A 55,770-nucleotide genomic window follows, 5' to 3' on the forward strand; every position below is an offset into this window, starting at 1 on the left:
GCAGCACCGGGCGCACGAACACCTCGAAGGAGACCAGCGAGCTCACCGGGTTCCCGGGCAGGGTCACGACCGGGACACCCCGATAGCGGCCCGCCCCCTGCGGGCCACCCGGCTGCATGGCCACCTTCGTGAACGTCACTCCCTCCGCGGTCAGCGCGTCCTTGACCACCTCATAGGCGCCCGCGCTCACCCCGCCGGAGGTCAGGATCAGGTCCACATCCGTACGCAGGGCGGCCAGGAAAGCGGGCACCTCATCGGCCACCGCATGCACGGTGAGCGCCTCCGCTCCCGCCTCGCGCACCGCGCTGGCCAGCATCAACCCGTTCGAGTCGTAGATCTGCCCGGTGCGCAGCGAGGTCCCGGCTGGCACCAGTTCGGAACCGGTCGAGACCACGAGCACCCGGGGACGGCGGTACACGCTCAGATCGGCGAGCCCGAGCGCCCCGGCGAGCCCGAGCACCGAAGGGGTGAGCTCGGTGCCCGCGGCAAGGGCGTCGGCTCCCGCGGTCACGTCCTCTCCCGCGCGCCGGATGTGGGTGTCCACCGGGACCGCCTCGCGCACCAGCACCCGCTCGGTGCCCGCGTCGGTGCGCTCCACTTGCACGATCGTGTCCGCGCCCTGCGGCACGGGGGCCCCGGTCATGATCCGGTGCGCGGTGCCCGGCTCGAGCGTGGGCACATCCGTGCGCCCCGCCGGGATGTCCGCGGTGACCGGCAGCTCGACCGGGGCGGCCGCGATGTCCGCCGCGCGCACGGCGTACCCGTCCATCGCCGAGTTGTCGAAGGAGGGCAGGGCGATCGGGGCGCGCACATCCTCGGCGAGCACCATGCCGAGCGTTTCGGCGATGGGCAGCCGCACCCGTTCGGTACGCCCGAGTAGCGCGGCGACGTTCTGCTCGTGCTGGTGAACCGGAATCATGCTCCCAGTGTCGCGCCCCGCGTGCGGCACCGAACGGTTAGGCTGCCCGACGTGTCGGAAGACCTGACCGGAAAGCGCCTCGGCCACTACAGCATCGACGGAGTGCTCGGCAAGGGCGGGATGAGCGTGATGTACCGCGCCACCGATGTGCGTCTCGGGCGCAAGGTCGCGCTCAAGGTCATCGCCGGTCACCTGTCCGCCGACGCCGAGTTCCGGGAACGGTTCGTCGACGAGGCGCGGAACACCTCGGCGATCGACCACTCCAATGTGGTGCCGCTGTACGACTTCGGTGAGGCCGACGGGCTGCTCTACATCGCCATGCGGATGGTGGACGGCGCCGATCTGGCCAAGCTCATCAAGGACGGCCCGCTCGCCCCGGACCGGGCGATCGGGCTGCTCGGCCAGGCCGCCGCCGCCCTGGACATGCTGCACGAGCGCGGACTGGTGCACCTGGACATCAAACCGGCGAACGTGCTGGTCACCGCGAAGGAATCGGCGAACGAGCACATCTACCTCGCCGACTTCGGGCTGACCCGCCGCGGGGCGACCGGGCACCGCACGCGTACCGGGGACTTCCTGGGTTCGCCGATGTACGCCGCGCCCGAGCACCTGCGCGGGGAACCGGTCGACGGGCGCACCGATCTGTACGCGCTCGCCTGCGTGCTCTACGCCTGTCTCACCGGGCGGGCCCCGTTCCGCGGCCAGGTCCCGGACGTCATCTCCGGGCACCTCGGCCCGAACATTCCCACGGTGACCAGCGTCGTCGAGTTGCCCGCCGAGATCGACGCGGTACTCGCGAAGGGGATGGCCAAGCGCGCCGACGACCGGTTCGGCACCTGTCAGGAACTGGTCGAGGCCGCGAAGCAGGCGCTGGCCGGGGTGGCGAACCGGAACGTCCCGCCGAAGCTGCGCCGGGCGGGGACCGGGGCCGCCGCGGCCCCGCGGGTCGCCGAACTGCCCGGGGACACCGCTGCCGGGGGAGCCGCTCCGGAAGCCGCGGCCGAGCACCCGCACTCGGCCCAGCCGACCCAACCGGTGCAGCCGCCGCCCGCGCAACCGGCCCAGCCGCCGGTTCAGCAACCGGTCCGACCCGCGCAGCCGGTTCAGCCCTCCGCTGAATCGCCGACCGCTCCGGGCAGGGCCCCGGTTCCGCCGCCGCAGCAGTACCCGCCGCAGTTCCCGCCGCCGATGCAGCCGGTCGCCCAGCAGCCGCCGTACCCGCAGCAGTACCCGGCGCCCCAGCAGTTCGGTGGCCAGCAGCAGGGATTCCACCCGCAGCAGGATCCGGTCCGGCTGCGCGATCCGGTTCCGGTGAACACCGGCGCGTTCGGTGCCCGGCCAGGCGAGGGCGCGCACCCGGCTCCGCCCGCGAAGCGCCGCTGGGTGGTTCCGGTGATCGTCGGCGCGGTGGTCGTGATCATCGCCGTGGTGCTGATCATCGTGTTCACCAGGCAGGGCGGTTCCGGCTCGGGCGGGGTCACCGTTCCGACCGGCGAGACCACCAACACCCAGCAGGCGCCGCCGACCAAACTTCCGCACATCAAACCGGGCTGACCTGCGGTTCTTGCACTCACCATCCGAGAGTGCTAAAACCGAGACTGGCACTCACACCTGAAGAGTGCCAGGGCGTGTCCGCGGACCGGGCACGTCCTTGCAAGGTCGGGACGGTGAGGTCGCCCATCCTAGGATGGTCGATCGTCCGTCGCGGGCACCGAGCCTGGCCGCGTATCGAGTCCTTACCGTCGCACAGAGCGTGTCGGCGGTGCCCAATCTCGGAGGACCACACCGCAATGGCCAAGATGATCGCGTTCGACGAGGACGCCCGCCGCGGTCTAGAGCGCGGCATGAACTCGCTCGCCGACGCCGTCAAGGTGACGCTGGGCCCGAAGGGTCGCAACGTCGTACTGGAAAAGAAGTGGGGCGCGCCCACCATCACCAACGATGGTGTGTCGATCGCCAAGGAGATCGAGCTCGAGGACCCGTGGGAGAAGATCGGGGCGGAGCTCGTCAAGGAAGTTGCCAAGAAGACCGACGACATCGCCGGTGACGGGACCACCACGGCCACCGTCCTCGCGCAGTCGCTGGTGCGCGAAGGCCTGCGCAACGTGGCCGCGGGTGCGAACCCGCTCGGCCTCAAGCGCGGCATCGAGAAGGCCACCGAAGCCGTTGCCGAGCAGCTGCTCAAGGCGGCCAAGGAGGTCGACACCAAGGAGCAGATCGCCGCGACCGCGTCGATCTCCGCCGGTGACTCCACCATCGGTGACCTGATCGCCGAAGCGATGGACAAGGTCGGCAAGGAAGGCGTCATCACCGTCGAAGAGGCGCAGACCCTCGGTCTCGAGCTCGAGCTCACCGAAGGTATGCGGTTCGACAAGGGCTTCCTTTCCGGCTACTTCGTCACCGACGCCGACCGTCAGGAAGCGGTCCTCGAGGACCCCTACATCCTGCTGTTCGGCTCGAAGGTCTCCAACGTCAAGGACCTGCTGCCGCTGCTCGAGAAGGTCATGCAGCAGTCCAAGCCGCTGCTGATCATCGCCGAGGACGTCGAGGGCGAGGCGCTGGCCACCCTCGTGGTCAACAAGATGCGTGGCACCTTCAAGTCCGTCGCCGTCAAGGCGCCCGGCTTCGGTGACCGCCGCAAGGCGATGCTGCAGGACATGGCCACCCTCACCGGTGGCACGGTCATCACCGAGGACGTCGGCCTCAAGCTCGAGAACGCCGACATCAACCTCCTCGGCAAGGCCCGCAAGGTCAACGTCACCAAGGACGAGACCACCATCGTCGAGGGCTCCGGCGACGCCGAGCAGATCCAGGGCCGGGTCAACCAGATCCGCAAGGAGATCGAGAACTCGGACTCCGACTACGACCGGGAGAAGCTCCAGGAGCGTCTCGCGAAGCTCGCCGGCGGCGTGGCCGTCATCAAGGCGGGTGCCGCGACCGAGGTCGAGCTCAAGGAGCGCAAGCACCGCATCGAGGACGCCGTTCGCAACGCGAAGGCCGCCGTCGAGGAGGGCATCGTCGCCGGTGGTGGCGTCGCCCTGCTGCACGCGGCCGAGGCGGCTTTCGCCTCCCTCAAGCTCGAGGGTGACGAGGCCACCGGCGCGAACATCGTCAAGGTCGCCGTCGAGGCTCCGCTCAAGCAGATCGCGGTGAACAGCGGTCTCGAGGGCGGCGTCGTCGTGGAGAAGGTGCGCAACCTCAAGGGCGACGAGGGCCTCAACGCCGCGACCGGCGACTACGAGGACCTCATCAAGGCCGGCGTGCTCGACCCGGCCAAGGTGACCCGCTCCGCGCTGCAGAACGCGGCGTCCATCGCGGCGCTGTTCCTGACCACGGAGGCGGTCGTCGCCGACAAGCCGGAGAAGGCCGCTGCCGCTCCGGCCGGCGACCCCACCGGCGGCATGGGCGGCATGGACTTCTAAGAGTCCGCCAACCTGTCAAGGGTCAGAAACGGCCCGGGAACTCGGTTCCCGGGCCGTTTCGTACGTTCGGAGGTTGTGCCCGCGCGCCGCCCGGTCAAAAATCTGACCACTGGAGGTGCGCGATGAAGCGTGAAATGGCAGCAGTTACTGCACTATTGCTCATGTTCGCCGGGATCGCCGTGCCGCAGGCGGCCGCGAAACCGGACCCGCTGCCCACGGTCACCCCGACGCCGCAACAGCTGACCCGCCTCGGCTCCGATGTGCCGATCCCGGACCGGGTGCGAGTGCTCGCCGGGCGCTCGGTGGACCGGTCCACGATCGACACCGTCCGCGCGAGCCTGCGCGGCGCCGGAGCACGGGCGGTCGACGTGGTCACCGGTGCCTCGCCCGCGAGCGCGAGGAACGGGACCTTCACCGTCGTCATCGGCTCGCTGGCGGACGCCGGGATCCGAAACGAAGCCGCGCGCTCCCGGGTGCGGAACCCGAAGCCGCAGGGATACGGGCTGGTCATCAGGAAGAACTCCGCGCTGCTCGCCGGGGCCGATTCGGACGGCAGCTTCTACGCCGCGCAGACCCTGCGCCAGCTCCTCGCGCACCACACGCTGCCCAGGGTGTCCGTCGTGGACGAACCCGCACTGCCGATCCGCGGTTCCATCGAGGGCTTCTACGGCGCGCCGTGGTCGCACGATGCCCGGCTCGATCAGCTGCGCTTCTACGGCCAGGTCAAGATGAACAGCTACGTCTACACCCCGAAGGACGATCCGTACCTGCGCGATCGCTGGCGCGAGGAATACCCCGCCGACAAACTCGGGGAGATCGAAAAACTCGTGAACGCGGCCAAGGCCAACCATGTGCGGTTCACCTACGCCGTCTCGCCGGGGCTCTCGATCTGTTTCAGCGACCCGAACGACGTCAAGGCACTGGAACGCAAACTCGATTCCGTTTACCGGATCGGGGTGCGCGAATTCTCCGTTCCGCTCGACGACATCGAATACGGCAAGTGGAACTGTGCCGGTGACGAGAAGAAATACGGAAAGTCCTCACCGGGTGCCGCCGGCCGGGCCCAGGTCGATCTGCTCAATGCCGTGCAGCGCGATTTCGTGCGCACCCATGAGGGTGTCGGCCCGCTGCAGACCGTGCCGACCGAATACTCCGATCTGAAGGACAGCGACTACAAAAAGGTCATCCGGGAAAATCTCGATCCCGCGATCCTGCTCATGTGGACCGGAGACGGCGTCATCCCGGACGGTATCTCGACCGAGCAGACCAAGCAGGCGAACAAGATCTGGGGCCGCAAGGTCTTCATCTGGGACAACTACCCGGTCAACGATTACGACAAGACCAAGGGCCGGTTGCTGCTCGCCCCCTACGACAAACGCGAGCGCGGGATGAGCTCCGAGCTGTCCGGGCTGGTGCTCAACCCCATGAACCAGTCGCATCCCAGTAAGGTCGCCCTCTTCGGCGGCGCCGCGTACGCCTGGAACGACCGGGATTACGACGCCGCGCGCACCTGGCGCGCCGCGGCCGATTACTTCTCCGGCGGGGATCCCGCGACCACCGAGGCACTGCTCGCCTTCTTCGACACCGAGCACTTCGCGCCGACCAGCTTCGACACCCCGTGGCAACCCCAATCGCCCGGACTGCGCGCCAAGATCGCGAAGTTCGACAAGGCGTTCACCGGGACCACCGAGCAGAAGCACGCGGCCGTCGCCGAACTGCGCGAGTACCAGAAGGTGCTCGCCGGGGCCAGCGAACGAATTCGCGCGCACGTCGCGGAAAAGGGATTCCTCGAGGAGAGCAAACCCTGGTTGGACGCGCTCGCCCTGTGGGGCAAGGCGTTCGGGCGTTCCCTGGACGGAATCGAGGCCAATCTCGACGGGAACGGCGAACAGGCCAAGGGGCACTTCTCCGCGGCGGGCGCGCTCGCCCAGAAAGCGGCGGCCATCACCACGATTCCGGGCACCACACGGCCGCAGGGACCCGTCAAGGTCGCCGACACCGTGCTGGACGCCTTCATCGAGAAGGCCCCGAGCCGAAGCTAGTGCCTCACTCCTCCGGGATCACGATCCAGGCGGCCAGGTAGAGCAGGATCCCGGTGCCGATCCCGAACACGGCGAGGCCGAGGAAGATCAGCCGCAGGATGACCGGGTCGATGCCGAAGTGTTTGGCCGCTCCGCCGCAGACACCGGAGATCATCCGGTCCTGCCTGCTGCGCCGGATCTTGCGGATTTCGGTGCTGTTCTGGTCTGTGTTCATACTTCGATTCTTGCGGGAGAACCGGCGGGACACATCGGGGTCGGCCCCTGAACGAACCCGGAACTCAGCCTCGGGGACGTCGCGCGTAGTAGACGTAGGCGGGCGGCAGATTCCGCAGCACCGTGCGGGAGACCACGAGCTCCTCGAAGGCCGCGCCGAATTCGCGGTGCTGGCGGCGCGCGGGCGGGGCCCACCGGCTCCACGAATAGGAGAACTGGGTCAGGGTGCCCTCCGGCCCGAGCGCCCCGGCCAGCAGTTCGATCAGCGGGCGCTGTCCTTCGGGCCAGTACGCGGACCAGGGCAGCCCGCTGATGATGACATCGGCGGGCCGGTCGAGCAGCGCGGGAAGTTCGTGCGCCCGCGCCTGGACCACCTCGACACCCGGGTGGCGATCGGCGAGCAGCGCGGCCCACTCGGGATTGCATTCGACGGCGAGGTGCCGTCCACGACCACGCAGAACCTCTTGCGCGGCAACGGTGAACGCTCCCGTTCCGGCGCCGAGCTCCACGACGAACGGATCCCCGGTGCGCGGGATCGGGGCGACCATGCGCGCGGCCAGGGCGGGGGAACTGGGCACGGGCGCGGCGGTGATCAGCGGGGTACGCAGGAACTGACGGGCGAACGCAGCCGGTCCGCGCGGCGGGTTTGGTGAGCCATGTCCCGACGATCGCGGCACCGGCGGGCCTGGCACATCGGGGAATACCCCGCGGTCAACCCTGGGAAGCACCCTCGAGCGGCTCGCGCAGCACCGCGGGAATGGGCGTCGGCTTGAAGGTTGCCGGATCGATGAACACGTGCCGCACGGTGCCCTCGACCCGCAGTTGTCCGTCCACTTCGAAGCGCGGCTCGATGATCAGGCTGGTGTTGCCGACATGGGAGACCGGCATGCACACGTCGAGCAGTTCGTCGAATGTGGTGCTCGCCCGGTATTTCAGCGTGGATTCCGCGACGACGATATCGCAGTCCGGCAATTCGTCCCAGGAGTAGCCGAAGGAGCGGAACAGTTCCAGCAGCGCCTGGTCGTAATAGAACAGGTAGTGCCCGTTGAACACCACGCCCTGCTGATCGCATTCGCTGTAGCGGACCCGGAATCGATGGCTGAACATCAGAGCTTCCCTTCCACGTCAGCGAGCCGGCGCAGCCAGCGTTCGGTACCGGATTGATCGGCCGTGAATTCGTGCAGCGCCTCCGGAGCCTGCGGGGCGCGGGGCACCGGCAGATACCCCTGCTCCGCGTGCAGCGGTTCGGGCACGATATCCCCGCGCAGCAGGGAAAGGGTGCCGAGCCCGCAGGCGTAGTCCAGTTCCGGGAGCGCGCCGGCGAGCGCGAGCCCCGCGGCGAGGCCGATGCTCGTCTCCACCGCGGAGGAGACCACACAGGGCAGCCCGCAGGCCTCGGCGACCCGCAGCGCCGGGCGCACCCCACCGAGCGGGGCGACCTTGAGCACCGCGATATCGGCGGCCCCGGCGACCGCCACCCGCAGCGGATCCTCGGCCCGCCGGATGGATTCGTCCGCCGCGATCGGGACCTCGACCCTGGCCCGGACCGCGGCCAGTTCCTCGATGCTCGCGCACGGTTGCTCCACGTATTCGAGCCCGCCCGCGGCCTTGTCCAGTGCGGCGATCGCGGTCACCGCGGTGTCCACCGGCCAGGCGCCGTTCGCGTCCACCCGGATCGCGCCCGCCGGGCCCAGTGCCTCGCGTACCGCGGCGACCCGGTCGATGTCCTCGGTGAGCTCACTGCGCGGATCGGCCACCTTCACCTTCGCGGTGCGGCAACCTGATTCGGCCACGATCTGCTTCGCGAGCTCCGGCGCGACCACCGGAACCGTGCAGTTGACCGGAATCCGTTCGCGCACCGGTTCGGGCCAGCCCTCGTTCGCGGACTCCAGGGCGCAGCGCAGCCACGGGGCGGACTCGGCAGCGTCGTAGTCCGCGAACGGGCAGAATTCCCCGTAGCCCGCGGGCCCGCGCAGGATCAGTCCCTCGCGGACGGTGATGCCGCGGAACCGGTTCCGCAGCGGAATGGCGTACACACCGATGGTTTCGGGCACCGCGCACCTCCTTGGCTCGGCTCGATCATCGCAGAAGTACTGTTGGGCGGTATGCGAAGCGTGCAGTTGGTGCAGGACTGGCCGGTCGATCATGCCGCAGCAGCGGTCGTGCGCGGGGACGGCACCGTGGCGGCCACGGGCGGTGAACCGCATCGGGTGTTCGAGCTCGCCTCGGTGACCAAGCTGCTCAGCGCGTACGCGGCGCTCATCGCGCTGGAGGAGGGCGCGGTCGAGCTGGATCAGCCCGCCGGACCGGACGGCTCCACGGTGCACCATCTGCTCGCGCACACCAGCGGGCTCGCCTTCGACTCCGAACGGGTGCAGGCGGAACCGGGAACCCGGCGGATCTACTCCAACACCGGGTTCGCCGTGCTCGCCGAGACCATCGCGGCTGCCTGTGAGATGCCGTTCGCCGAGTACCTGCGCGAAGCGGTGTGCGCGCCGCTCGGGCTGGCGGTCACCGAACTGCGCGGTTCGGCAGGGGCGGGCGCGGTGTCCACGGCCGCCGAACTCGCCGTGTTCGCCGCTGAGCTGCTGAACCCGAGCCTGATCGCGCGGGAGACCTACGAATCGGCGACCACGGTGCATTTTCCCGGGCTGGACGGGGTGCTTCCCGGTTACGGCATTCAGCGCCCGAACGACTGGGGACTCGGCCTCGAACTGCGCGCACACAAACAGCCGCACTGGACCGGTACCCGCTCGTCCCCGCGCACCTTCGGTCACTTCGGGCAGTCCGGCACCTTCCTGTGGGTGGACCCGGATGCCCGGCTGGCCGCGGTCGCGCTCACCGACCGCCCGTTCGGGGACTGGGCCAAGGAATGCTGGCCCGCCTTCACCGATGCGGTACTGGAGGAACAGTGAACCTGCTCGTACTCGGCGGGCGCAGCGAGATCGGCCTCGCCATCGCCAAGCGGCTCGCCCCGGAGAAGGTGGTGCTCGCCGCGCGGCCCAGGCCTGATCAACCCGGCACCGGACTCGACGCCGAGGAACAGGAACTGCGCACGGCCGGGGCGGGCACCGTCGCCCGGGCCGAGTTCGACGCCGACGCGGTCGGGGAACACGAGGAACTGCTCACCGGACTGAGCCAGCGGCACGGCCCGTTCGACGTCGTGGTGCTCGCCTTCGGCATTCTCGGTGACCAGGAACGCGCCGAGCGCGAGGCCGAGCACGCGCTCGCGATCACGCACACCGACTACGTCGCACAGATCAGCGTGCTCACCCATCTGGCCAAGCTGCTTCGCGCGCAGGGCAGCGGGACCATGGTGGTGTTCTCCTCGGTCGCCGGGATCCGGGTGCGCCGGGCCAACTACGTCTACGGCGCCGCCAAGGCCGGGCTGGACGGATTCGCGAACGGGCTCGCCGACGCACTGCACGGCAGCGGGGTGCGGTTGCTGCTCGTGCGCCCGGGGTACGTGCACGGGCGGATGGCCGCCGCGGTCGATCCCGCCCCGTTCTCCAGTACTCCCGATCAGGTCGCCGCGGCCACGGTTACCGCGCTGCGCAAGGGAAAGCGTCTCGTCTGGGTACCGCCGGTGCTGCGCCTGGTCTTCGGCATGCTGCGCTTCGTCCCGCAGTCGATCTGGCGCCGCATGCCACGCTGATCCCGCCGCTTCAGGTTCCGCTACCCACAGCGCCGCGCAGGCTGGTGACTATGGATTCCGCAGGTCGTCCGCGTCGGTGATGGTGTAGGCGTACCCCTGTTCGGCGAGGAACCGCTGCCGGTGCGCGGCGTAGTCGGTGTCCAGCGTGTCCCTGGCGACCACCGAATAGAAGTGTGCCTGGCGCCCGTCTTCCTTGGGGCGCAACAACCTGCCGAGCCGCTGCGCTTCTTCCTGGCGTGAGCCGAAGGTCCCGGAGACCTGGATCGCGACGGTGGCCTCGGGAAGGTCGATGGAGAAGTTCGCGACCTTGGACACCACGAGGGTGGTCAGTTCTCCGTTGCGGAACTGGTCGAAAAGCTTCTCCCGCTCGGCGTTCTTGGTGGAGCCCTGGATGACCGGGCACTCCAGCTCGCCGCCCAGTTCGTCGAGCTGGTCCAGATAGGCACCGATGACCAGGGTCGGCTCCCCGGCGTGTTTGTCCACAATGGACCGCACGACGGGGAGTTTGGTGCGTGCGGTGGAACAGATCTTGTAGCGCTCATCGGATTCCGCCGTGGCGTACCGCAGCCGCTCGGCCTCGGTCATGGTGGTCCGCACCTCGATGCATTCGGCGGGCGCGATCCAGCCCTGCGCCTCGATGTCCCGCCAGGGCACGTCGAACCGCTTCGGCCCGATCAGCGAGAACACATCGCCTTCCCGGCCGTCCTCGCGCACCAGGGTCGCGGTGAGCCCGAGGCGGCGCCGCGACTGCAGGTCCGCGGTCATCCGGAACACCGGGGCGGGCAACAGGTGCACCTCGTCGTAGACGACCAGGCCCCAGTCCCGCGAGTCGAACAGCTCCAGGTGCCGGTACTCGCCCTTGGTGCGCCGGGTGATCACCTGATACGTGGCGATGGTGATCGGCCGGATTTCCTTGCGCTCACCGGAGTATTCGCCGATCTCGTCCTCGGTCAGCGAGGTGCGCGCCACCAGTTCGCGTTTCCACTGCCGCCCGGCAACGGTGTTGGTGACCAGGATCAGCGTGGTGGCCTCGGCCTGGGCCATCGCGGCCGCGCCGACCAGGGTCTTGCCCGCGCCACAGGGCAGCACGACCACCCCGGAACCGCCGTCCCAGAAGGCTTTCGCCGCCTGCCGCTGATAATCGCGGAGCGCCCAGCCCTCCTCGTGCAGGCTGATCGGGTGCGCCTCCCCGTCCACGTATCCGGCCAGGTCCTCGGCGGGCCAGCCGACCTTGAGCAGCTGCTGTTTGAGCCTGCCGCGCTCGGAGGGGTGCACGATGACCGTGTCCTCGTCGATGCGCGAGCCGAGCATCGGGACGATCTTCTTGTTCCGCAGTATCTCCTCGAGCACCGGCCGGTCGGTGGTGCTGAGCACCAGCCCGTGCGCGGGATGGTTCGCGATGGACAACCGCCCGAACCGGCCCATCGTGTCCACGATGTCCACCAGCAGCGGCTGTGGAACGGGGAACCGCGAGTTCGAGACGAGCGCGTCGACCACCTGCTCGGCGTCATGCCCTGCCGCGCGCGCGTTCCACAGTGCCAGCGGGGTGATCCGGTAGGTGTGCACGTGCTCGGGTGCGCGTTCGAGTTCGGCGAACGGCGCGATCGCGGTGCGCGCCTGCTCCGCGCCGTCCTGATCGACCTCGAGCAGCACGGTCTTGTCGGACTGCACGATCAACGGCCCATTGCTCATGACTACCAGTGTGCCTGAGTGGCTTTCCTGGTCAGTCCGTCACGGTGGCCACCGTGGTGATCAGGTGCAGCGGCAGCCGGGTGGCTTCCCCGGTGTCCGGGTCCTCACCTTCGAGCACGCCGCCGCCGAGCCTGGTGGGGACGAGCACGTGCTGGCTCGCGGTTCCGCGGGTGTCCACGAGGCCGACCCAGACGGTTTCCCGTTCACGCACCGCATCGCGTAACGCACTCAGCGTGGTACTGAGCGTGTCCGAGGCGCCCGCCCCGGACAGCGCGGCCACGGCGGCCCCGCGTTTGGCGGCCGCGGCCCGGTCGGCGGCGCGCATGCTGTCCACCGCCTCGGCGAGCCGGTCCGGATCGGGTGGCTCGGGCAGGCTGCGGCTCGACCGGTTCGCCGAGCGGGCGGGCACCCTGCGGCCGGGCGGGCGCAGATCGAGCAGCTGCCCGTCCGGTCCCTCGGCGATCGGGGAGTAGCCGTGTTCGCGCAGCACATCCAGCACGTCGACCAGCGGAACGGGGCTGATCACCACCTCGGCGGCGATCCTGCGCAGCTCCAGCCGTGCGGCCGCCGGTCCGGCAAGCACCTCGGCCAGCAGCGCGGGATCGGTGCTGCGCAGGAAGGACCCGGCCATGCCACCGCGCAACTGACCGTGTTTCCGCGCGACATCGTCGATCAGATAGGAAAGCGATTGCGGGACCGGGGTCGCGGAGTGCACCCGGAACAGTTCGTGTAGCTCGGCGGCGCTGCGCCCGGCATCGAGGGCGCGCCGCACGCTGGACTCGCCGATCCGGTACACGGTGGCCCCACCGGCCGATTCCACATCACCGACCAGGCTCATCGCGGCGGCGAGTTCGGGTTCGAGCGGGCCGGGCGCGATCGCGGTGAGATCGGCCTGCACCAGGATGTGATCGACCGGATCCGGCAGTGCCTCGGCCATCGCCCCGGTAGCCGAGTCGAGTTCGGTGAGCAGCGCGCGACCGGGGGTTCCGCAGGCGCCGAGGGCGAGGATGCCGAGGGCGGTGGCCTCGCGGATGGTCTCGGTGACCGCCTTGTCCCGCAGCTTGCTCGACTGCCTCGGGGTGCGCCAGTTGAGCAGGGCGATCAGCGTGTCCGGCCCGTCCAGCGCGGTCCCCGGGCCGAGTTCGGCGATCGCCTCGAGCACCATGCGCCGCGATTCGGGCGCGAGCGGGCGGTGCAGCTCCTCGGTGAGCGGGGCGATGGCGCGGTCCTTGGCGTCCTTGAGCCCGGCGAGCCAGGGCAGCCGCGGTAGCTCGAGCCACGCCCCGGCCAGGGTCACCCAGCGCGTCGCCGGATCCGCGGCGAACCAGCCGTCCGCCGCGGTCGTGGGCACCCACACCCCCTCGTCCTGATCGGTCGCGGCCAGCCCGGCCCCGGAAAGTACCTCGACGAGCAGGCTCACCCGCTGCTCGTCCACATCCAGTTCCTTGACCAGTTTGCGCAGGTCCCGAACCGCCACCCCGCCGGAACGCAGCAGCTGGGCCGGGGTGTGCGACCAGGTGGTGAGGATGGCCTCGGCGTGCCGGAGCAGTGTCATGGCTTCCCCGGCGGCGGCCTTGTCCACCTCCTCGACCGACCGCGGCACGGTCGCCGGGACCGGGGCCTGCGCGCTGACCCGGCCGATCGGATGCTCCCCGCGCACCGTGAGCGCGACCTGCCTCGGCAACTCCACTGTCTGCTCATCGCGGCGCAGCAACAGCCCGCGCGCCAGCAGCGCCTGCACGGGGGTGCGCGCCTGCTCGATCGGCACCAGCTTCGCCGCGTCCCTTGTCTGGCCGATCGGCGGTCCCGCGGCCAGGGTCTCCACCAGCCCGCGCTGCTGTTCGTCCAGCGTGGCGAGCTCGGCCGCGATGTCCGTATCGGCGAAGGAATCCACGGCGCGCCCGAGACCGGCGGGGAACTCCCCGGTCACCTCGCGCACCGCGCCGGGAACCTGATAGGGATCCTCGCCCCAGAACAGCGCCAGCTCGCGCAACCGCTCGACGGTGGTGTCCAGGTCCTCGGCGCGCACCTCGGGACCGAACCAGGCGGCGAGCTCGGTGCGCGTCGCGGGCCGGGTGTCCGCTTCGCAGAGCACCGCGGCCTCCAGTACGGCGAGCTCGAAGGCATTGAGCCGATCACAGGCGCGGGCCACCGAGGCCCTGCTGCCCGCCCGGGTCGCCAGGATGCGCGTGTTCTGCGGGACAGGGCTCGCCAGATCCGGGCGATCGCGCAGCAATGCGACGATCGCCTGCCTGGGTCGCTCGAGCAGCCACGCGAGCAAGGTCACCGACTCGGTCACCTACGCCACGGTAGCGGGCCGGTCGGTTCCGGGCAGGAGCGGTCGCGGTGTCTGCTGCGCCACGGTAGGGGACGGGCGAACTGGAGGGGTGATCCGGCATGCGGCAAAATTGCGGTATCGCGCGCGCAAGGAGGAATCATGGCGAAAGAAGTGCAACGCAGCAAGAACATCGACCCGGCCTGGCCGCAGGGCGACGGTCATCCGGTGACCGAGCTCGCCGCCGACCGCCAGGGTTCGCTTTCGCCGTTCGGTGAGGTGACGTTCCCGGTGGACGATCTGCCGTACGTGCACCCCGAGACGGAAATCAACTGGAAACAGGACTGAGCTTCCAGTACGCACTCGAACATTTAGGGGAACTCAATGCCGGCACCTGGCCCTGGTTATGCCATCACCGTCCGCGCCGAGATCCCGCCGACCGCGCGGGCCGCTGGCGACCTCACGACGGCGGTGGGCCAGGTAGGTGGGGTGATCACGGCGTTCGACGTCGTCGACTCGCACCCGGACATGACGGTCATCGACATCACCTGCGACGCGATGTCGACCGAGCACGCACAGGACATCACCGACGCCATCGGCACGCTGCCCGGGGTGCGGGTGCGCAAGGTCTCGGACCGCACGTTCCTGATCCACATCGGCGGCAAGATCGAGGTCTCCTCGAAGGTGCAGCTGCGCAACCGTGACGATCTCTCCCGCGCCTACACCCCCGGTGTGGCCCGGGTGTGCACGGACATCGCGGAGAACCCCGAGGACGCGCGCAGGCTGACCATCAAGCGCAACACGGTCGCCGTGGTCACCGACGGTTCCGCGGTGCTCGGCCTCGGCAACATCGGCCCCGCGGCCGCGCTGCCGGTGATGGAGGGCAAGGCCGCCCTGTTCAAGCGGTTCGCCGATGTGGACGCCTGGCCGGTCTGCCTGGACACCCAGGACACCGAGGAGATCATCCGCACCTGCGAGCTGCTCGCCCCGGTCTACGGCGGCATCAACCTCGAGGACATCGCGGCACCCCGCTGCTTCGAGATCGAGCGCAGGCTGCGGGACAAACTCGACATTCCGGTGTTCCACGACGATCAGCACGGCACCGCGATCGTGGTGGTCGGCGCCCTGCGCAACGCGCTGCGTGTGGTGAACAAGCCGATCGAGCAGTGCAAGATCGTGGTCTCCGGGGTCGGCGCGGCCGGTTCGGCGATCATCCGGCTGCTGCTGCAGAAGCAGCCCAAGGACATCGTCGCCGTGGACATCGACGGGGCGGTGTACCCGGAGCGCGGCGAACTGGACGACAACCTGGCCTGGATCGCGGAGCACACCAACACCGCGGGATTCACCGGCGGGCTGCACGAGGCGCTGGTGGGCGCGGACGTGTTCATCGGGGTCTCCGCGCCGAACCTGTTCGGTGCCGAGCAGGTCGCCACCATGGCCGAGGACGCGATCGTGTTCGGACTGGCCAACCCGGATCCCGAGGTCGACCCGATCGAGGCGCAGAAACACGCCGCGGTGGTCGCCACCGGCCGCTCGGACTTCCCGAACCAGATCAACAACGTGCTCGCCTTCCCCGGGGTGTTCCGCGGACTGCTGGACGCGCAGGCCACCGACATCACCGACGATGTGCTGCTCGCCGCGGCCGATGCGATCGCCGATGTGGTCGACGGGGAACGGCTGAACCCCTCGTTCATCATCCCGAGCGTGTTCGACCACGCCGTTTCCAAGGCGGTCGCGGACTCGGTACGCAAGGCCGCGCAGCACAAACCGGCGGCCTAGACTCGAAACCGTGGACGAGCTGACCCATCTGGACGACGAGGGCGCCGCGCACATGGTGGACGTCTCCGCGAAGCAGGCGAGTGCGCGCCGCGCCGTCGCGGCGGCCACCATGCGCACCACGGCCGAGGTCGTCGATCTGTTGCGTGACGATGCACTGCCCAAATCCGACGCGCTCGCCACGGCGCGGATCGCCGGGATCATGGGCGCCAAGCGCACCCCGGACCTGATCCCGCTGTGCCACCCGATCGCGATCACCGGCGCGCAGGTCACCCTGGAACTGGGGACCGAGACGGTCGAGCTGACCGCCGAGGTGAAGACCGCGGACCGCACCGGGGTGGAGATGGAGGCGCTGACCGCGGTGACCGTCGCGGGCCTCGCGCTGCACGACATGGTCAAGGCGGTCGATCCGGCCGCGGTGCTCGACGGTGTCCGGGTGCTGCGCAAGGAGGGCGGCAAGACCGGCATGTGGGTGCGGCCGTGAAGGCCTCGGTGCTGATCTCCTCCACAAGGGCGGCGAACGGTGTCTACCCGGACCGCACCGGGCCGCTGATCGTGGACTGGCTGGCCGGACGCGGGTTCACCGTTTCGGATCCGGTGGTCGTCGCCGATGGCGAACCCTTCGCCGCCGCGCTGCGCTCCGCGCTCGACCAGGCGCCCGAGGTGCTGCTCACCAGCGGCGGGACCGGGATCTCGCCGACCGATCGCACCGCCGAACTGACCGCGCGCGAGCTCGACTTCGAGATACCGGGACTGGCCGACGCGATCCGCGACGCCGGTCTTCCCCAGGTGCCGACCGCGGTGCTGTCCCGGGGTGTCGCCGGAGTCGCGGGGCGGACCCTCGTGGTGAACCTGCCCGGATCCACCGGTGGGGTGCGGGACGGGCTCGGTGTGCTCGCGGATGTGCTCGAACACGCCCTCGACCAGCTCGCCGGGGGTGATCACGGATGAGCGCGGCCGTGGTTCGTGCCCGGGTGGTCGACGAATCGCTCTCGGTCGCCGAACACGCGGCACTCGTCGCCGATTCCGGGGCCGGTGCGGTGGTGACCTTCGATGGAGCGGTGCGCGATCACGACGGTGGCCGCGGGGTCACCGCGCTGGATTACGAGGGACACCCGAGCGCGGGCACCGTGCTCGCCGAGGTCGTCGCGGAGATCGCCGAACGCGCCGAGGGGGTTCGCGCGATCGCGGTGAGCCACCGGATCGGCGCGCTGCGGATCGGGGACACCGCGCTCGCGGTCGCCGTGGCCGCCGAACACCGTGCCCAGGCCTTCGGCATCTGCGCGGAACTGGTGGACGAGGTCAAGCGCAGGCTGCCGATCTGGAAACACCAGCAGTTCACCGACGGCACCAGCGAGTGGGTCAACTGCCCGTGACCCGGTAGCGCAGGTAGACCATGCCGTTGCCGAACCCGCGCTGCTCGAGCAGATCCAAGCGGGTGCGCAGCCGCTCGGGCAGGTACCGTTTCCCGGCGCCGACCACCATGGGGCAGACGAACACCTGGCATTCGTCCACGAGCCCGGCGCGCAGGGCGTGCGCGGCCAGTTCGGCGCCACCGATGATCAGATCCCGTTCAGCGGTGATCTTGAGCTCGCGGACCGGTTCCGCGGTGAACTCCCGTTCGATCCGGGTCCGCGCGGTGACCGGCGAGGCCAGGGCCCTGGAGTAGACGATCTTGTCCGCGGCCTGCCAGTCCAGGGCGAACTCCCGTGCCTCGGGTGACTGCCCGGCGAGGTCCGGATCGGTTTCCCACGCCGTCATCGCCTCGTACAGCCGCCTGCCGTACAGGTGGGTGCCCGCACCGCGTTGCAGTTCATTGGCGAAGGCGTGCACCCGCGCATCGGGCACCGCCCAGCCGAAGTCGCCGTTCTCGTCGGCGATGTAGCCGTCCAGCGAGGCGAAGGAGCAGTAGATCAGCCTGGCCATGGTGTCGCCCTTTCCTGGTGGGTACACCAGGCAGACCGGCTCCTTCGCCGGAACTCATCGCGGCGGTCAGCCGACCAGTTGCACACTAGTTCGTCTGCGAACTTGGCGGGAATTGCTGGTCGAGCCAACTCTGGATGGCAGCAACGGTGGTGTAGCCATGTTGGCGGAGGAGTTGGACGATATCGCGGCCGCAGATGAGAACAATGGGGTGCTGATCGTCCCGAATCTCTTGCTGAAGCTGGGTGTTGAAGTAGGAAGTTGTGACGAGGACACCGAAATGCCGATGGCGGAGGCGAGAGATGAGCCGACTTCCTTGACGAACCCCTACGGGGTTGGTGGGCGCATAGCACTTGGCTTCGAGGGCGAAGTCAATGGCGATGCGGTCGGTGGGCGGCCCGAGGTGGTATTTGCCGATGGCGTCGCGGCCGCCATCCCGGCTGGGCCGGGTCAGGTCACACTGGCCCGTCGCAGGTGCCATGAGACGCCAAAGGGCGACTGCACAGGCTTCGAAGTCGTGTTCACGGTTGCGGAAGTGCTCACGGATGGTAGCGAGGATTTTGGTTCCGAGGGCGTCCTCGGGGAGCTGCTCGGCATGGCTGCGGATGGTGGTCGTAGCGGGTGCCGCGAGGGGAGAGTATGCGCGAGCGCGAACCCAAGCAGCCCAAGGGGGAGGACAGCCCCCGGTCAGGGGATCGGCGCCGCTGAGAACATGCTGGATCCATGTGCGGGGGATAACGGCTTGGTCGAGGACGGTGAAGCGAGCGCGATAGTTCTGAAAGCGCTGCCCACCACTAGTGCGCCAGATGGCTTGTAGTTCGTCGTCCGAGGTGAGGGACGGGCCGCCGGGAGCAAGTAGCCCACGGAACCGGACGCCCCTGCCTACCGGGTTGGCCTTCTCGAACAGCAGGAACGGGGGGATCGTACTGCGCTGAGATTGGTCATCGTAGGAAGTGGCAAACACGTCGCGGAGCAGCAGATTGCCTTTGCGGCTGGTGTCGTGAAGCTCGTGGCCAGGTGTGCGGTTGTCGCCGTAGTAGGTGAACAAGCCCGTCTGCGGATCCAGACTGTCCGGCCAGTCTTGCTGATCGCCGGTCGTGTAAAGGACAGCGAGACGCACGGTGCCATCGCTTGGCGAACCCTTGCAGCGGAAGCCCCCTTGATTGCCGACGCCAGGGATCAGTTTCGCGACCGGATCGTCACCAGCATGACCATTGGTGCCGCCCGGATAGTAGGCATCAATGTGCAGGTCTGTGGTGGAAAGATCAGCGAACGAGGCCGCGGGACGCAGCTCGTCAGGGGAGGGTCGTTCAGACCGGGCTGCCATCGTCGCCCCCTCTACGAAACCGAGGCTCCGGGTTGGTCGGCATCATCGTTGGCATCATGCCAGGCAATACCAGAGTCAGCCGCACAGTGCAGTCAGAAGTACAGCGGGCCTGATTGACTGTGACCAAGCGCGTGGTACTGGAGGCTGCCAGAACTCATCGCAGCGGTCAGCCGACCAGTTCCAGCCTGCGCGCCATATCGGAGTGGAAAACACCCTCCGGATCGACCGTATCGCGCACCTTGCGCCATTCCTCGATCCGCGGATACATCCTGTGGAAGGTCTCCGGATCGGTGCGGGAGTCCTTCGCGGTGTAGAGCCTGCCGCCCGCGGCCAGCACTTCCTCGTCCAGCTCGCGGCACAGCCGGGAGAGGCCCTTCTTGATCGGGAAGTCGAGGCAGATCAGCCAGCCGGGATGCGGGTAGGACAGCGGCGCCCGGTTGCTCGCGCCCATCGTCTTGAAGACGTTCAGCGCGGAGTAGTGCCCGGAGTTCGCGACCTTCTGGATGATCCGGCGGAAGTCCTCGTGCGCGTTCAGCGGCGTGCTGAACTGGTACTGCAGGAAACCCCGGTTGCCGTAGCCCCGGTTCCACTCGCCGACCAGGTCGAGCATGTGGTAGAAGCTCGTGATGTTCTGGATCGCGCCGCGCCCCTGCTTCGGCGTGGTGCGGTAGTAGAACTCGCCGATCGCGGAGAGCGAGAGCTTGTTCATCAGGCCGTTCGGGAAGATGTCCGGGACGGTGAGCAGCTGCGGCGCGTCGAACTTCAGCGGTTCCGCGCGCAGTTTCTGCGGCAGCTCGTCCACCTTGGCCAGGGAGCCGCGGCCGAAGGCACCGCGGCCCAGCTTCGCGCCCTTGGAGATGGTGTCGAACCAGGCCGAGGTGTAGCCGTAGTTGTCCTCGGAGCCGTTGCTGATCAGCTCGAGGGTCTCGTCCAGGTTCTCGGTGCGGTCGTTGTCCACGACGAAGTACGCGGTCTCGGTCCTGGTCATCCGGATCTTCGCGCGCAGGATGATGCCGGTGAGCCCGATTCCGGCCACGGTGGCCCAGAACAGCTCCGACTCGGGACCGTCCGGGGTGATCGTGCGCACCTGGCCGTCGGCGGTGAGCAGATCCATGGACACCACGTGGTTGCCGAAGCTGCCCGCGGTGTGGTGGTTCTTGCCGTGAATGTCGTTGGCGATCGCACCACCGATGGTCACCTGCCGGGTTCCCGGCAGCACCGGCACCCACAGGCCGTAGGGGAGCGCGGCCCGCATCAGCTCGTCCAGGCTCACCCCGGCGTCCAGATCCACGATCGCGCTGTCCGGATCGATGTCGTGGATGCGCCGCAGCGGGGTCATGTCGATGACCGTGCCGCCCGCGTTCTGCGCCGGATCACCGTAGCTGCGGCCCAGGCCACGCGCGATGATCCCGCGCGGTCCCGCCTGGCGTACCGCGCGGGCCAGCACGTCGAGATCCGTGGTGCTGACAACGGTCGCGGTGCTGGGTGCCGTTCTGCCCCAGCCGGCCAGTGTCCTGACCTCACCAAGCGGATTCGACATGGGCGCAACCTTACCGTTATGTGCCAGGACACAACGAAGCCCCCGGCCGCTGGGGAGGGGTAGATGCGGCGGGGGCTTCGTTATGGGCTAGTCGGCGCGCCCACGCGGACGTGGACGGTCGGCTAGAGCCTGCTTACTTGGTTTCGAGCTTCTGACCCGGGAAGATCAGGTTGGCGCTCTGCAGGGTGTCCTTGTTGAGCTGGTACAGCTGCGACCAGCCGCCCTTGACGCCCTCGGCCTTCGCGATCTTGCCGAGCGTGTCGCCCGCGACAACGGTGTAGTTGCCGTGGCCGCTCTTGACCGAGTAGCTCTTGCTGCTGCTGCTGCTCGAGGAGGAGCTGCTGCTGCTGTAGCTCTTCTTCTTGGAGTAGCTGGAGCTGCTGTAGCTCTTCTTGCTGCTCGAGGAGGAGCTGGAGCTGACGTTCTTGGTCGAGCCGCCGGCGCCCTTGCTGCCGCAGTTCGGCCAGGCACCCATGCCCTGGGTGGCCTTCACGCGCTCGGCGACGCGGATCTGCTCGGAACGCGAGGCGTTCTGCGGGCTACCGGTGCCGCCGTTGGCGCGCCAGGTGCTGGGGGTGAACTGCAGACCACCGGAGAAACCGTTGCCGGTGTTGGTGCTCCAGTTGCCGCCGCTTTCGCACTGCGCGACGGCGTCCCAGTTGGTGGCGCCAGCGGACGGGGCCGCGATGACAGCGGGGACACCGACGATGGCTGCGGCGATCCCGACCTTCGCGACGTTCTTCACGATGGCGGAGTGCTTGCGGTGCTTACCACGGTAAGAAGACATGAGCCTCTCATCGCTACCGCGCCTACGGTTGCGCACCGGGATGATCTTCGACCTCCGGCCGCGCGGGGCCGCCGGTGTCGAGCGACCGGGTTTTCGGCCCGGCCTCACCCCTAGGACATTTCGGGATGTCCCAATGGTGTTCCCCATTCCCTGTCCGGAAGTAGGTCTTTCGCTCGGGGTCGGGTCCTGGGTGCCCATTGGACAGGGTTCGGCGCGTGAACACCCAGGTACTTCCTGGCTGGTTCGGGGCCAGCCAGAAGCGACCGTACGGAAGGTTCGGCCAGATCGGAAATCATTCGGCATGTGACGGTCGTCACAGTAACAAATGGTTTCTGCTGTCGACCTTGACTTCCGTGCAGGTCAGAGCGCCGTTACCGGGCCGTTGCCTGTTCGAGATATTTGACGGTCGGTGAGACCTGGCTCACGTCAAAACAACGTTCGCGGTAGGGTTCGAACGTCCGGTCAACCGCCGGCAAACGGGGGGAGAACGTCAAGTAGTACTTGAGCATTCGGTTCACCTTGAGGGAAATCCTCACCGAGGGTGGATTGCTGATCGCGTACGGCTACTCCGTTGAGGAGCAGGCTGCACGCGGGCAGTAGGCGATCGATGCCGGTTCGCAGTTCCCGGACCCGGCGCAGCGCTTCCTCGACCGTCCGAACCCCGTGGATGACATCTATCTCTACGCCCGCGGCCGCGCGCGCGCCCGCGTAATACCGCACCGTCACGTCCGCCACAAGACACTCCCGTGTACTGATTCGGGTTCAGCCACCGATCGAGCTCATCGGCCGGAGCGGCTGCGCGAACCCCGCAGAGTTGATTTCGTGCCCTGCGAGTTTGCCCCACATGGCGAGCCGCCAGCGCTCGGCTATCTCCTCGTCGCTCGCTCCGCCGCGCAGCAGCCCACGCAGATCGGTCTCGCCCGCGGCGAACAGGCAGGTGCGCATCTGGCCGTCCGCGGTGAGCCGGGTCCGGTCGCAACCGGCGCAGAACGGGCGGGTGACCGAGGCGATCACCCCGACATCCCCGGGGCCGCCGTCGACGAGCCAGCGTTCCGCGGGGGCGCTGCCACGCTGCCGGTCGGCCGCGGTGAGGGAGAACTCGGCACCGAGCCGGTCCAGGATCTCACTCGCGGTGACCATATCGCCGCGGCTCCAGCCGTGCTGTGGATCGAGCGGCATCTGCTCGATGAACCGCAGCCGGTACCCGTGTTCGAGGCAGAACCGCAGCAGGGCGGGCGCCTCGTGGTCGTTGATCCCGCGCAGCAGCACGGCGTTCACCTTGACCGGGAGCAGCCCGGCCGCTGCCGAGGCGGCGAGCCCGTCCAGGACGTGGCGGAGCCGGTCGCGGCGGGTGATCCGGGTGAAGGTCTCGGGATCGAGTGAATCCAGGGAGATGTTCACCCGGTCCAGACCGGCCTCGGCCAGTTTCGCCGCCCGGCGCGCGAGCCCGATCCCGTTGCTCGTGATCGAGGTGCGCGGCGGATTCGGCAGTACCGCGGTCGCCGCGATCACTTCCTCGATGTCCTTACGCAGCAAGGGTTCTCCGCCGGTGAACCGGATATCGGTGATGCCGAGCTCGGTCACCGCGATGCGCAGCAGCCGGATCAGTTCCCCGGTGTCGAGCAGTTCCGGCTTGGGCATCCAGTCCAGGCCCTCGGCGGGCATGCAGTAAGTACAGCGGAGATTGCACCGGTCGGTGAGTGAAACGCGCAGGTCGGTCGCCACCCTGCCGAACTGGTCGACCAGTTCGGGGGTTTGTGGCCTCGGAACACCGGATTCCGGCTCTGCCGAACCCGGTACCACGGGGATGCCAAGACTCACCGATGTCATGGTTCCAGCGTACGCAGCGTGCGATCACCGGCGAGGATGTGGGAAAGCGCATGCGCGACGCTATTCGCTATGTATTTCCGTGTCTGCGGAGACTACTGTGTTGATCATGCCGCAGTACAGGATTTCCGAAGCGGCCCGGCTGCTCGGTTGCAGCGATGACACGGTGCGTCGCTGGATCGACGCGGAGCATTTGCGGGCACAGACCGATCCCGCGGGGCGCAAGGTGATCGACGGAGCGGAGCTGGCCGAATTCGCCAAGGTTCAGGCACGCGATATCGCGGACCCGACCGGCGTTGTGCGTTCGGCGCGGAACCGATTCGTCGGCCTCGTCACCGAAATCCAGGCCGATGGGGTCATGGCCCAGGTGGAAATGCAGTGCGGGCGGCACCGCATCGTCTCGCTGATGAGCTCGGAAGCGGTGCGGGAGCTGGATCTGCGGCCGGGCGTGCTCGCCACCGCCGTGGTGAAGGCGACTCAGGTGATCGTCGAAACGGCTGGAGAACAGGCATGAGGAAACCGGTGATCGCGATGGCCGCCCTGCTCGGGGTGGCACTGACCGCGTGCGGATCCGGTGGCGGTGGACAGGACGGTTCCGGGGACAAGCAAACGCTGACCGTGTCCGCGGCCGCCTCGCTGACCGAGGCCTTCGACAAGCTCAAGACCGACTTCGAGCACGCGCATCCCGGTGTGCAGGTGAAGCTGAACTACGACGGTTCCTCGACCCTGGTGCAGCAGATCACCAACGGCGCCGATGTGGACGTGTTCGCCTCCGCGGACCAGAAGAACATGGACAAGCTCGTCAAAGCGGGCGACAACCAGGGCGAGCCGAAGAAGTTCGCGAGCAACACCCTGGAGATCGCCGTGCCGAAGGGAAACCCGAAGCACGTCAAGTCCTTCGCCGATCTGGCCCGCCCGGATGTGCACACCGTGATCTGCGCGCCACCGGTGCCGTGTGGTGCGGCCACCAAGAAGATCGAGCAGGCGAGCGGGATCACGCTGCATCCGAAAAGCGAGGAGCAGAACGTGAAATCGGTGCTCGCCAAGGTACGGTCCACCGATGCGGACGCCGGACTGGTGTACGTCAGCGACGTGAAAACCGCGGGCCCCAAGGTTTCCGGGGTGACCTTCCCGGAGACCAAGGCCGCGGTGAACTCCTATCCGGTCGCCATCGTGAAGGGGACCAAGCACGAGCAGCTCGCCAAGCAGTTCGTGGACATGCTCAGCGCCGCCGAGGGGAAGAAACGGTTGACCGATGCGGGTTTTGCGGTCGACTGAGCCGAGATCGACCAAGCCGAGATCGACCAAGCCGTACCCGCGACTGCTGCTCGTTCCCGCGGTCCTCGCCCTCGCGCTCATCGTGCTCCCGCTTGTCGGGTTGCTCGCGCGCTCGGACCTGAGCCGCTTCGGCGAACTGATCACCAGTACCTCGGCGCTGGACGCGCTCGAGCTGTCCCTGCGCACCGCGGTGGCCTCCACGGTGCTGTGCGTGGTGTTCGGGGTGCCGCTGGCGTTCGTGCTCGCCAGGGGACGGTTCCCCGGGCTGCGGTTCGTGCGCTCGCTGGTGCTGCTCCCGCTGGTGCTCCCGCCTGTGGTCGGCGGGCTCGCGCTGCTGTATTCCCTTGGCCGGGGCGGGTTTCTCGGCCAAGCGATCGACTTCGGCTTCGGGGTGAGCGTCCCGTTCACCACCGTGGCCGTCGTCCTCGCGCAGACCTTCGTGGCGATGCCCTTCCTCGTGGTCGGCCTGGAAGGCGCGATCCGGGGCAACGGGCAGCGTTACGAACTGGTCGCCGGGACACTCGGTGCGGGACCGTGGACGGTGTTCCGCAGGGTCACGCTTCCGTTGCTGGTGCCCGCGATCGGGTCCTCGGTGGTGCTGTGCTTTGCCCGCGCGCTCGGCGAATTCGGCGCCACCATCACCTTCGCGGGCAGCCTGCAGGGGGTCACCAGGACCCTTCCGCTGCAGATCTACCTGGCCAACGAGACCGATGTGGACGGTGCCGTGGCGCTGTCGATCCTGCTGGTGCTGCTGGCGATCGTGGTCATCGTGATCACCCGGCCGAAGGCATTGTCATGAGTGAGCTCACGGCCGAACTCGCCGTGCAGCGCGGGGAATTCCGGCTGGATGTCCGGCTGAACGTCGCCGCGGGCGAAGTGCTCGCCGTGCTCGGGCCCAATGGCGCGGGCAAATCCACCCTGCTCGGCGCGCTCACCGGGCAGCTTCGCCCGCAGCGCGCCGCGATCAGCCTCGGTGGCACCGATATCGCCGCACTCGCGATGCACCGGCGGCGGATCGGAGTGCTCGGCCAGGAACCGCTGCTGTTCCCGCATCTGAGCGTGCTCGCCAATGTCGCATTCGGACCGCGCGCCGCGGGCATGCCACGCGGACAGGCGCAATCGCTGGCCCACGAACTGCTCGGTGAGGTGGGCGCCGATGAGTTCGCCGCGCGCAAACCCGCCGCGATCTCGGGTGGCCAGGCCCAGCGGGTCGCACTGGCAAGGGCACTGGCCGCGCGCCCGGAACTGCTGCTGCTCGACGAACCCTTCTCCGCGCTGGACGTGGATTCCGCGCCGCGGGTGCGCGCGCTCATCGGGCGGGTGCTCGCCGAACATCCGGGGACCGCGAGCATCCTGGTCACCCACGACCCGCTGGACGCGCTGGTGCTCGCCGACCGGGTCGCCGTGCTCGACGGCGGGCGGATCGTGGAACAGGGACCCGCGCGGGAGGTGCTGTCCGCGCCGAGCACCCCGTTCGCCGCGCGCATCGCCGGGCTCAACCTGGTCACCGGGACCGTGACCGAGCACGGGCTCGACGGGCTCACCGGGATCCTGGCCGCCGAGGCACGGGTCGGTGAGGCCGGTGCCGCGGTGTTCGCCCCCTCCGCGGTCGCCGCGTTCCGCGAACGGCCCGAGGGCAGCCCGCGCAACGTCGCCCCCGCCGAGCTCGCGCACGTCGAACGGGCCGGTGACCTTGTGCGGCTACGCCTGCGGGCGAGCGAGGAAGGGCCGGGCTGGGTGGACGGACTGCGCGCCGACATCACCCCGGCCGCGCTCGCCGATCTCGACGTGCAGCCGGGCGGGCGGCTCTGGCTCGCGGTCAAGGCGACCGAGATCGCGGTGCACCCGCAGCGCGCGGCACGCTGAACGGCACTGTCGTGTAATAGGCTCGGTGCAGTCCCGCCCATCGCGTCGGAAGGCCTGGTACATGCAGCGTTGGAACTACCTCATGGACATGGACGGCGTTCTCGTGCACGAGGAGCACGCGATCCCCGGCGCGGTGGAGTTCATCGCCGAACTGACCGAGCAGCGGGTCCCGTACATGCTGCTGACGAACAACTCGATCTACACCCGGCGTGATCTGCGCGCCCGGCTGGCCCGCAGCGGGATCGAGGTGGAGGAGTCGGCGATCTGGACCTCGGCGCTGGCCTGCGCACGGTTCCTGGAGACGCAGCGGCCGAACGGCTCGGCCTACGTGATCGGCGAGGCGGGCCTGACCACGGCGCTGCACGAGGCGGGCTATGTGCTCACCGACACGGACCCGGACTACGTGGTGCTCGGGGAGACCCGCACCTACAGTTTCACCGCGCTCACCAAGGCGATCCGGCTGATCGACGCGGGGGCGAAGTTCATCGCGACCAATCCGGACGAGATCGGGCCTTCGCGGGACGGGATCCTGCCCGCGACCGGCTCGGTGGCGGCGATGATCACCCGCGCGACCGGGCGTGAGCCGTATTACGTCGGCAAGCCGAATCCGGTGATGATGCGGTTCGCGCTGCGCACGCTCGGTACCCATTCGGAGAACACGCTGATGATCGGTGACCGCATCGACACGGATGTGCGCTCCGGTCTCGAAGCGGGCATGCCGACCCTGCTGGTGCTGTCCGGCATCTCCGACATGGAAACCGTGGACCGCTACCCCTACGGCCCGACGCGGATCCTCGATTCGGTGGCTGACCTGGTCGGACACACCGATGATCCGTTCAGCCTGCCGCCCTCGGTGGCATGACGGACAGGTGTGCGCATATCGTCGTATGTCATGCAGGACGGAGATGCCGGCACCTTCGTCGTCGGTGATATCCACGGACACCGCGACGGGTTGCTCGCCGCCCTCCGCGCCGAGGGCATCGTCGACGAGGGCGAGCACTGGGACGCGGGCACCAGCAGGCTGTGGTTTCTCGGTGATTTCCTGGACCGGGGACCGGACGGGGTCGGTGTCGTCGACGATGTGATGCGGCTCTCCGAGGAGGCCGAGGAGGCGGGCGGCAGTGTGCGCGCCCTGCTCGGCAATCACGAGGTCCTCGCGCTCGGTGTGCACCGCTTCGGCGGGGAGGAGCTCCAGGCGGGTCTCGGGCCGCGCAGCTTCGAACGGTCCTGGCGGCTCAACGGCGGGGTGGACGCCGATCAGGAGCGGCTCACCGAGGAACACGTCCGCTGGCTGTGCGAGCTCCCCGCACTGGCCGTTGTGGACGATCACCTGCTCATGCACTCGGACACGATCGAATACCTCAGCTGGGGCGACTCGATCGACGAGATCAACCGGCAGGTGCACGATCTGCTCGCCGGGGAGGACATCGAGGCCTGGTGGGAGTGCTGGCGCAGGCTCACGACGCGCTCGGCGTTCCGCGGGCCGCGCGGTGCCCAGATCGCGCGCGGGCTGCTCGATCTGCTCGGCGGTGAGCGCATCGTGCACGGGCACAGCGTGATCGCCGAATATCTCGGGCTCGCCCCGGCCGAGATCGACGGGCCCGACCTCTACGCGGGGGAACTTGTGCTCGGGATCGATGCGGGACTCTTCGCCGGTGGGCCGTGCCTGATCGTTCGGTTACCCTACGAGCAACCTGAGTGACTGCAAGGGAGCAGGGATGAGCACCAGTTACGCGTCCGGCATTTCCGATGTGCCACTGCTCGGTGACACCATCGGCGCGAATCTCGCGCGGACCGCCGCGCGGTTCGGGGACCGCGATGCGCTCGTGGACTGCCCGAGCGGCAGGCGGTGGAGCTACACGGAATTCCTCGCCGATGTGGACGCGCTCGCGCTGGGCCTCGCGGATTCCGGTGTGCGTAAAGGGGATCGGGTCGGCATCTGGTCACCCAACCATCCGGAATGGACACTCACCCAGTACGCGACGGCTCGGCTCGGCGCGATCCTGGTGAACATCAACCCCTCGTATCGGGTGCACGAGCTGGAGTACGTGCTCAACCAGGCGGGCGTGCGCACCCTCGTCGCCGCGCGCTCGTTCAAGACCTCGGACTACGCGGGCATGATCGAGCAGGTGCGGCCGAACTGCCCGGAGCTGGCCGAGGTGATCCTGCTCGGCGAGCAGTTCGACGCGCTGCTCGAATCCGGGCGTGCCGGTGATCGCGCGCGGCTCACCGAGATCGAGGCGGAGCTTTCCGCGGACGATCCGATCAACATCCAGTACACCTCGGGGACGACCGGATTTCCCAAAGGCGCGACGCTTTCCCATCACAATATCCTGAACAACGGGTTTTTCGTCGGCGAACTGTGCCGGTACACCGAGCAGGACCGGATCTGTATTCCGGTGCCGTTCTATCACTGTTTCGGCATGGTGATGGGCAATCTCGCGGCGACCTCCCATGGTGCGGCGATGGTGTTGCCCGGAGCGGGTTTCGAACCGGATCCCACGCTGCGCGCGGTCGCCGGGGAACGGTGCACCTCGCTCTACGGGGTGCCGACGATGTTCATCGCGGAATTGGCGAGCGAACAGTTCGGCGAGTACGACCTTTCCAGTCTGCGTACCGGGATCATGGCGGGCTCGCCGTGTCCGGTCGAGGTGATGAAACAGGTCATCGACAAAATGGGCATGAGCGAGGTCTCCATTTGTTACGGAATGACCGAGACCTCGCCGGTTTCCACCCAGACCCGCGCGGACGATTCGATCGAGCTGCGGGTTTCCACGGTCGGCAGGGTCGGACCGCATCTGGAGATCAAGGTGGTGGATCCGGTGACCGGGCTGACCGTGCCGCGCGGTGAACCGGGCGAACTGTGCACCCGCGGCTATTCGGTGATGCTCGGCTACTGGAACCAGGCGGACAAGACGGCCGAGGTCATCGACGCGGCGCGGTGGATGCACACCGGGGATCTCGCGGTGCTGGACGAGAACGGGTATGTGAGCATCACCGGCCGCATCAAGGACATGGTCATCCGGGGCGGGGAGAACATCTATCCGCGCGAGATCGAGGAATTCCTCTACACCCACGAGGACATTCTCGACGCTCAGGTCATCGGGGTACCGGACGAGAAGTACGGCGAGGAACTGATGGCCTGGGTGCGGATGCGCGACGGAGCGGAACCGCTCACCGAGCAGACACTGCGCGAGTTCTGCCAGGGCAAGCTCGCGCACTACAAGATCCCGCGCTATGTGCACGTCGTCGAGGAGTTCCCGATGACCGTCACCGGGAAGGTGCGCAAGGTCGAGATGCGCGAGCAGGCCGCGGATCTGTTGCGGCTCAAGGAGAACTAGGTTCGCCGAACCAGGTACGCAGCGCGGTTTCCAGTTCCGCGTCCGGCTCCTCGCCCGCCCAGGCGACGAAGCCGTCCGGGCGCGCCAGCATGGCGGGCAGTCCGGCGGCAGCGGGGGCGGGCGTGACCCGGTCGGCCCAGCCGGGCGGTACCTCGGCGCCGAACAGCGCGCCGGTCCCCGTGCGCAGCAGTGTGACGTCGTCCTCGATCCGGGCCGCGGGTAGCTGGGCGCCGACGAGTGGATGCGAGCCCGGTAGCGCGTAATGGTGCGCGCGCCCGGACATCAGGTTCACGAAGTAGGTGTTTCCGTCCACTGTGGACATCAGCTCGACGAGTAATCCGCGCAGCGCCGAGACTTCCGGGCCCGGGCGCATCATGGCGATCTGGGCGCGGGTGATCTCCAGGACGCGGGCGCCGACCGGATGGCGTTCGCTCGTGTAACTGTCCAGCAGGCCTTCCGGCGCGGTGCCGTGCAGGGCGGCGGCGAGTTTCCAGCCGAGATTGACCGCGTCACCGATGCCGAGATTGAGCCCCTGGCCGCCGAAGGGGGAGTGCACGTGCGCGGCATCCCCGGCCAGGAAAACCCGGCCCCTGCGGTAATCCGTGACCTGGCGCGCGTTGTCGGTGAACCGGGTCGCGCTGTGCACCGCGGTGATGCTGACCTCGGTTCCGCTGACCCTGCGCAGGCTCTCCTGTAGTTCGGCTACGGTGATCGGCGCGTCCCGATCGGCGGGCGGACCGTCGAATTCCACGGTGAGAATGCGCCCCGGGGCGGGACCGTGCACCAGCATCCCGTGTTCCATCCGGTTCCAGGATTTCGGCAGCTGCTCCGGATGGTCCATGTCCACGACGGCCTGATGCCCGGTGAGCGTCGGCTCGGTTCCCGGGAACTCGAAACCGGCGAGTTTGCGCACCAGGCTGCGGCCGCCATCGGCGCCGACGAGATAGCGTGCGCCGATCCGCTCACCGCTCGCGCAGTCGATCTCGATGCCGGAGGCCTGTTCGGTGAACCCGGTCAGCTCGGTCCCGCGCCGCACCTCGACGCCGAGCCCGGTGACCCAGTCGGCGAGTTCGGCCTCGAGCTGCTGCTGGGTGATCATCCAGCCACCCTTACCGCTCGGCACATCGGCGTACCGGTCATCGGCGGGGACCTGGCTCGGATCGATGGTGAACAGCCCGCCGAAGTGCCCGCCGACCGTCTTCGTCCACGCGCGCATGTCCTCGAGGGTGGGTTCCGGCTCGCCCTCGCGGGCGAACATCGGCAGCATCCGGCTCAGCATCCGGTCGTGATACTCCCGCAGCCGGTCCTCGAATCCCCTGCGCCGCAAGGCTTCTACTGCCGAAACGTTGATCGCGCCTGCCTTGACGGTGGGATCCGGTTCGGTGCCGCGTTCGAGCACGAGGGTGGCGATGCCGCGCATCCCGAGTTCCCCGGCGAGCATGAGTCCGGTCGGCCCCGCTCCGGCGATGACGACGTCGTAGTCCATGGAGCGAGTATGCCGATGAACGTGTACTGAGTCAAAGTTTATGCGTGGTCTATTATCGGCGCATGGCCGGACAGGGGTTGCGTGAGCGGAAGAAGTGGCAGACGCGGCGGCGCATCTCGGAAGTGGCAACGGGCCTGTTCTTTGCGCGCGGGTTCGACGCGGTGACCGTCGCCGAGGTGGCCGAGGCTGCCGAGGTCTCGAAGATGACCGTGTTCAACTACTTCCCGCGCAAGGAGGATCTGCTGCTGGACCGGACCGCGGAAGGCAGGCATGAGATCTGCGCGCTGATCACCGGGCGAGCCGAGGGCGAATCGGTGTTCGAAGTGTTGCGGGCCCAGCAGCATCGGCTGCTCGCCGAGGGGAGTCCGCTTTCCGGGGCCATCGCCTCGATCGCGCCGTTCTGGAAGCTGGTGCACGAGACGCCGACGTTGTTCGCCCGGTCCATCGAGCAGCGCGCGGAGACGGCGGCAGCACTGACCGAGGCGTTGCGCCCGGAATGTGCGACGGAATTCGAGGCGGTATTGCTCGGTGAGCTGATCGGTGCGGCGCTCGGCAGTATTTTCGATACCGCGAAACGCCGGATAATGAACGGCGATGATCTGCACCTGGTCCGCGCGGATCAGGTGAAAGTGATCGATCTCGCATTCGATTGTCTGGAGCGCGGATGTGCCTCGGTTCTCGCGGAAAAGAAGGTGCCCGGGATCCGGTGATGTGGATCCCGGGTTCGCCGATTCAGGAGAACAGGGAAAGCGAGAATTCGCCTTCCTCGTCGAGCTCGACGAGTCCCGCCTGCCCGGAATGGGTGCCGAGCACGTAGACCAGCCGTTCCGCGATGGCGGCCGCGTCCTCGGTCGATTCGCAGCTCGCGATGTGGTGCTCGATCGGGCCGCTTCCGTTGTCCTGCGGGGATTGTATGGTGGTGCGGACGAAGACCTCGGGTCCGTCGAAGTAGACCTCGCCGATGCTGCTTTCCTTCACGAAGGCCTCGGCCGCCTGTAGCCAGAGTTGTCCGGTGTTCGCTGTCGTCATGGCGGAAACGGTATCCCCTCACGCGAAATAGGAAACCCAGGGCCCCTTTTTATGTCGAACTGGACAAGGTTCGACGGGCCCTGGGTCCGGTAACTGCCTGGTATTCGCCGGCCACCGCCGGAAACACCAAGAAAGGTGTCAAAAGGGCGACTAGCGGACAGTCACCTCACGAGTCCAATAGCTATTCAACGCTGGACCACCTCCTTTCCCGTGTACTGCCAACGTTAACCGCGTATGCCGGTGCTCGGCAAGTGGTTTTCAGATCCGGGACGGGAGGTAAACATCGCTGTCCACGATTCGGGTGCCCAGCGGCGTGAGTGAGATCGGAATGAGCTTGAAATTCGCGATCCCCAGCGGAATGCCGATGATCGTCACGCACTGCGCGATCCCGGTCACGATGTGCGCGAGGGTGAGCCACCAGCCGGCGAAGATCAGCCAGATGACGTTGCCGAGCAGGGAACCGAGGCCCGCGCTCGGCCGATGCTCGATGGACCGCCCGAACGGCCACAGCGCGTATCCCGCGATGCGGAACGAGGCGATGCCGAACGGGATCGTCACGATCAGCAGGCAGCAGATGATCCCCGCGATGGTGTACCCGATGGCCATCCACAACCCGCAGAGTACGAACCAGATGATGTTCAGCAGCAGGCGCATACCCTCGAGTATGCGCCCGCCGCACCGGTTTCGCATCGGGGAAATCCCGGAGTTCCCCCTGTTCAGGCTGTTCCGGAGGATCAGCGCGAGCCGACGAGTACGTGGTCGTTGCCGATCTGCCACACCGGATGCGCCGCGCGGAATCCGGAGCGCACGAGCAGCCGCTGGTGCGCACCGACCGAGAAGCCGTTGCTGCCGTGGTGCCGTTTGTGGTCACTGTCCGCATCGTCCTGGGCGGGGACCCGTTCGGCGCGCGCCCGCGCGAGACCGGCCAGGTCCTCATCGGCGAGCACCGCGTCCCACCAGTCCAGCCAGCCCTCGTTCTCCCGCACCCCGGCGCGATCGAGGCTGCGGTCGTGCACCCGATCGGCGAGGGTGTCGAGTGCGTCGTCGTCCAGTCCCATGTGGTCGCCGTTGACGAACACGCCGCCCGGCACGAGCAGTTCACCGAGCGCGGCGTAGAGCGTGCCGAGCGCCTCCGCGGTCAGCCAGTGCAGCGCGGTCGTGGACACCGCGGCGTGCACCTGTCCGGGAACGTGCGCGCGCCACGCCGGGCCCGCCAAGTCCGCGTCCACCCATTCCGCTTCCTCCGGATAGGCCGCGCGGGCCAGGCCGAGCAGCAGCGGGTCCGAGTCGATGCCGATGATCCGCGCCCGTGGCAATCGCTCGCGCAACCGGACCGCGAGCGAACCGGGCCCGCAACCGAGGTCGAGGATCACCGGTTCCTCGGCCTCGGCGAGCGCGGCCTCGACCACATCGCCCATCACCCGGAACCGCTCCTCGCGGTCGGTGTAGAAGCTCGACTGCTGCGTGTCCCAGCGCCGCAGCCACTCGCTCGCCTTCTGCCTGGATACCGTTTCCGTACGCATTACCGCTCCCGTCACTGTTGTTAAGCTCTATGGCAGTGACTCTAGAGAAGGAAGGGTGACTGGTCAAGTGGATTTTGACAGTCACATGAGCGATGTGGTCGCTCGGACGGTCAGCACCGTCAACCTGCTGACCCCCGGTCTCGCGCTTGGCAAGGAGTACGCCGCCGAGGACGTGACCGAGCAGGTGTGGGAGACCCTGGTGAAACGCCCGGACGGGAACCTCTCGAACCCGGCGGAGATGAACATCGAGGGGCTGCGCGGTTATGCGGTGCGGCTGCGTGCGGTCTTCGTCGCGATCGACGAGGGACGGATCGACGATGCCTGCGGTGTGGTCAACGAACTGCTCACCGAGACCGGGGCGGCGCCGGTGCTCGCCAGGCACGACAAGGAACCGTGGCACCTGCACTTCCACGCCGTGGACGCGGACTGGGCGCGCAGCTGGGCGGCGCCCATGGCCACCTCGCTCGCGGTGATACTCGGCAATCCGGTGTACGACCGGCTCGGGGTGTGCACGGCACCCGCCTGTGACCGGGTGTTCGTGGACACCTCGCGGAACGGGACCCGCCGGTTCTGCTCGACGGCCTGTCAGAACCGGGTCAAGGCGGCCGCCTTCCGTGCGCGGAAGAAAAGTTGAGGGTTGTCGTGAGCAGCCTGCACGGCGGTGCGGGTGGCAGTGCCAGCGGACAGCCCGGTGAGAGCGGCTTGCCGCTCGGAAAAAACTGTTAGGCCGCGCCGGTCAGGGTGAGCACGATCAGCGCGATGTTCAGCGCCACGATCACCGCCGTGACCAGCCAGGCGATCACCGTGGTCGGGCGCCGGTTCACCGAATCGCCCATGACCGAGCGCCGGGAGGTGAACCAGACGAGCGGGATGAGCGCGAATGGCAGCCCGAAGGAGAGCACCACCTGGGAGATCACCAGCGATTTCGTCGGGTCCGCGCCCGCGGCGAGGAACACCAGCGCCGGGATGAGGGTGATCGTCCGGCGCACGATCAGCCGGATCCGCGTGCGCAGCAGCCCCTGCATGACCACCGAACCCGCGTAGCAGCCGACCGAGGTCGAGGCGAAGCCCGCGGCGAGCAGTCCGAGCGCGAACAGCAACCCGATCCCGCCGCCGAGGGTTCCGTTGAGCGCGCCGTACACGCCCTCGATGCTGTCCACTCCGTCGCGCCCGCCGAGCGCGGCGGCCGCGAGCAGCAGCATGCCGAGGTTCACCGCCCCGGCCAGGATCATCGCCGCGCCGACATCGGTGCGCGTGGTACGCAGCATGTCCGGCAACTGCTCCGGGGACTGTTTGCCGTGCCGGTCCCTGGCCAGCGCCGAATGCAGGTACACCGCGTGCGGCATCACGGTCGCCCCGAGGATCCCGGCGGCGAGTACCACGCTGTTCAGATCGCCGAACCGGGGAACCAGTCCGTTCAGGGTTTCCGCGCCGCTCGGCGGGGCGACGAACAGGCCCGCGAGGAACCCGACGACGATCACCAGCAGCAGCGCGGTGATCACGTACTCGAAGCGGCGCTGGCCGGACCGGTTCTGCACGGCGAGCAGCACCGTGGAGATCACCCCGGTGATCACGCCACCGAGCAGCACCGGAAGCCCGAACAACAGGTTGAGCGCGATCGCCCCGCCGAGTACCTCGGCCAGATCGGTGGCCATCGCCACGACCTCGGCCTGCAGCCAGAACGCGATCCGGGACCCTTTGCCCAGCCGTTCGCCGACCGCCTCGGGCAGCGACTGGCCGGTGACCAGGCCGAGTTTGGCGGAGAGGTACTGCACGACGCAGGCCATCAGGTTCGCCGCGACGACCACCCAGACCAGCAGGTAGCCGTATTCGGCTCCGGCCTGGGTGTTGGTCGCGACATTGCCCGGATCGACATAGGCGATGGCGGCGACGAACGCCGGTCCGAGCAGTGCGGCCGCGCCACGTGCCTTCGACAGCCTTGGCAGGAGAGCCGTCAACGACACCACGCCGGCCGCCTCCCGTTCTCTAGTCCCACTCAGTGTTCGGAGTCATTCCAGATTCCGCGTAGGCCTGGAGGGTAGCGCCTGCCTGTTCCAGTGTCACCGCAAGGTGACCTATCTAGCCCGCCGTCGCGAGTGCCTGTTCGTCTTCCGCGCCGAAGGCGTCCTCGAGGCGTTCCGGTGAGTAGTCGAGGTCGATCTGCTCGACGGGAACCCCGCGGGCCGATTCGATCGCGCCGAGTCGCCGGCCCGCCCGATCGCTGGCGTAGTTCGCCATTTCCTCGGGGGAGACGCCGAACGGCGGCTCGTCGAAGCGGTTCATGTCCCAATTGATCATCTCGAGGGCGACGGGCACGAGTTCGCCCATCCGGTCCTGCACGACCTGCCAGTTCGCGTCGTCCGCCGCGACATGGCGGCGGCAGGTGAAGGTGCCCCAGGCCATGTGCCGCCGCTCGTCGTCGCCGATGCGTTTCACCAGTTCCTGCATCCCGGGCAGGATGTTCTGCTCGGTGCAGGCGCGCTGCCAGGCGTAGTACCCGGTCAGTGCGAGGCAGCCCTCGACGACGTGGTTGTAGGTCACCGAGGCGCGGATCTGGTTGGCCGGGGACGGGTCCTCTTCCAGGATCCGGAGCGAATTCGGCAGCTCGTCGTAGAACAGTTTCCGGTAGTGCGGATTGTCCGCGACCCAGTGCGTGATGTCGTGGTAGACACCGACCGCGTCCAGCCAGAGCCGGAAAACCTGACAGTGTTTCGCCTCTTCGAAGCAGAACTGGCTCAGATACATTTCGTCACCGAGCCGCCCGGTTTTCGCCATGGCCTTCATGAACGGTTGAATGTCCTCGGTCACCGCCTCCTCGCCCGCGATGAACTGGGCGCACAGCAGTGTCGCGCTTTCCCGCTGGTGTTCGGTGAGACCGGCCCAGTCCTCGGCATCCTGGGTGAAGTCGATATCGGCGGGGTTCCAGAACTTCTTGTTGCCCTTGATGAAAAGGCGGAGCGGGAACGAGTCCCAGTTGAGCCCGCCCTCGCGCAGGGAGTGGAAACCGTCGCGGACCTCATTGTCTGCGGGTGCCATGATCATTACCTTTCGTCGGATGCGGATACCAAATGAGGGGATACCAATTCCGTGATGTTCCTGGCCGCTTCCTCGGGTGTCGAGGTCGGCATCGCGATATGGCTGACGGCCAGCCGGAACAATTGCTCGGCGAGAATTCTGCCCTTTTTCATGGGGAGCGAGGTCTGCTCGGCGAAGAAGTTCGCGAACACCGCGGCCGCCGAATGCAGCAGTGGCTCGCTCTTGGCTCCGGTCAGGAACGGCAACAGGTCGGCCGCCGCGCCCGCGCCGAGTGCCGCCGCGACGAGCGGGTTCGCCCGGGCGTGCTCGATGGTCCATTCGAGGCTGTCCCGCAGGCCTTCGAGAGCCGTGCCCTTCGCCCGTGCCCGTTCACCGACCTCGGCGAGCAGTCCGGACTCGGTGCGCAGCGCGGCCGCGGCGACGAGCGCCTCCTTGTTCCCGAACTCGTTGTAGACCGTCTGCCTGGAGACCCCGACGGCGTTCGCCACATCGGCCATCCGCAGCCGGGTGAAGCCCTGCTCGGGGAGCAGCCGGGTCGCGGCCTCGAGCAGTTCCTCGCGCAGCGAGAGCCGGGTCCGTTCGGTGAAACTGGACATGCACTTATCTTGACAGCGAGACCAAATGTGTCAATCAAATCGACAGGTGAACCGATTCTGTCAACCGATAGGGTGCGGTTGTGCCGCGCAATGTGGGATTCGACCTGGACATGACACTGATCGATGCGCGGGTGCCGATCGCCGCGCTGATCGACGAGATCGCCGCGGAGACCGGGCTCGGTGTCGACGGGGCGGAGATGGCCGCCGCGCTCGGCCCGCCGCTCGAGGCCCGGCTCGCCGATGCGGGGTTCGCCGAGGAGGAGATCGCCCTGATCGCCGGGCGGTACCGGGAGCGTTATCCGGCGATCGTGTCCCAGGCGCGGCCGATGCCGGGTGCGGCCGCGGCGATCGAAGCGGTGCGCTCCGCGGGTGGCCGGGTGATCGTGGTGACCGGGAAGGCGACCGCCAACGCGAAACGGCACATCAGCGCGCTCGGCTGGCCGGTGGACGCGGTCGTCGGGGATGTGTTCGGCGACGGTAAGGGGCTGGCCATCGAGGAGTTCGGCGCCGAGCTCTACGTCGGCGACCACATCGGCGATATGCACGGTGCCGCCGCTGCCGGGGTGACCGGCGTCGGGGTGGCCACCGGTCCGTGCTCGGCGGAGGACCTGTACACGGCCGGGGCGGCGGTCGTGCTCGACTCGCTCACCGAATTCCCCGCCTTGTTCGCGGGTGAGCGGGTGTAACCACCTGTCACACTGCTTCGTTGGTTCGTTGACTGCTTGTCAACAACGTTGTTGGAGGAATCATGCGCCGTCTGCGGTTGCTCGTCGTGCCCGGGGTGCTCGGCCTGCTCGTCTCCGCGCTCCCCGCACTGGCCGCGGCCGAGAGCGCGCCGGGACCGGAGAGCTGTGCCCGCGACCTCGACTGCGATATCGCGACGATCGACCGGATGAGCATGCCGGACCGGCTGGATTTCGTGCGCGCCATGGAGGCGGGCCCGGCCGTCGAAGCGATGCCCGGACACGATGCGAAGCAGTGGCGCAACATCGAGGGCATCATCATGGCCTTCCGCAATCACGGCGCGGGCGCGCGCGGGACCTGGGTCTCGCTGACCGATGCGGGCATCCTCGAAGGGGTCGAGCGCGGCCTCGGCATCGCGACCGGGCGCAGCCAGGACACCGGAGGTAACCCGGGCGCGAAACTGTGGGCGCGGTTCATCACCGGGGTGGGCAGCGGGGAACTGGACGCGCGTTCGGCGCACGACAAGGCGTGGAGCACCGCCGAGCAGGCCTCCACCGAATACGGCGACAAACTCGCCAAGCAGCGCGGTGAACTGCCGAACGCCGCCGAGCAACGGTTCTACACGCTCACCGACATCTACCGCTTCGTCGTGCGCAACCGCCCGGCCTTCCTGGACAGCCTCTCCGCATCGGGTCCGCTCGCCGGGCCGGACAAGGCCGAGCAACGGCAGAACTTCTTCGACTGGGCGACCGACACCACCAACATCGACGCCGGACGGACCGGCGGCGAGCTGCTGTGGCAGTTGTCCCAGGCGGACCTGCCGAATTCGGCCTCGGGAACGTTCGAGGTGTTCAAGGCCTACCTGGACTATCTCTTCCCCAAATACCAGGAAGCCATGCGCAACGGGTGAGAACCGGCGGGCGTCCCGGTGGGGAACAAGCCTATTCGGCAGAGGTGCGGGCGAACCTCTTGTGCTGGCGCACCAGGCCGACCAGTCCGATCACCAGTCCGACCGGGGTGAGCAGGCCCGCGCAGATCATCAGCCACAGCGGCAGGTTGCTCATGCCGGAGGCGAACATGGAGAACACGACGACCACCGCGACGAGCCCGAGAGCGAAGATCACGAGCCCGGTGTTGATGAGTGGGGATTTCCCCTCGCGTTCGCGCATGGGACCAGCCTAGAGTGTTGCCCCGCAGAAGCCTGCAGGTAGTGTTGTAGCTTACGCGCCTTCGTCGAGCGCCACAGGGACTCGGCGGGGCGCGTAATCAGTGTCGGCGGGAGGTCCGCCGGAGGGTTCGACGAGATAGGTGAGGGCTGTGCCGAGCGGCAAGGTCAAGTGGTTCGATTCGGAGAAGGGCTTCGGATTCGTCACCGCGGAGGGTGGCGAGGATGTCTACATCCGCAAATCCGCGCTTCCCGCCGGGGTTGCCACGCTGAAGACCGGCCAGCGCATCGAGTTCGGGGTCGCCGACGGGCGCCGGGGGCCGCAAGCGCTTTCCATCCGGCTGCTCGATCCACCGCCCTCGGTCGCCGAGGCGCGCAGGCGCCCCGCCGAGGAACTGCACGGCATGATCGACGACATGATCAAGCTGCTCGAGGCGCGGGTACAGCCGGAGCTGCGTAAGGGCCGCTACCCGGATCGCAAGCACACCAAGCGCATTGCCGAAGTGCTGCGCGCCGTAGCCAAGGACCTCGACCCGTAGGGATTGTCTACTGGGCTTGCGTGGCGGTGCGGGTGGCGGTGCTGTCCTCGCGAGGGAACACCTGAGAGCCCGCCGCGATGCCGGTTTCGTGGGCGGTGTAGAGCGTCAGCTGCTCACGTTGGGGCACAGGGCTTCGCCGGGTTTCGGCAGCTGTGCGCCGGGAGCGGTCAGGGCCGTCCAGGTGCCGCGCACGCCGAACTCGACGCCGCGCGGGCCCACGGTGACCCGGCCGCCGAGCTGGTAGACGTTGATCAGCTGCAGCCGCTGCCCCTGCGGTGGCCGCACGGTGTAGCTGAACTGCTGTCCGGGCAGGTACAGCGGGGAGCACGCGGCGGAGAGGTTGCCCGCGTCGTCGAGCATCCGGTACTCCACCCGCCACGGGGCGTCGGAGATCTCCCCGTCCACCGAGATCTGCACCGGTTTCCCGGGTACCGCCTCGAGCCTGCCCGCCGCGTTGCCGTTCTGGGTGCAGTTGGTGCCCTGCACATCGCAGTACTGCAGCGGCTCCATGCGCACCGAGTCCCCGTCGGTGAACGCGCTCACACCCGGCTTCGGCGCGGAGCACGCGGTGAGCAGCAGCAGGGAACCGAGGATCACGGGCAGGAGGTATCGACGCACGGGCCCGAGGCTACAACTGCTCGGTCGGCATGGTCCGCGTCGGTGTGCGCTGGCGCTTCGGCAGGGGCGAATCGTCCACCTTTTCCGGGCGAACCGGGCGGTCCCCGCCGAATCCGGGAATGAGGCTGCGGCCCTGGCGGGTCAGCAGCACCTGGGCGAGCCCGATCGCGAGCAGCACCGAGATCACCGTGAACCCGAGCCAGAACTTCGCGGGCAGCAGTACCCCGATCGCGCCGCCGATCACCCAGGCCAGCTGCACCACGGTCTCCGAACGGCCGAACGCGGATGCCCGGGAGCGCTCCGGGAGATCGCTCTGGATCACCGAGTCGAGGCAGATCTTGACCATCGCGCTCGCGGCGCCACCGATGAGTCCCACGATGGCCGCGGTGAACACCCCGGCGAGCAGCGCGGCCACCACGGTCGCGGCGAGCGAGGCGCAGATCCCGACGACCAGGATCTGGTCGGGTTTGCGCAACGGGATGCGCGCGCCGATGGCGTTGCCCACGAAGGAACCGGCCCCCGCGGAACCGGCGACCAGGGCGAGCAGCAGCATCTGCTGGAACGGTGAGCCGACCGTCTCGGCTTTCACCACGAACGCGCCGAACAGCACCATGAACCCGGTGAGCAGCTTGATCGTGGCGTTCGCCCACAAGGCGAGTACCACGTTGCGGCCCATCGACTGGCGCGGTTTGCGGCCCTTGCGCTTGCCGGTTCCGGTGTCCCGCGGGATCTCCATGGTCGCGGTGAGCGAGGCGGGCACCTCGTCCTTGGTGTCCTCGACCCAGGACGGGATGCGCATGCACAGCACCGCGTCGGCCACCGCGATCAGCGCGCAGAACACCAGCGCGCCCTGTGAACTGGCGATGTAGGCCAGCCCCGCGGCGACCGCGCCGAAGGCACCGCTGGCGATCAGCCCGAAGGTGGTCAGCCGTGCGTTCGTGGTCACCAGCGTGCTGGAGGAGGGCAGCACCCGTGGCGTCACCGCGGCCTTGAGCACGGTGAACGACTTGTCCAGCACCATGAAGGCGAGCGCGGCGGGGTAGAGCACCCAGGAGTTGTAGTTCAGCGCGATCACCACCGCGCAGATCGCCTGTCCCGCGCAGGCGACGGCCATCGCGATCCGCCTTCCCCTGCGGATCCGGTCCAGCAGCGGGCCGATGACCGGGGCGACGAGCGCGAACGGGGCGATGGTGATGAGCAGGTAGAGGAAGACCTTCGTCTTGCTCTCCGCGTTGGCGGCGGCGAAGAACAGGGTGTTCGCCAGCGCGACCGAGAGCGCCGCGGTCGAGCCGTAGGAGAGCATGTACGCGTAGGTCAGCTGGGAGAGCCCGGACTCGCCCGCCCCGTCGGCCTGGGTGGCCTTCTTGAACAGGTGCACACCCTGGCGGGCCCGCCAGGCGGCCACCCGCGCGACGCTGATCTTGTCGGGCGGGGCCGGTCCGTCAGCGCCCGCGCCGCGCCGTGGTTCCTCGCGGTCGATGTGTTCGGTCGGGTGCTCCTGGCGGGGCTGTTCCTGCCTCGGGCGTTCCTGGCGTGGTGGATCCTGGCGCGGGGGAGGAGTGCGCTGGGTGCGTTCCTGCGACCACGGCGGTGGCTGGTTGCGCGGGGTGTACTCGTGACCGGAGGGCCGTGGCGGCGGCTGCCTGCGCTGGGTGGGCTGCTCCGGCGGCGGGGTTCGCCGCGTCGGATCGCCCTGACCTCGCTTTTCCTGGCGCCGTGCCGCCTTGCGTGGACGTGCGCCGGCATTCCACCCCGCGCGCGGGCGGTTCGGATCACCGGGAGTGTTGGTATTGTCCACCCTTCCATCCTGCCGCAGGTTCGCCGTGGATGGTCGTGGGGCACAATGTTTAATTGGGAGAACCACACGGCGGAGGCAGCACAACGACTATGATTCTGCGGCGACTATGACCATGGCGATGACCGAGCAAGACAGCGAGGACGTGCGGCTGCGTGCGGCGATCGAGATCGCCAGGGACGCGGCCGAGACCGACGCCGGTGCCGAGCACGTCGGGGACTACCTCGGCGCGCAGTCCGAGCACGGCGCGCTGACCCACCTGTTCGCCTCGCGGATCGAGGGATACCGCGGCTGGCGCTGGGCGGTCACCCTGGCGAGCGCCGGCCCGGATACTCCGGTCACGGTCAGCGAGGTCGTGCTCCTTCCCGGACCGGACGCGCTCACCGGACCGGACTGGGTGCCCTGGCAGGACCGTATCCGCGCCGGTGACCTCGGGGTCGGCGACCTGATGCCGTCCCAGGAGGACGACGACCGCCTCGTTCCCGCCTATCTCGAATCCGATGACCCGGGCATCGAGCGGCTCGCGATGGAGCTCGGGCTCGGCCGCAAGCGGGTGATGTCCCGCACCGGACGGCTGCGCACCGCCAAGCGCTGGCGCGGCGGCGAGTTCGGCCCGCGCAGCGATATGGCCCGTAGCGCCCCCGCCCGATGCGGCACCTGCGGCTTCTACCTGCAGCTGGACGGATCGCTGCGCGCGGCCTTCGGGGTGTGCGGCAACGAGATCGCGCCCGCGGACGGCCGGGTCGTGCACGTGGAATACGGCTGTGGTGCGCATTCCGAGGCCGAGGTGGACACCAGGTCGGCGGTCCCGGTCACCGAGATGGTTTACGACGACACGAATTTCGACGTGGAACAGCGCTGATGCCGCCGCGGGTGTTCGGTGGCTGATCCGTTCGGCACCGCCGAGCTGCGGGCGCGGGTACTGCGCGCGTGGACCGAATCCCCTTCGCGGTTCCGCGAGGACGCGAACGCCGAGGAAGACCTGCGCATCGGCGGCTACCGGGACCGGGTGCTCGTCGAGCTCGCGCAGAATGCCGCCGATGCCGCGGGCGAGGACGGCGGCGAGCTCTCGATCGCGATCGTCGACGGGGAACTGCGCGCGGCCAACACCGGGAGCCCGCTGGACGCCGAAGGAGTGCGCGCGCTCGCCTCGCTGCGCGCCTCGGCCAAACGCGAGGGCACGACCACCGGGCATTTCGGGGTTGGCTTCGCCGCGGTGCTCGCGATCAGCGCGGAACCGCGGGTGTGTTCGGCCGCGGGCGGGGTGCGGTTCTCCCGTGAGGACACCCGGGCCGAACTCGCCGCGATCCCCGAACTGGCCGGGGAACTGGCCGCCCGCGAGGGTGCGGTACCGGTGCTGCGCCTGGCGTGGCCGTGTCCGGATCCGGTTCCCGAGGGCTTCACCACCGAGGTGCGGCTGCCGCTGAACTCCGGGGTCGAGGCTGGGGAACTGCTCGAGCAGGCGCACCGGCTCGCCCCCGATCTGCTGCTCGCCCTTCCGGCGCTGCGCGCGATCACCGTGGACGGGCAGCGGATCGCCGCCGAACGCCAGGAGGACGGGCTGCTGGTGATCGGCGGTACCCGCTGGGCGGTCAGCAGGACCGAGGGACAGGTGGCCGAACGCGGTGGGCTCGGTGTCGAGGAGGCCGGTGGGTACGCGGTGACCTGGGCGGTGCAGGTCGACGCGGCGGGCGCCCCGCTCGCGCACGGCCCGGATGTGCTGCACACCCCGACCCCGACCGATGAGCGGCTGGACCTTCCCGCGCGGTTGCTCGCCACGGTGCCGATGGAGCCGAGCAGGCGGCGGGTGCGTGCGGGCGGCGCCGCTGACGAGGTGCTCGACGCGGCGGTCGCGGCCTATCCGGAGCTGGTGCGCACCTTCGCCCCGGAACACCGCCTGCGCCTCGTGCCGCCTCCCGGGTTCCCGGTCTCCGAGGTGGACGGGCGGTTACGCGAGGCCCTGCTCGGGCGGTTCCGCGCCGAGCCGCTGCTGCCCGGCGCGGACGGGGAGGAGCTTTCCGCGAACAGTGCTCTCGTTCTGGAACACTGTTCGCGAGCACTGATCTCCTTGGTGAACAGTGTTCTCCCCGGGTTGCTCGACCTCGGCGAGGCGCCAGGAGACCGCGAGGCACTGCGCGCGCTCGGGGTGCGCAGCGTCGGCCTCGCCGAACTTGCCGAACGCTGTCTCGGCATCGATCGCGAACCGCACTGGTGGCACGAGCTCTATGCCGCGCTCGCCGAGCTCGTGGACGCGGGCGCCGATCGCGATGAACTCGGCGCGCTCCCGATCCCGCTGCTCGACGGGCGCACCACCAACGGCCCGCGCGGGGTGCTGCTACCGACCGAGGAGCTCGCCGGGCTCGACGGGCTCGAAGAACTCGAACTGCCGATCGTGCACCCGGTTGCCGCGCACCCGCTGCTGGCCAGGCTCGGCGCGGTCCAGGCCGGTCCCGCCGAACTGCTCGATTCGGCGGAACTGCGCGCCGCCGTGGAACGCAGTGCCGAGGATGCCGCCGCGGGACTGGACATCACGGGGCTGGCCGAGGTCGTGCTCCGCCTTGTCGGCGAACTCGGCGCGGACCGGGACTGGCTCGGCGCGCTCGCCCTCCCCGATACCGAGGGCGGCCCCCGGCGCGCCGACGAGCTGCTGTTCGCCGATGCCCGGGTGCGCCCGGTCCTCGATCCCGAGGCGATCGGGGAGGACGGGGCACTCGGGATCCTCGCCGAACGGATCGCCGAACGGCATCCGCGCGCGGCACTGCGCGCGGTCGGGGTGCTCGACGGGTTCGCGGTCGTGTCCGATGAACAGCCGGACGGGCCGGATCACGGTCTGGCCGATGAGGATCAGTGGTGGGAGACCGAACCGCGCCTGGTGCACGGCATCCGCGATCTCGACCTGGTCGCCGAGGACTCCTGGGAGGCGGCGCTCGCGCTCATCGCCGGGGATCCGGAGACCTGGCGCGCCCTCGCCGAACCGGGTGGGTACACCGGCTGGTGGATCGCGCGCTATGCCCGCCTCGCCGGGCGCGCGCCCCGGCGCTGGCGGCTCGCCGCGGCCGGGGAACTCGCCGGTCTCTACGATCCGCTCCCGCCGGGCGAACTCCCGGACACCGTGCTGCGTGCCGCCGGGGTGCGGGCGAGCCTGCACGTGGCGAACGCCGAGGACGCCGGGGAGCTGCTGAACGCGCTCGCCGAGCCGGAAAACGAACCGAGCCAGGGCGCGGTGCTGCGCGCGCACGAGGAACTGGGTACCGCCGTCCTCGAGGAGCGCTTCGAACTGTCCACTGTGGACGCACCGGAGCGGGTACGCACCCTCGGCGGGCTCACCGACGGTGAAGAAGCGCTGGTGGCCGATGTGCCGTGGTGGTACGGGACCGGGCTCGGCGAACTCGTCCCGGTGCGGTCCGGGCTCGCCGAACCGCTGGCCCGGCTGCTCGATCTGCCGATGGCCGGTGCGGAACTGAGCGCCGAGGTGCGCGGCGGCGAGGCCGTGCCGTGGCGCGAACTGCGCGCCGTGACCCTCGCCGCCGAATTGCTCGGGATCCCGGCCGGGGACGGCGAGGTGTTCCTGCACGATCCGCTCACCGTGACCGTCGACGGCGAGGAGATCGCCCTGCCGTGGTGGTTCGACGGCAGGAACGCGCACGCCGAGGACAGCGAGCGGGGCCTCGCCCGCGCCTTCGCCTGGTGCAGCGGGCACTGGGAGGACCGGCATCGCATCGAAGCCCTGCTCGCCGATCCCGGACTGGGAACCCTGCTCGGCTAGCCGAGTTTCTGGATGACCCCGGGCAGCTCGGCCAGCTCGTTGATCACCGCGTCCGGGTGTACGTCCACCGGAACTCGTTGCGCGGCAGGGATATCCGAGTGCGGAACGAGCACCGCGTGCATCCCGACGCCCTTGGCCCCGCTGATGTCGTCGTACGGGCGGTCACCGACGTAGACGGCGGTCGCGGGGTCGGTCACGCCGACCGCCTCGAGTGCCGCGCCGAACGCGTCCGGATGCGGTTTGGTCCACTCCAGATCGCTGGACCAGACGCAGGCGTCGAAGAGGTCGGCGACCCCGTCGCGCTCGAAGATCTCCTCGTGCCAGCGCGCAGGCCAGCCGGTCGAGGAGAGAACCCCGGTGCGCAGCCCGGCCTCGCGCAGTTCGGTCAGCATCGGTTTCACTTGCGGATCGGTCCAGGTCGCGTGCTCCCAGAAGTCGCGGAACGCCTGCCAGCCGCGCTCTTCGTGGGGCGCACCGGCCTCGGCGACGACCTCGCTGAGCCGGAACGCGGCACTGGTGTCCCGCACCCGCGCCCATGCGGCCGTGTCCGCTTCGTGCAGCGCCGCGGCAAGGGATTCCACATCCTCGGTCACCTCGGCCGCATAGCGCCGCCAGCCCTCCAACTGATCGACCGTGCGCCACAGAGAGAGCGTGCCGCCCCAGTCGAAGATCACTGCTTCAATCGCCATGCGCGCATCATGACCTACGGCGCGGCAGCGGCGCATCCCATTTGTGGCACGCACGTACCTAAAGGCATGCGGACACGTCAAGACCGTGCCCGCGCGTACCGATAATCCCAGTGGAGAGCTCGGCTAGAACAGGGTTATCAACCAGACGATCCAGCCGAGGGTGATGCCGATCATGGCGCCATACGCGACCCAGCGCCACACCAGCAGTGGCCGGATCACCACGATGGTCGGGGCAAGGCCGAGGGTGACGACGATGTTCCCGGCGAAGGCGAGCCAGCCGCTCACCGAGCCGAGGGCGAGCGCCAGCGCGATCATGCCGAAGACCACCACGAAAACGGTGAACCCGGTCAGCGCGAGGCCGGTGCCCCATGGTGTCGGTTCCGCACCGGAACGGGCGCGCCCGTCGAGCACGGCGCGCTCGCCGTTGAGTGGATCGGTGAACGACACAATCGTTCCGGTCCGCGCCGCGATCCGGCCGGCCAGCTGGCGCCCTCTGCTGGTGATCAGCCGCGCGGAGGTGGGATTGGCGAGCTGCAAGGCATCGGCGACGCTTGCCCATTCGTCGAGCGAGCCCGCGAGTTCCTCATCGATCGGCAGCGAACGCGGATCGATACCGGCGTCGGGTTCGGTCTCGTCGACGAGCACCGCTCGGCCCGCGACCACGCGCAATTCCCAGGCATCCATGGTGTCGCCGAACCTACCGCAAGCCCGCGGGCACCCGCATCGAACTCCGGCTTCGTCAAGAACGCGTGTGCAATCATCCCTGAGTGATCTTCCCCGCAGGTTCGTGCACCGATTGGCCGGTACACAGGCCCGGAATGCTGTGTCACCGTTGACTGGTGCCCGTGTCGATTTTTGTCGGGGTAAGTCGGTGCGCCGCATGACAACTGGAAACGAAACCACAGCGTCTTAACGCGGAAAGGCGACAAGGAACCGGATATGGCGCAGGTATCCGAATCATTGGCCGTCTCGTCACCTCGTGCGGCGTATCGCCGTAAAGTGCACGATTGCCTTGCGGCGCTCGCCGAGTTGCTCACCGAGCGGAAGTTCGATTTCGCGAACCGTCAGATGGGGGTCGAGCTGGAGCTCAACCTCGTCGACGAGGCGATGAGCCCGGCGATGACCAACACCGTCGTGTTGGAGAAAATCGATGATCCCGCCTTCACAAGTGAACTCGGACAGCACAACCTCGAGGTCCACATAGGACCGAGACGATTGTCCGGTGAACAATTCCTCGCACTCGAATCCGAGTTCGGCGAGGCGCTTGAGACGGTGAACACCAAAGCACGGGACGCCGGTGCGGAACTGTTGATGATCGGTACGTTACCCACGATCACCACCGAGCACTTCGACCGGAAATGGCTCTCTCCCGGTTGTCGTTACGCGGCGCTCAACGACCATATTCTCGCCGAGCGTGGCGAATCGTTGACTCTCGATATGGAAGGGGTAGCCCTTCCGGGAAGGGAAAGCGAGACGCTGCTCGGAACGGCGGCCTCCATCACGCCGGAAGCGGCGTGCACCTCGACCCAGTTGCACCTGCAGCTGGCCCCGGACGACTTCGCGCCCTACTGGAACGCGGCGCAGTGCCTCGCGGGCCCGCAGGTGGCACTCGCCGCGAATTCCCCGTTCCTGCTGGGCAAAGCGCTCTGGCAGGAGACCCGCATCCCGCTGTTCCAGCAGGCGACCGATACCCGCAGCGAGGAACTGCGCAACCAGGGTGTGCGCCCGAGGGTGTGGTTCGGGGACGGCTGGATCAGCTCGATCTTCGACCTCTTCGAGGAGAACGCCCGCTACTTCCCCGGGCTGCTGCCCTTCATGGGGGATGAGGAACCGCACGAGGCCCTTGCCGCGGGCCGGATTCCGCAACTGGCCGAACTGCGCTCGCACAACGGTACGATCTGGCGCTGGAACCGGCCGGTCTACGACATCGTGGACGGGGTCCCGCACCTGCGGGTGGAGAACCGGGTGCTGCCCGCGGGGCCGACCGTGCTCGACATGGTCGCCAACATCGCCCTGTTCTTCGGCGCGCAGTACGCCCTCGCCACCGCAGAGCGTCCACTGTGGACTCAAATGTCCTTCCGAGCGGCCGAGGAGAACTTCTACGCGGCCGCCAAGTACGGGATGAACGCCGAGCTCTACTGGCCGGGCGCGGGCAAACTCTCCGCGGACGAGCTCACGCTCCGGTTGCTGCTTCCCTTGGCGCACAAGGGATTGAGTGATGCCGGTCTGCCCGGCTCGCTGTGTGATCGCTACCTGTCGGTCATCGAGCAGCGGTGTATCCGCAGGATGACCGGCTCCACCTGGCAGCGCGAGACCGTCGGGCTCTACGAGGAGCGCGGCGCCGACCGGCCGACCGCGCTGCGCGAGATGTCCCGGCAGTACGCCGAGCTCTCCGCGAACGGCGAGCCGGTGCACCTCTGGCCGATCGAGTAGGAACGCGAGCAACAATAAGGCCCCGTCCACCGAAGCGGACGGGGCCTTATTGCGTCCCGAACTGACTGCCGCTCCCACCACGAAGCGACGCGTATTAGGTTAGCCTAACCTGGCGAGGGAACGCAAGCGGTCACTTCGAGATTTCTCGGCGTACCCACCCGGCCGCGATCAGCTCGACCACCACGAGGATCGCCAGACCCTCCACGACCAGCAGTCCGAGCAGTACGACCAGCTGTAATGCCCCCGCTTCCCAGGGGGAGGCGCCGCCGAGCAACATGCCGACGAAGGCACCCGGCAGGGTGACCAGGCCGACCGTCCTGGTCTGGTCGAGCGCGGGCACCAGGGCCTCGGCGGCCGGGCGGCGGATCACCTCGCGCACCGCGTCCCGCTCGGTGAACCCCAGCGAGAGCGCCGCCTCGTACTCGCCGTGCCGATCATGCAGCTCATCGAGGCCGCGCCGGGCGGAGAGAGTGGTCGCGGTCATCGCCCCGCCGATCAGGATGCCGCCGACCGGGATGAGCGCGATCCCGGTCGCGGGCAGCAGCCCCACGCCGATGAGCGCGGCCAGCAACGGCACGGTGCCCGCGCAGATCGCCAGCCCGACGGCGAGCCCCCGGCGCCCCGTCTTCGTGCGCGCCGCCGAGGTCGCCGTCGCCACCACGGCCATCAGCAGCACGAACAGCAGGGTGAGCGAGAGGTACTGCAGGACGAAGGTGATGATCGCGGAGACCGCGGCGAGCTGCACGATCGCGCGCACCGCCGCCCTGGCCACCGGATACCCGCCGAGCAGGTGTCCGTACCTGCTCACCAGCGCGGCGAGCACGGTCAGGGTGACGCAGACTCCGGTGAGCAGCCGCCAGTCGGTATTGAGCACCATGGGCTCATCTTCGTCCTGTCGGCGCCCCGGCTCACGAGTGCGAGTCGAGAAGGGCGGGATCGAGGTGCCGGAGACCTGCGGTGGCGAAGGACGAGGCGAGCGCACCCGCCCGGCCGAGGTCGTCGGGGTGGACACGGAGGGCGTACCGGGCGCCGTGCACGGCGATGCCGACAAGAATGTCCGCGAGCATGCCGGATGTGGCGCTGTCGATGCGGCGGTCGTGGGCGGTGGCGACCGCGGTGACCCGCTCGGCGACCCGGGCGGTGATCGACCGCAGCAGCTCGCCGCGGACCGGGTGCGGGCTCTCCTCGGCGCGGTCGTCGAACAGCAGCCGGAAGCCGCCGGGATGCGCGGCCGCGTAGTCGTAGAAGGCGAGCATGTCGGCGTGCACCTGCTCGTCGAGTGGCAGTCCCGCCGCCTTGTCATAGGTGTCGAACAGGCTTTCGGACAGCCGCTCCGCCTGGGTGTTCAGGCAGGCCGCGTAGAGCCGCTGCTTGTCACCGAAGTGCGCGTACAGCGTGGGTTTGGTGGTCTTCGCCCGGGCGGCGAGCTCCTCGACGGACGCCCCTCGGTAGCCGCGTTCGGCGAACACATCGCATGCCGCGTCGAGCAGCCGCTCGTGCACCGGGCGCGCCGTGCCGGTCTTCGCAGGTTTCCGCACGCGGGCCACTTTACTATGCGGTAAAGTCGTGCTAGGACTTTACCAAACGGTAAAGCCAGAGCGGTCACGACAAGGGCCGGTCCCGTGGCACAGAGAGGTGTGACGGATGTTCCACAGGTTGCTGCGCGCCGCGGTAGGGGCGGCCGCGATGGTGCTGGTCATCTCGGGCACGGCGCTCGCCACCCCCGCACGGTCCGGTACCGAACAGTGCGCGCTGCCCACGGCGGGTGCGAAGTTCCCGACGGCGGACCCGGAACGGGTGGCGCTGGACCCGGGGGCGGTGCGCGAGGCGATCGGCTACGCGGCCACGCATCTGCGGTTGTCGGTGCAGATCTTCCGGAACAACTGCCAGGTCGGGGCCGGTCCGCTGGACGCGGTCACCGACAGGATCCCGTGGAACGTCTGGAGTTCCACCAAGGCGGTCGTGTCGATGCTGACCGGGATCGCCGCGGATCGGGGCGCACTGGCCCTGGATGATCCGATCGGCCGGTACCTGCCCCGCGGCGCCGGGTGGGGCGACGCCGCGCACCGGGCGATCACCGTCCGGCAGCTGCTCGCCCAGACCTCCGGCCTGCGCCAGGCGATCGTCTCCGAGGCGGGGACCCTCGGCACCGATCCGCACATCGCCCGGGAAGCCCTGTCCCAGCCGCTGGATCATGAGCCCGGGACGCATTTCGCCTATGGGCAGCGCGATCCGGATCTGCTGGCCTATGTCGTCCAGCGCGCGGTCGGCCAGGACCTCCAGGGATTCGCGCAGCGGTTCCTGTTCGATCCGCTGGGCATCCCGCAGTCGAGCTATTTCTGGCTTCGCGATCGCACCGGGAACACCTACGGCTACGCGAACCTGTTCATTCCGCCGGCGCAGTACGCGAAACTGGGCCTGCTGATGCAGAACGACGGGGTCTGGGCCGGGAAGCGGGTCCTGTCCACGGGATACGTGCGCCAGGTCGGCATGCCCGGTGACACCAACGGTTGCTACGGGCTGCTGTTCTGGAGCAACCGCGGGAACAGCTGCACCAGCGCGGACATCCCCAGCGCGCAGACGGTCGGGCACCGGATGATTCCGAGTGCGCCCCGCGATCTGTACGCGATGGTCGGTTTCCTGCAGCAGAACAACTTCGTCATCCCGAGCCTGAACATGACCGTCAGCTGGACCGGGATCCTCGGTGACACGGCGCCGAACCTCGGCTCGCTGATCTCGGCCAACCTCGGCGCCTCGGACCTCTACTACAACTTCTTCCGCATCCTGATGCGCGGTGTCACGGACCGACACATTCCCGATCCCGGTCCGTTCCGGGCCCCGCCGTTCTCCTTCGACGTCAACCCGATCCACTACGCCGATCCCCGGGTGCTGCTGCACGACCTGGCGCCCGGCCGCGGCTGCACCATCCTGGTCTGCGGTGGAACCATTCCGCTCAAGGGACTCGCGCAGAACGTCGAAGCGATCGCCAGGACGCTGCTGTCCGCCCCGGCCTAGGAGACCGTCGGGCGGGCCCGGAACAGCGGAATCCGGTACTTCCCGCGCGCGGCGAGCACGAGCCCGCCCGTGCAGGCGGCGAGCACGGCGATGATCCCGCCGACGACCATCGGAGCCCGGCCGCCGAACTGCGCGGCGAGCCAGCCGGACACCGGTCCGCCGATCGGGTTCCCGCCGAGCATCATCAGCATGTAGATGCCCATGACCCGGCCGCGCATGGCGGGGGAGACGGACAGCTGCACGGTGGAGTTCGCCGCGGTGGTGAAGGTCAGCATCGCCGCCCCGGTCGGTATGAGCACCAGGCCGACGAGCCACAGGGTCGGCATGAGCCCGGAGATCGCCTCGAGCACGCCGAACACCAGTGCCCCGCCGAGCAGTACCCGCAGGCGCGGCGAACCGCGCCCGCTTCGCCGCGCCGCGAGGACCGCACCGGTCAAGGTACCGATGGCGAGCAGGGTGGAGAGCAGGCCGTAGGCGCTCGCGGTCGAACTGAACACATTGCGCGCGACCAGCGCCAGCGTCACATAGAAGTTCAGGCCGAACGTGGAGATGAAGAAGACGAGGGCGAACAGGGTGATCAGATCGGCGCGTTTGGACACGTAGCGCAGGCCCTCGCGCAACTGTCCCTTGGCGCGGGGTACCCGTTCGGGAAGATAGAGCCGTTTCGTGTCCATCAGCCACAACCCGCCGAGCACGCCGACGAAGGTGGCCGCGTTGATCAGGAACACCCAGCCGGAGCCGACCGCGGTGATCATCACCCCGGCGATCGCGGGACCGACCATGCGGGCGAGGTTGAAGGTCATCGAGTTCAGTGCCACGGCATTGGTGAGCTGACTCTTGCCGACCATCTCCACCACGAAGGACTGGCGCACCGGGGTCTCGATCGCGGTGCCGACCCCGAGCGCGAAGCAGAGCACGTAGACCTGCCACAGCGCGACCGTGCCGCTGACCGTGAGCAGGCCGAGCACCAGCGCGCACAGGCCGAGTACCGATTCCAGTACGAGCAGCAGTTTCCGCTTGTCCATCCGGTCGGCGAGCACCCCGGCCCACAGGGAGAGCAACAGGGTGGGAATGAATTGCAGTGCCGCGGCGAAACCGAGTGCGGTCGGGGAGCCGTGCGCGAGATCGAGCACGAGCCAGTCCTGCGCGACACGCTGCATCCAGACGCCGGTCAGCGAAAGGACCTGACCGCTTGCGTAGAGCCGGTAGTTGCGTTCGGCGAGCGAGCCGAACATCGCGCGCCAACGGGGTTTCGCACTGTCCGAAGTGGACTGATCGGTGGGTGTGGTTGGCTGAGTTCCGTGCTGGTCATCGGCATCGGCAGCCAAGTGCTATCACCTCAGTTCATGCTTAGCTTACCTCATGAACTCAAGGCCTGCTGGAGCGGACCGACGCCGAAGTAGGCGAGGAAGGCCACCGCGACCACCCACATGAGCGGGTGCACGGAGCGCGCTTTTCCGCTGCACGACTGCAAAAGCACATAGGAGATGAAGCCCGCGCCGATCCCGTTGGCGATGGAGTACGTGAAAGACATCACCACGATCGTGAGAAAGGCGGGCAGCGCCACGGTGAAGTCGCGGAAGTCGATACCGGCGACCTGTCCCATCATCATCGCGCCGACCACGACGAGCGCCGGTGCGGCCGCTTCGACCGGCACCACCTCGTAGAGCGGGGTCAGGAACATCGCCACGAGGAAAAGCCCGCCGGTGACCACGTTCGCCAATCCGGTGCGCGCGCCCTCGGCGACCCCGGAGGTGGACTCCACGAACACGGTGTTCGAACTCGCCGAGGCCGCGCCACCGGCGACCGCGCCGAGTCCTTCCACGAACAGGGCTTTCCCGATCCCCGGGAACTGCCCCTTCTCGTCCAGGTAACCGGCCTCCTTGCCGATCCCGGTCATGGTGCCCATCGCGTCGAAGAAATTCGCCACCACGAGGGTGAAGACCAGCAGCACCACGGTGATCACCGGAAGCCGGGTCCACGCGCCGAAGGAGATGTCGCCGACCAGCGAGAGATCGGGAAGCCCGAGTACCTGGTGCGGCACGGCGGGATAGGACAGGTTCCAGCCCTTCGCGTTCGTCCCGTTCGATTTCCCCGCGTGCGCGATCGCCTCGACGATGATCGAGAGCACCGTGGTGCCGAGTACCCCGAGCAGGATCGCCCCGCGAACCTTGCGGGCGACCAGGATCCCGGTGCCGAGCAGGCCGAGGACGAACACCAGCGTCGGCCAGGAGGCGATCGAGCCGTTGATGCCGAGCTGCACCGGGGTGGTGGTGTTCGCCGAGTCCGGGATCCGGCGCACGAAACCGGCGTCCACGAAACCGATCAGGCAGATGTACATCCCGATGCCCGCGGCGATCGCGGATTTCAGCGGTGGCGGGACCGCGTTGAACACCGCCGTGCGGAACCCGGTCGCGACCAGCAGCACGATCACGATCCCGTCCACCACGACGAGGCCCATTGCCTCCGGCCAGCTCACCTGCGGGGCGATCGAGGCGGCGAGCAGGGTGTTGATGCCGAGCCCGGCAGCGATCGCGAAGGGATAGTTCGCGATCAGGCCCATCGCGATGGTGAGCACCCCGGCCACCAGCGCGGTCACCGCGGCGACCTGGTTCACCGGGAGAATCCCGCCGAGCACATCCCGTTTGGCGTTGGCCGCTCCCGGGGAACTGCTGCCCAGGATGACCGGATTGAGCAGCACGATGTAGGCCATGGTCACGAACGTGACCAGGCCACCGCGTACTTCCCTGCCGACCGTCGAGCCGCGCTCGCTGATCTTGAAGAAGCCATCGAGTTTGCCGGTTGTCGCGGTCATCTCCGCCCCTCGTTTAGGCTGCTAGACGTGTCTGACGCTAGCGAACGGGATGCGCCCGAGCTCGAACCGGTGCCACCGTTGCCGAGGAAGCTGACCGATCTGCGACCGGTCGCGTTCATCGGGATCGGCGCCTTTCTCGTGGCCTTCCTCGTGCTCTGCGTCCTCGGTGAGCGGGGCGAATGGTTCTGGGTGACGCTCTACGGCACGGTCGGCGGGATCCTGTTCTTCGGGCTCTCCGAATGGCAGCGCGCCGCGGCGAAGCGGGGCTCGCGCGGCGCGCAGACCGGCTTCGACACCGACGATTCCTAGAGTTCGTTGCATAATGACCTCCGTCGCGAGCGGGGATCAGATTGGATGCATCGCAAGGCGGAGGATTGAGCCATAGCGGCAGCTATGGTGATTGACGACAACGCAGCGAGGCGCCGATCTGGCCCCGCGCAGCAGGTGGCGTCATTGTGCAATGAGCTCCTAACCCTCGCGCCAGGCCGAGGTCAGCGGGAGGCGGCGGTCCCGGCCGAAGGCCTTGGCCGAGACCTTGGTGCCCGGCGGGTACTGGCGGCGCTTGTACTCGGCCCGGTCGACCAGCCGGATCACCTTGTTCACCAGTTCCGGATCGAACCCGGCCGCGAGGATCTCCGCGTAGCCGCGGTCACCCTCCACATAGTCCACGAGGATCTGATCGAGCACCTCGTACGGCG

General features: G+C 68.4%; 54 protein-coding genes and 1 pseudogene (2 of these 55 cut by a window edge). 26 read left to right on the forward strand and 29 right to left on the reverse strand.

The window, feature by feature from the left end:
• On the reverse strand, window positions 1-919 hold the 5' portion of the coding sequence (gene moeA / locus AD72_RS02435) for a molybdopterin molybdotransferase MoeA (protein WP_031464695.1). Its footprint begins 251 nt before the window's first position; the window shows 919 of its 1,170 coding nt (coding positions 1-919); it begins with the start codon at window positions 917-919; the stop codon falls past the left edge of the window.
• Window positions 920-970: 51 nt separating this feature from the next.
• Here moeA and AD72_RS02440 point away from each other — a divergent pair, with 51 nt between their 5' ends.
• The 3 genes from AD72_RS02440 to AD72_RS02450 all read left to right on the forward strand — a co-directional run bounded on the left by AD72_RS02440 (window position 971) and on the right by AD72_RS02450 (window position 6,383).
• Window positions 971-2,473 (forward strand): serine/threonine-protein kinase, encoded by a 1,503-nt coding sequence (locus AD72_RS02440; RefSeq protein ID WP_031464696.1) that lies wholly within the window; start codon window positions 971-973, stop codon window positions 2,471-2,473.
• A gap of 236 nt (window positions 2,474-2,709) precedes the next feature.
• Complete coding sequence (gene groL / locus AD72_RS02445) at window positions 2,710-4,341, forward strand: chaperonin GroEL (RefSeq protein ID WP_020502164.1); 1,632 nt, start codon at window positions 2,710-2,712, stop codon at window positions 4,339-4,341.
• A 134-nt stretch (window positions 4,342-4,475) separates the two neighbouring features.
• Window positions 4,476-6,383 (forward strand): glycoside hydrolase family 84 protein, encoded by a 1,908-nt coding sequence (locus tag AD72_RS02450; RefSeq protein ID WP_231644709.1) that lies wholly within the window; start codon window positions 4,476-4,478, stop codon window positions 6,381-6,383.
• Window positions 6,384-6,387: 4 nt separating this feature from the next.
• Here the strand turns inward: AD72_RS02450 and AD72_RS02455 are convergent, their stop codons facing one another.
• The 4 genes from AD72_RS02455 to AD72_RS02470 all read right to left on the reverse strand — a co-directional run bounded on the left by AD72_RS02455 (window position 6,388) and on the right by AD72_RS02470 (window position 8,638).
• A complete protein-coding gene (locus tag AD72_RS02455; protein ID WP_020502162.1) occupies window positions 6,388-6,597 on the reverse strand; it encodes a PspC domain-containing protein in 210 nt (69 codons plus the stop codon).
• Window positions 6,598-6,661: 64 nt separating this feature from the next.
• Complete coding sequence (locus AD72_RS02460; protein ID WP_231644710.1) at window positions 6,662-7,174, reverse strand: class I SAM-dependent methyltransferase; 513 nt, start codon at window positions 7,172-7,174, stop codon at window positions 6,662-6,664.
• A 133-nt stretch (window positions 7,175-7,307) separates the two neighbouring features.
• Window positions 7,308-7,703 carry an acyl-CoA thioesterase gene (locus AD72_RS02465; protein ID WP_031464699.1) on the reverse strand — a complete coding sequence of 132 codons (396 nt, stop codon included), beginning with the start codon at window positions 7,701-7,703 and terminating at the stop codon, window positions 7,308-7,310.
• The gene (locus AD72_RS02470; protein ID WP_031464700.1) at window positions 7,703-8,638 is read right to left on the reverse strand and encodes an o-succinylbenzoate synthase; all 936 of its coding nucleotides are present in this window, start codon (window positions 8,636-8,638) and stop codon (window positions 7,703-7,705) included. The genes AD72_RS02465 and AD72_RS02470 overlap by 1 nt, the downstream gene beginning before the upstream one ends.
• 63 nt (window positions 8,639-8,701) lie before the next feature.
• On the opposite strand from AD72_RS02470, the gene AD72_RS02475 reads away from it, so the two are divergent.
• Together AD72_RS02475 and dprE2 are read left to right on the forward strand one after the other, a co-directional pair.
• Window positions 8,702-9,511 (forward strand): serine hydrolase domain-containing protein, encoded by an 810-nt coding sequence (locus AD72_RS02475; protein WP_031464701.1) that lies wholly within the window; start codon window positions 8,702-8,704, stop codon window positions 9,509-9,511.
• Complete coding sequence (gene dprE2 / locus AD72_RS02480; protein ID WP_037344641.1) at window positions 9,469-10,251, forward strand: decaprenylphospho-beta-D-erythro-pentofuranosid-2-ulose 2-reductase; 783 nt, start codon at window positions 9,469-9,471, stop codon at window positions 10,249-10,251. The genes AD72_RS02475 and dprE2 overlap by 43 nt, the downstream gene beginning before the upstream one ends.
• A 48-nt stretch (window positions 10,252-10,299) precedes the next feature.
• Here the strand turns inward: dprE2 and AD72_RS02485 are convergent, their stop codons facing one another.
• Both AD72_RS02485 and AD72_RS02490 read right to left on the reverse strand, forming a co-directional pair.
• A complete protein-coding gene (locus AD72_RS02485) occupies window positions 10,300-11,943 on the reverse strand; it encodes a DNA repair helicase XPB (RefSeq protein WP_031464703.1) in 1,644 nt (547 codons plus the stop codon).
• Window positions 11,944-11,974: 31 nt separating this feature from the next.
• Window positions 11,975-14,242 (reverse strand): helicase-associated domain-containing protein, encoded by a 2,268-nt coding sequence (locus tag AD72_RS02490; RefSeq protein WP_082468728.1) that lies wholly within the window; start codon window positions 14,240-14,242, stop codon window positions 11,975-11,977.
• Between the two features lie 138 nt (window positions 14,243-14,380).
• On the opposite strand from AD72_RS02490, the gene AD72_RS02495 reads away from it, so the two are divergent.
• The 4 genes and pseudogenes from AD72_RS02495 to AD72_RS38040 all read left to right on the forward strand — a co-directional run bounded on the left by AD72_RS02495 (window position 14,381) and on the right by AD72_RS38040 (window position 17,370).
• Entirely contained in the window at window positions 14,381-14,566 is a 186-nt protein-coding gene (locus tag AD72_RS02495) for a hypothetical protein (RefSeq protein WP_031464705.1), read from the forward strand.
• Window positions 14,567-14,602: 36 nt separating this feature from the next.
• Entirely contained in the window at window positions 14,603-15,997 is a 1,395-nt protein-coding gene (locus tag AD72_RS02500) for an NAD-dependent malic enzyme (protein WP_031464706.1), read from the forward strand.
• 10 nt (window positions 15,998-16,007) lie between these two features.
• Complete coding sequence (gene moaC / locus AD72_RS02505; RefSeq protein WP_031464707.1) at window positions 16,008-16,478, forward strand: cyclic pyranopterin monophosphate synthase MoaC; 471 nt, start codon at window positions 16,008-16,010, stop codon at window positions 16,476-16,478.
• Window positions 16,475-17,370 (forward strand): annotated as a pseudogene (locus tag AD72_RS38040) (molybdenum cofactor biosynthesis protein MoaE). The gene moaC and the pseudogene AD72_RS38040 overlap by 4 nt, the downstream one beginning before the upstream one ends.
• Here the strand turns inward: AD72_RS38040 and AD72_RS02520 are convergent.
• The 5 genes from AD72_RS02520 to moaA all read right to left on the reverse strand — a co-directional run bounded on the left by AD72_RS02520 (window position 17,357) and on the right by moaA (window position 23,401).
• Window positions 17,357-17,947, reverse strand: coding sequence for a dihydrofolate reductase family protein (locus tag AD72_RS02520; RefSeq protein ID WP_343123693.1), 591 nt, complete (start codon window positions 17,945-17,947; stop codon window positions 17,357-17,359). The pseudogene AD72_RS38040 and the gene AD72_RS02520 overlap by 14 nt on opposite strands.
• Before the next feature lie 58 nt (window positions 17,948-18,005).
• On the reverse strand, window positions 18,006-19,244 hold the full coding sequence (locus AD72_RS02525; protein WP_051897753.1) for a restriction endonuclease: 1,239 nt from the start codon (window positions 19,242-19,244) through the stop codon (window positions 18,006-18,008).
• Window positions 19,245-19,410: 166 nt separating this feature from the next.
• Complete coding sequence (gene dprE1 / locus AD72_RS02530; protein WP_031464712.1) at window positions 19,411-20,784, reverse strand: decaprenylphosphoryl-beta-D-ribose oxidase; 1,374 nt, start codon at window positions 20,782-20,784, stop codon at window positions 19,411-19,413.
• Window positions 20,785-20,917: 133 nt separating this feature from the next.
• Entirely contained in the window at window positions 20,918-21,571 is a 654-nt protein-coding gene (locus tag AD72_RS02535; protein ID WP_031464713.1) for a LysM peptidoglycan-binding domain-containing protein, read from the reverse strand.
• A 762-nt stretch (window positions 21,572-22,333) separates the two neighbouring features.
• Window positions 22,334-23,401, reverse strand: a complete 1,068-nt coding sequence (moaA, locus tag AD72_RS02540; protein ID WP_031464714.1) for a GTP 3',8-cyclase MoaA — start codon at window positions 23,399-23,401, stop codon at window positions 22,334-22,336.
• A gap of 106 nt (window positions 23,402-23,507) precedes the next feature.
• Between moaA and AD72_RS02545 the strand changes: the two genes are divergently transcribed.
• The 7 genes from AD72_RS02545 (at window position 23,508) to AD72_RS02575 (ending at window position 29,883) form a co-directional block, all read left to right on the forward strand.
• Window positions 23,508-23,912, forward strand: a complete 405-nt coding sequence (locus AD72_RS02545; protein ID WP_031464715.1) for a TOBE domain-containing protein — start codon at window positions 23,508-23,510, stop codon at window positions 23,910-23,912.
• On the forward strand, window positions 23,909-24,676 hold the full coding sequence (gene modA / locus AD72_RS02550; RefSeq protein WP_031464716.1) for a molybdate ABC transporter substrate-binding protein: 768 nt from the start codon (window positions 23,909-23,911) through the stop codon (window positions 24,674-24,676). The genes AD72_RS02545 and modA overlap by 4 nt, the downstream gene beginning before the upstream one ends.
• On the forward strand, window positions 24,654-25,475 hold the full coding sequence (locus AD72_RS02555; protein WP_037344644.1) for an ABC transporter permease: 822 nt from the start codon (window positions 24,654-24,656) through the stop codon (window positions 25,473-25,475). The genes modA and AD72_RS02555 overlap by 23 nt, the downstream gene beginning before the upstream one ends.
• Window positions 25,472-26,542: a sulfate/molybdate ABC transporter ATP-binding protein gene (locus AD72_RS02560; protein ID WP_031464718.1), complete on the forward strand. Its 1,071-nt coding sequence runs from the start codon at window positions 25,472-25,474 to the stop codon at window positions 26,540-26,542. The genes AD72_RS02555 and AD72_RS02560 overlap by 4 nt, the downstream gene beginning before the upstream one ends.
• A 61-nt stretch (window positions 26,543-26,603) precedes the next feature.
• Window positions 26,604-27,404, forward strand: coding sequence for an HAD-IIA family hydrolase (locus tag AD72_RS02565; RefSeq protein ID WP_031464719.1), 801 nt, complete (start codon window positions 26,604-26,606; stop codon window positions 27,402-27,404).
• A gap of 30 nt (window positions 27,405-27,434) precedes the next feature.
• Entirely contained in the window at window positions 27,435-28,244 is an 810-nt protein-coding gene (locus AD72_RS02570; RefSeq protein ID WP_031464720.1) for a metallophosphoesterase, read from the forward strand.
• Between the two features lie 16 nt (window positions 28,245-28,260).
• A complete protein-coding gene (locus AD72_RS02575; protein WP_031464721.1) occupies window positions 28,261-29,883 on the forward strand; it encodes an AMP-binding protein in 1,623 nt (540 codons plus the stop codon).
• Here the strand turns inward: AD72_RS02575 and AD72_RS02580 are convergent.
• Window positions 29,870-31,369 carry an FAD-dependent oxidoreductase gene (locus tag AD72_RS02580; RefSeq protein WP_031464722.1) on the reverse strand — a complete coding sequence of 500 codons (1,500 nt, stop codon included), beginning with the start codon at window positions 31,367-31,369 and terminating at the stop codon, window positions 29,870-29,872. The two genes, AD72_RS02575 and AD72_RS02580, sit on opposite strands and share 14 nt — an antisense overlap.
• Window positions 31,370-31,431: 62 nt before the next feature.
• Between AD72_RS02580 and AD72_RS02585 the strand changes: the two genes are divergently transcribed.
• Complete coding sequence (locus tag AD72_RS02585; protein ID WP_051897755.1) at window positions 31,432-32,079, forward strand: TetR/AcrR family transcriptional regulator; 648 nt, start codon at window positions 31,432-31,434, stop codon at window positions 32,077-32,079.
• Between the two features lie 22 nt (window positions 32,080-32,101).
• Here the strand turns inward: AD72_RS02585 and AD72_RS02590 are convergent, their stop codons facing one another.
• The 3 genes from AD72_RS02590 to AD72_RS02600 all read right to left on the reverse strand — a co-directional run bounded on the left by AD72_RS02590 (window position 32,102) and on the right by AD72_RS02600 (window position 33,921).
• The gene (locus AD72_RS02590) at window positions 32,102-32,398 is read right to left on the reverse strand and encodes a hypothetical protein (RefSeq protein WP_031464724.1); all 297 of its coding nucleotides are present in this window, start codon (window positions 32,396-32,398) and stop codon (window positions 32,102-32,104) included.
• A gap of 258 nt (window positions 32,399-32,656) precedes the next feature.
• Window positions 32,657-33,052, reverse strand: a complete 396-nt coding sequence (locus tag AD72_RS02595) for a YccF domain-containing protein (protein WP_031464725.1) — start codon at window positions 33,050-33,052, stop codon at window positions 32,657-32,659.
• A gap of 80 nt (window positions 33,053-33,132) precedes the next feature.
• On the reverse strand, window positions 33,133-33,921 hold the full coding sequence (locus AD72_RS02600) for a class I SAM-dependent methyltransferase (RefSeq protein ID WP_031464726.1): 789 nt from the start codon (window positions 33,919-33,921) through the stop codon (window positions 33,133-33,135).
• Between the two features lie 85 nt (window positions 33,922-34,006).
• Here AD72_RS02600 and AD72_RS02605 point away from each other — a divergent pair, with 85 nt between their 5' ends.
• On the forward strand, window positions 34,007-34,555 hold the full coding sequence (locus AD72_RS02605; protein ID WP_031464727.1) for a CGNR zinc finger domain-containing protein: 549 nt from the start codon (window positions 34,007-34,009) through the stop codon (window positions 34,553-34,555).
• 88 nt (window positions 34,556-34,643) lie between these two features.
• Here AD72_RS02605 and AD72_RS02610 read toward each other — a convergent pair whose 3' ends face one another.
• The 3 genes from AD72_RS02610 to AD72_RS02620 all read right to left on the reverse strand — a co-directional run bounded on the left by AD72_RS02610 (window position 34,644) and on the right by AD72_RS02620 (window position 37,553).
• Entirely contained in the window at window positions 34,644-35,888 is a 1,245-nt protein-coding gene (locus AD72_RS02610) for an Nramp family divalent metal transporter (RefSeq protein ID WP_156365014.1), read from the reverse strand.
• A gap of 112 nt (window positions 35,889-36,000) precedes the next feature.
• A complete protein-coding gene (locus tag AD72_RS02615; RefSeq protein WP_156365015.1) occupies window positions 36,001-36,963 on the reverse strand; it encodes a R2-like ligand-binding oxidase in 963 nt (320 codons plus the stop codon).
• Window positions 36,963-37,553 (reverse strand): TetR/AcrR family transcriptional regulator, encoded by a 591-nt coding sequence (locus tag AD72_RS02620; protein ID WP_031464730.1) that lies wholly within the window; start codon window positions 37,551-37,553, stop codon window positions 36,963-36,965. The genes AD72_RS02615 and AD72_RS02620 overlap by 1 nt, the downstream gene beginning before the upstream one ends.
• 80 nt (window positions 37,554-37,633) lie before the next feature.
• Here AD72_RS02620 and AD72_RS02625 point away from each other — a divergent pair, with 80 nt between their 5' ends.
• On the forward strand, window positions 37,634-38,239 hold the full coding sequence (locus tag AD72_RS02625; RefSeq protein WP_082468729.1) for an HAD family hydrolase: 606 nt from the start codon (window positions 37,634-37,636) through the stop codon (window positions 38,237-38,239).
• Window positions 38,240-38,301: 62 nt separating this feature from the next.
• Window positions 38,302-39,147 carry a hypothetical protein gene (locus tag AD72_RS02630; protein WP_051897758.1) on the forward strand — a complete coding sequence of 282 codons (846 nt, stop codon included), beginning with the start codon at window positions 38,302-38,304 and terminating at the stop codon, window positions 39,145-39,147.
• Between the two features lie 31 nt (window positions 39,148-39,178).
• Here the strand turns inward: AD72_RS02630 and AD72_RS02635 are convergent, their stop codons facing one another.
• Window positions 39,179-39,406, reverse strand: coding sequence for a hypothetical protein (locus AD72_RS02635; RefSeq protein ID WP_031464733.1), 228 nt, complete (start codon window positions 39,404-39,406; stop codon window positions 39,179-39,181).
• A gap of 148 nt (window positions 39,407-39,554) precedes the next feature.
• Here AD72_RS02635 and AD72_RS02640 point away from each other — a divergent pair, with 148 nt between their 5' ends.
• The gene (locus AD72_RS02640; RefSeq protein WP_031464734.1) at window positions 39,555-39,941 is read left to right on the forward strand and encodes a cold-shock protein; all 387 of its coding nucleotides are present in this window, start codon (window positions 39,555-39,557) and stop codon (window positions 39,939-39,941) included.
• A gap of 105 nt (window positions 39,942-40,046) precedes the next feature.
• On the opposite strand, the gene AD72_RS02645 is transcribed toward AD72_RS02640, so the two are convergent.
• Together AD72_RS02645 and AD72_RS02650 are read right to left on the reverse strand one after the other, a co-directional pair.
• Window positions 40,047-40,559: a DUF2771 family protein gene (locus AD72_RS02645; protein ID WP_156365016.1), complete on the reverse strand. Its 513-nt coding sequence runs from the start codon at window positions 40,557-40,559 to the stop codon at window positions 40,047-40,049.
• A gap of 10 nt (window positions 40,560-40,569) precedes the next feature.
• A complete protein-coding gene (locus tag AD72_RS02650; RefSeq protein WP_031464736.1) occupies window positions 40,570-42,357 on the reverse strand; it encodes an MFS transporter in 1,788 nt (595 codons plus the stop codon).
• Window positions 42,358-42,475: 118 nt separating this feature from the next.
• Between AD72_RS02650 and AD72_RS02655 the strand changes: the two genes are divergently transcribed.
• Together AD72_RS02655 and AD72_RS02660 are read left to right on the forward strand one after the other, a co-directional pair.
• Window positions 42,476-43,216: a DUF3027 domain-containing protein gene (locus AD72_RS02655; RefSeq protein ID WP_231644711.1), complete on the forward strand. Its 741-nt coding sequence runs from the start codon at window positions 42,476-42,478 to the stop codon at window positions 43,214-43,216.
• Between the two features lie 18 nt (window positions 43,217-43,234).
• Window positions 43,235-46,120, forward strand: coding sequence for a sacsin N-terminal ATP-binding-like domain-containing protein (locus AD72_RS02660; RefSeq protein ID WP_031464738.1), 2,886 nt, complete (start codon window positions 43,235-43,237; stop codon window positions 46,118-46,120).
• On the opposite strand, the gene AD72_RS02665 is transcribed toward AD72_RS02660, so the two are convergent.
• Together AD72_RS02665 and AD72_RS02670 are read right to left on the reverse strand one after the other, a co-directional pair.
• A complete protein-coding gene (locus AD72_RS02665; protein WP_031464739.1) occupies window positions 46,117-46,809 on the reverse strand; it encodes an HAD family hydrolase in 693 nt (230 codons plus the stop codon). The genes AD72_RS02660 and AD72_RS02665 overlap by 4 nt on opposite strands.
• Before the next feature lie 123 nt (window positions 46,810-46,932).
• Window positions 46,933-47,493 (reverse strand): DUF2537 domain-containing protein, encoded by a 561-nt coding sequence (locus tag AD72_RS02670; protein WP_031464740.1) that lies wholly within the window; start codon window positions 47,491-47,493, stop codon window positions 46,933-46,935.
• 255 nt (window positions 47,494-47,748) lie between these two features.
• Between AD72_RS02670 and AD72_RS02675 the strand changes: the two genes are divergently transcribed.
• On the forward strand, window positions 47,749-49,242 hold the full coding sequence (locus tag AD72_RS02675; RefSeq protein ID WP_031464741.1) for a glutamate-cysteine ligase family protein: 1,494 nt from the start codon (window positions 47,749-47,751) through the stop codon (window positions 49,240-49,242).
• 130 nt (window positions 49,243-49,372) lie between these two features.
• On the opposite strand, the gene AD72_RS02680 is transcribed toward AD72_RS02675, so the two are convergent.
• Window positions 49,373-50,119 carry an ABC transporter permease gene (locus AD72_RS02680; protein ID WP_051897764.1) on the reverse strand — a complete coding sequence of 249 codons (747 nt, stop codon included), beginning with the start codon at window positions 50,117-50,119 and terminating at the stop codon, window positions 49,373-49,375.
• A 31-nt stretch (window positions 50,120-50,150) separates the two neighbouring features.
• On the reverse strand, window positions 50,151-50,780 hold the full coding sequence (locus tag AD72_RS02685; protein WP_231644712.1) for a TetR/AcrR family transcriptional regulator: 630 nt from the start codon (window positions 50,778-50,780) through the stop codon (window positions 50,151-50,153).
• Window positions 50,781-50,886: 106 nt separating this feature from the next.
• Between AD72_RS02685 and AD72_RS02690 the strand changes: the two genes are divergently transcribed.
• Window positions 50,887-52,257, forward strand: a complete 1,371-nt coding sequence (locus tag AD72_RS02690; RefSeq protein ID WP_031464744.1) for a serine hydrolase domain-containing protein — start codon at window positions 50,887-50,889, stop codon at window positions 52,255-52,257.
• Here AD72_RS02690 and AD72_RS02695 read toward each other — a convergent pair.
• Both AD72_RS02695 and AD72_RS02700 read right to left on the reverse strand, forming a co-directional pair.
• The gene (locus AD72_RS02695; RefSeq protein ID WP_037344647.1) at window positions 52,254-53,585 is read right to left on the reverse strand and encodes an MFS transporter; all 1,332 of its coding nucleotides are present in this window, start codon (window positions 53,583-53,585) and stop codon (window positions 52,254-52,256) included. The two genes, AD72_RS02690 and AD72_RS02695, sit on opposite strands and share 4 nt — an antisense overlap.
• A 32-nt stretch (window positions 53,586-53,617) precedes the next feature.
• Window positions 53,618-55,072, reverse strand: coding sequence for an NCS2 family permease (locus AD72_RS02700; RefSeq protein WP_031464746.1), 1,455 nt, complete (start codon window positions 55,070-55,072; stop codon window positions 53,618-53,620).
• A 27-nt stretch (window positions 55,073-55,099) separates the two neighbouring features.
• Here AD72_RS02700 and AD72_RS02705 point away from each other — a divergent pair, with 27 nt between their 5' ends.
• Window positions 55,100-55,381 carry a DUF2530 domain-containing protein gene (locus tag AD72_RS02705; protein WP_082468731.1) on the forward strand — a complete coding sequence of 94 codons (282 nt, stop codon included), beginning with the start codon at window positions 55,100-55,102 and terminating at the stop codon, window positions 55,379-55,381.
• A 159-nt stretch (window positions 55,382-55,540) separates the two neighbouring features.
• Here the strand turns inward: AD72_RS02705 and AD72_RS02710 are convergent, their stop codons facing one another.
• Window positions 55,541-55,770, reverse strand: partial view of an NAD+ synthase gene (locus tag AD72_RS02710; protein WP_031464748.1) — the 3' portion only. Its footprint extends 1,486 nt past the window's final position; only the last 230 of its 1,716 coding nucleotides appear in the window; its start codon lies beyond the right edge, outside the window; its stop codon occupies window positions 55,541-55,543.

The organism is Sciscionella sediminilitoris, assembly GCF_000737195.2.
Lineage (GTDB): Bacteria > Actinomycetota > Actinomycetes > Mycobacteriales > Pseudonocardiaceae > Sciscionella > Sciscionella sediminilitoris.

Excerpts from the sequence above, each read along its gene's own strand:
- AD72_RS02545 (WP_031464715.1), top strand. The coding sequence starts at position 23,508 with ATGCCGCAGTACAGGATTTCCGAAGCGGCCCGGCTGCTCGGTTGCAGC.
- AD72_RS02580 (WP_031464722.1), bottom strand. The coding sequence starts at position 31,369 with ATGGACTACGACGTCGTCATCGCCGGAGCGGGGCCGACCGGACTCATG.
- AD72_RS02595 (WP_031464725.1), bottom strand. The coding sequence starts at position 33,052 with ATGCGCCTGCTGCTGAACATCATCTGGTTCGTACTCTGCGGGTTGTGG.
- AD72_RS02495 (WP_031464705.1), top strand. The coding sequence starts at position 14,381 with ATGGCGAAAGAAGTGCAACGCAGCAAGAACATCGACCCGGCCTGGCCG.
- AD72_RS02465 (WP_031464699.1), bottom strand. The coding sequence starts at position 7,703 with ATGTTCAGCCATCGATTCCGGGTCCGCTACAGCGAATGCGATCAGCAG.
- AD72_RS02500 (WP_031464706.1), top strand. The coding sequence starts at position 14,603 with ATGCCGGCACCTGGCCCTGGTTATGCCATCACCGTCCGCGCCGAGATC.
- AD72_RS02565 (WP_031464719.1), top strand. The coding sequence starts at position 26,604 with ATGCAGCGTTGGAACTACCTCATGGACATGGACGGCGTTCTCGTGCAC.
- AD72_RS02605 (WP_031464727.1), top strand. The coding sequence starts at position 34,007 with ATGAGCGATGTGGTCGCTCGGACGGTCAGCACCGTCAACCTGCTGACC.
- AD72_RS02680 (WP_051897764.1), bottom strand. The coding sequence starts at position 50,119 with ATGGTGCTCAATACCGACTGGCGGCTGCTCACCGGAGTCTGCGTCACC.
- dprE1 (WP_031464712.1), bottom strand. The coding sequence starts at position 20,784 with ATGTCGAATCCGCTTGGTGAGGTCAGGACACTGGCCGGCTGGGGCAGA.
- moaA (WP_031464714.1), bottom strand. The coding sequence starts at position 23,401 with ATGACATCGGTGAGTCTTGGCATCCCCGTGGTACCGGGTTCGGCAGAG.
- AD72_RS02635 (WP_031464733.1), bottom strand. The coding sequence starts at position 39,406 with ATGCGCGAACGCGAGGGGAAATCCCCACTCATCAACACCGGGCTCGTG.
- AD72_RS02690 (WP_031464744.1), top strand. The coding sequence starts at position 50,887 with ATGTTCCACAGGTTGCTGCGCGCCGCGGTAGGGGCGGCCGCGATGGTG.
- AD72_RS02585 (WP_051897755.1), top strand. The coding sequence starts at position 31,432 with ATGGCCGGACAGGGGTTGCGTGAGCGGAAGAAGTGGCAGACGCGGCGG.
- dprE2 (WP_037344641.1), top strand. The coding sequence starts at position 9,469 with ATGCTGGCCCGCCTTCACCGATGCGGTACTGGAGGAACAGTGAACCTG.
- AD72_RS02665 (WP_031464739.1), bottom strand. The coding sequence starts at position 46,809 with ATGGCGATTGAAGCAGTGATCTTCGACTGGGGCGGCACGCTCTCTCTG.
- AD72_RS02630 (WP_051897758.1), top strand. The coding sequence starts at position 38,302 with ATGCGCCGTCTGCGGTTGCTCGTCGTGCCCGGGGTGCTCGGCCTGCTC.
- AD72_RS02615 (WP_156365015.1), bottom strand. The coding sequence starts at position 36,963 with ATGATCATGGCACCCGCAGACAATGAGGTCCGCGACGGTTTCCACTCC.
- AD72_RS02590 (WP_031464724.1), bottom strand. The coding sequence starts at position 32,398 with ATGACGACAGCGAACACCGGACAACTCTGGCTACAGGCGGCCGAGGCC.
- AD72_RS02670 (WP_031464740.1), bottom strand. The coding sequence starts at position 47,493 with ATGGATGCCTGGGAATTGCGCGTGGTCGCGGGCCGAGCGGTGCTCGTC.
- modA (WP_031464716.1), top strand. The coding sequence starts at position 23,909 with ATGAGGAAACCGGTGATCGCGATGGCCGCCCTGCTCGGGGTGGCACTG.
- AD72_RS02655 (WP_231644711.1), top strand. The coding sequence starts at position 42,476 with ATGACCGAGCAAGACAGCGAGGACGTGCGGCTGCGTGCGGCGATCGAG.
- AD72_RS02675 (WP_031464741.1), top strand. The coding sequence starts at position 47,749 with ATGGCGCAGGTATCCGAATCATTGGCCGTCTCGTCACCTCGTGCGGCG.
- AD72_RS02620 (WP_031464730.1), bottom strand. The coding sequence starts at position 37,553 with ATGTCCAGTTTCACCGAACGGACCCGGCTCTCGCTGCGCGAGGAACTG.
- AD72_RS02570 (WP_031464720.1), top strand. The coding sequence starts at position 27,435 with ATGCAGGACGGAGATGCCGGCACCTTCGTCGTCGGTGATATCCACGGA.
- groL (WP_020502164.1), top strand. The coding sequence starts at position 2,710 with ATGGCCAAGATGATCGCGTTCGACGAGGACGCCCGCCGCGGTCTAGAG.
- AD72_RS02560 (WP_031464718.1), top strand. The coding sequence starts at position 25,472 with ATGAGTGAGCTCACGGCCGAACTCGCCGTGCAGCGCGGGGAATTCCGG.
- AD72_RS02475 (WP_031464701.1), top strand. The coding sequence starts at position 8,702 with ATGCGAAGCGTGCAGTTGGTGCAGGACTGGCCGGTCGATCATGCCGCA.
- AD72_RS02450 (WP_231644709.1), top strand. The coding sequence starts at position 4,476 with ATGGCAGCAGTTACTGCACTATTGCTCATGTTCGCCGGGATCGCCGTG.
- AD72_RS02535 (WP_031464713.1), bottom strand. The coding sequence starts at position 21,571 with ATGTCTTCTTACCGTGGTAAGCACCGCAAGCACTCCGCCATCGTGAAG.
- AD72_RS02485 (WP_031464703.1), bottom strand. The coding sequence starts at position 11,943 with ATGAGCAATGGGCCGTTGATCGTGCAGTCCGACAAGACCGTGCTGCTC.
- AD72_RS02575 (WP_031464721.1), top strand. The coding sequence starts at position 28,261 with ATGAGCACCAGTTACGCGTCCGGCATTTCCGATGTGCCACTGCTCGGT.
- AD72_RS02700 (WP_031464746.1), bottom strand. The coding sequence starts at position 55,072 with ATGACCGCGACAACCGGCAAACTCGATGGCTTCTTCAAGATCAGCGAG.
- AD72_RS02455 (WP_020502162.1), bottom strand. The coding sequence starts at position 6,597 with ATGAACACAGACCAGAACAGCACCGAAATCCGCAAGATCCGGCGCAGC.
- AD72_RS02555 (WP_037344644.1), top strand. The coding sequence starts at position 24,654 with ATGCGGGTTTTGCGGTCGACTGAGCCGAGATCGACCAAGCCGAGATCG.
- AD72_RS02525 (WP_051897753.1), bottom strand. The coding sequence starts at position 19,244 with ATGGCAGCCCGGTCTGAACGACCCTCCCCTGACGAGCTGCGTCCCGCG.
- AD72_RS02600 (WP_031464726.1), bottom strand. The coding sequence starts at position 33,921 with ATGCGTACGGAAACGGTATCCAGGCAGAAGGCGAGCGAGTGGCTGCGG.